The sequence below is a fragment of the Pseudomonas graminis genome (assembly GCF_013201545.1).
Taxonomy (GTDB): Bacteria; Pseudomonadota; Gammaproteobacteria; order Pseudomonadales; family Pseudomonadaceae; genus Aquipseudomonas.
Genome location: NZ_CP053746.1, coordinates 170,941 through 227,509, shown reverse-complemented (window position 1 = coordinate 227,509; position 56,569 = coordinate 170,941). Strand labels below are relative to the sequence as shown.

The following is a 56,569-nucleotide window of genomic DNA, read 5'->3' as shown; positions in this document are numbered from 1 at the left end:
CGAGCTGAACACACTGTCCGAGCAAGTCAAAGGCCAGAACGTCAGTGTGTTCGGCGTCAACTTCGACAACCTCCAGGGCGAAGACCTGAAGAGCGCAAGCAAAGCGCTGGGCATCACCTTCACCGTCCTGGCCCAAGACCCGGCCGAACAATATGACCTGCCAAAAAGCGAAGCCCTGCCGGTGACCTACATCATCGACGACAAGGGCAAAGTGCGTGAGCAGTTGATGGGCGAACAGACCGCGGCGGGGGTAATGCAGAAGCTGACGGAGTTGAAGGGGAAGGGCTGAAGCAGATCATTGGGCAGTCAGCTTAGATGTGCAACGGCACTGCTCGCTGATTAACGCTCATCGGCCAGAAGCGCCCAGCGCTCGTGATCGCACCAGACCCCGGCGATCTGCAGGTATTTCGGAGAGAACCCCTCTTTCCGAAATCCGAGACGTTTGACCAGCGCGATTGAACGCACATTTTCAGGTTGAATATTGGCCTCGAGACGGTGAAGACCCAACTCTTCAAAGGCATACCTCGTCGTCAGTTCCACCGCCTGGGACATTCTTCCCGTCCCGGCAAACGAGACCATGCCCCAGTAGCTGAGATACGCGTTCTGAAATCCTTTATAGAAAATCTGGCTCAGATTGGTCACACCCACAATCTGGTCGGATTCTCTATCGCGAGCCACGAGCCCAACGCTGGCGCCTGTGGTTTGAGCTGAATACCACTCCTCGAACCCTGAAGCGGTTATGAACGGCTGTACCCAGCGACCGTGGTAATCCCGGCTTTCCCGATTCGCGTGGAGAAGCTCGTCGATATCGGCGCGCGTCACGCGGGCGAGCTTAACGTCTGACATTTCCATCATATGTTCTCGTTACCTGCTTTCCCGATGGTTTCTCCGGCTTGCTGACGCCTATATTTACCGGGGCGATGTGTCCTGCCAGCCTGTGATTTCATGATGAAGACGAGACCGCTCCGAGTCCAATCAGACTGGAAAGTAGGTGCGGTCTGGCGGCCTGTAGGGGCTCGTCACCAGCGTCTGCAGTCGGACAAAAGATGCCAGTCAGCGACCTGACTGCTCACGCAGCGCATCCAGAAGCAGACGAAAAGCTGGTTTGTGTTGGCGCCGGCTTGGGTAGTAGAGGTGATACCCGGTGACGGTGCCAGTCCAGTCCTCCATCAGCCGCACCAGGCGACCTTGTGCCAGATCCTGCTCGACCAGATGCTCCGGGAAGTAGCCCAGTCCGGCACCCGCCCTGACGAAATCACGCATGAGCCAGATGTTATTACTCACCAGATGCCCGTCGGCGCGTACTCTGATTTCTCTCCCGTTTTTTGCGAAAGGCCAACCCCACAATCCTCCCGAGGTGGGCTGGCGCAGGTTGATACAGGCGTGCTCGGTCAGATCCTGTGGCGTCAGGGGTTTAGCACGGTGTTCCAGATAGGCAGGAGCGGCCACCAATGCCATGCGGAAATCCCGGCCAATGGGCATGCTGATCATGTCCTGAGCCAGCTGCGCCCCCAGGCGGATACCGGCATCGAAGCGCTCTGCAACGATGTCGACCAAGGCGTAGCTGTCGTTGATTTCGACCTTGATGCCCGGGTAGTCGGTCATCAATTGCAGCGCAGCCGGAGCAAGGACCAGCTGGGTTGCGTGTTCCATGGAGGTGATGCGCAGGCTACCCGCCGGCATGCCGCTGAGTTCGCTCAGCTCGTTGAGCCCCGACTCGATCCCGTCAAAATGCGGCCCGATGCTGTCGATCAGGCGCGCGCCGGCTTCGGTCGGCGCGACGCTGCGGGTACTGCGGGTCAGCAATTGCACCCCCAGGCGCGATTCCAGTTTGGTGATGGTGCGGCTCAGCGCAGGCTGGGACACGCCAAGCTGCGCCGCTGCCTTGGTAAAACTGCCTTCACGGGCGACCCGCAGGAGGGCCAGGAGGTCGGTGACGTTGTCGCGCACGATTGATGCTCTGCGGTTATAGGTCCATTCCAACCATACCATCTAATCATTTGTAGCCATGATGGCTAGAGTGTCGCATTCGCTTTGCGGCGCTTTCAGGAATCATCTTTTCCATGAGTAAACAAACATTCGATGTGATCATTTTTGGCGCCACGGGCTACACCGGTCGGCTGGTCGCTGAATACTTCTTCACTCAATACGGCGTCGACGGCCCTGTTAAATGGGCCATCGCCGGTCGCAGCATGAGCAAGCTGGAAGCCATTCGGGACCGTTGGGCAAACGCCGCAGCGCTGCCGCTGATCGTGGCCGACGCTCAGGACCGGGCGTCCGTGCGCGAGATGGTTGCCGCGACCCGGGTCGTGATCACCACCGCAGGGCCGTTTTCGGTCTATGGCTCGGACCTGGTGGCCGCCTGCGCCGAGTTGGGGACGGACTACGTTGACCTCTCGGGGGAGATCCCCTGGATTGCCCGGATGATCGGCAGCCATCAGGCCCAAGCCCAGGCATCGGGCGCGCGACTGGTGTTCTCCTGTGGTTTCGATTCGGTGCCGTTCGACCTCGGCGTATGGTTCACCCAGCAGCAGGTCATGAAGAAGTTCGCTCGCTACGCGCCTCGGATCAGGGGCCGCGTGCGCAGCATGCAAGGCGTGCTGTCCGGTGGCACGTTCCTGAGTGTCGATGCTGTGGTGGCAGCGGCAGCGCAGGATCCTGCTCTCGGTGAACTGGTGGCCGATCCGTTTGCCTACACACCAGGATTCAAAGGCGTCGAGCAACCTGATGACCAGACCCCCTACCAGGATGAACTGGCTCAGACCTGGGTCGGGCCTTTCATCATGTCGGGCATCAATTCCAAGGCGGTGCATCGCACAAACTTGCTGGAAGGGCACCTGTGGGGCACGTCGTTTCAGTACGACGAAATGCTGATGCTCAAGGCACAACCGAGCGAAGACGATGAGCCTGGCCTGGCGGGCTTCTCCTTTAATGAGGGCGGTCATCCGCAACCGGGGCAAGGGCCGACACAGAAGGAGCTTGATGCAGGCTTTTATGATGTGTTGTTCATCGCAGAACTGGCAGACGGTCAGGTGCTCAAGGCATCCGTGAGTTGCGACGAGGATCCGGGCTACCTGTCGACCTCCAAGATGTTGGCCGAGTCAGCGATGGCGCTGGCGTTCGATGTGACACGTGAGGAGACCCCGGGCGGTTGCTGGACGCCCGCGGCGGCGTTGAATGAGGCTTTGCTTAAGCGCCTGACTGAAAAAGCCGGACTGAGGTTTACCGTCGAGGGTTAATTCGATAGGCGGCTAAAAAGGCTGAATGTCTTGGACGTTCAGCTTTCAGAGTCTTTAGCCCTCTCAGCAATTAGCCCTCTCAACAAAAGGTGTCCCATGAATCTGCCAAACCGTATGAACTACATCGAGATCACCGAACCCGGTGGCCCTGACGTATTAAAGCTACTGCAGGCTGATGTCCCAACGCCCGGTGATCACGAGCTGCTGATCCGGGTTCACGCCGCCGGCATCAATCGTCCTGATGTCATACAGCGTTCGGGCAAATACCCGATGAAACCCGGCATGACCCCTGTGCCCGGGCTGGAAGTGGCCGGTGAGGTTGTTGGGGTTGGCGCAAACGTGGCCGATTTCAAGCTGGGCGACAAGGTATGTGCCCTGACCAATGGCGGTGGTTACGCCGAATACTGCGTTGTGGCGGCTACCCAATCATTACCGGTCCCCGACGGCGTCGACATGATTCAGGCCGCGGCCATTCCGGAAACATTCTTCACCGTGTGGGCCAATCTTTTCGAGCTGGGCCGTGCCCGAGAAGGCTGCACCGTATTGATCCATGGCGGCACCAGCGGCATTGGTACGACCGCGCTGATGCTGTGCAAGGCCCTGGGGATCAAGGCATTCGCAACGGCTGGCAGCCAGGAAAAGTGCGACCGGATCCGCGAACTGGGTGGCGAAGCGATCAATTACCGCGAGGTGGACTTCGCTCAAGAGATCGCCCGGCAAACCCACGAGAAGGGCGTGGACGTGATTCTCGACATCATGGGCGGGAGCTACTTCGAGAACAACGTGGCGTCACTTGCACGACGCGGTCGACTGGTCATTATCGGTTTCCTGGGCGGCAGCTCTGTCAAGGACTTCAATCTGCTGGCGTTGATGGAAAAGCAAGGCTCGGTGACCGGGTCGATGATGCGTTCGCGCAGCGCGGAGGAAAAAGCCGAGATTGCTCGCGCCATACGAGCCAATGTCTGGCCGTTGTTCAGTCAAGGCGAATGCTTGCCGATCATTGACCGTGTTTTCCCCCTCGCCGACGCAGCACAAGCGCATCAGCGAATGGAACAGGGCGACCATGTCGGCAAAATCGTGCTGAAGGTGTTGTGAATGGAAATCGCCCGGTGCGCATCATTGACTGCCCGCCGGGCGATGTTCATTTTTTGTTTGAGGTGTCCATGGTCGTGGGGGTGGCGAGCGCCTGCTTCTGTCCGGTTTTAGTCACATGCTGAGGAATCAGCAGCACACGCTTACCGCACCAGAACTTCACACAGACCAAAGCGGTCACATCGCTAGTCCCGACGAGTGATGCGTATGAGCCTCTTAGAGCAGGAAATGCAGGACCGTGAACACCCCGTTGCCGAGGACATTGCGCTGCAGCGCAAAGTCTGGAAGTTCCAGAGGGTTGGCTGGTATGTGCTGACGGCGGTTGTCATCCTGACGTTACTTGGCCTGTTTTCCAGAGGCCCGCTCAGCACAGTCGAAGCGGTGAGTGAGCAGGGTGATCTGACGGTGGAATACGAGCGTTTCCACCGAGGCGGCGGAACCAATCCAATGGTCGTTCAGGCCACGGGACAGCCGGGCAAAGAGGTCACGCTGTCCATTGGCAAGCCGATGCTGGATGGCTTCAGCATCGAGTCTATCCAGCCGCAGCCGGTCAGCTCCGTGGGCAGTCCTGAAGGTTTGAGCCTTACGTTCCCCAACGACAAGAGCGGTCACGTCACACTCTTTATTTCATGGCGCAGCAACGGCATTGGGCTGTTTAAAAGTCGGATCGGTATCGTTGGCGGCGGCCACATTCCCGTTACTCAGTTTATCTACCCATAGGTGCTCAATGGACGCCGTACTACGCGCGGGTGCGATTTATCTGGCACTGATGGTGCTCTTCAAGATTTCTGGCCGACGATCATTGGGCGAGTTGACGTCGTTTGATTTCGTGCTGCTGATGGTCATTGGCGAAGCCACCCAGCAAGCACTGCTGGGCGATGACTTCTCCGTGACCAATGCGATTCTGGTCATCGTGACCTTGATGGTGATCGACATCGGGCTTTCCCTCGTCAAGCGCCGCTCCAAACGCTTGGCCAAGCTGATTGATGGGGGGCCGACGATTGTCGTTGAAAACGGCGCTTTCCTGCGGCATCGCATGCATGAGGCGCGCATCCAGGAAGATGACATCCTGGAAGCTGCAAGGATAGAGAAGGGCTTCGAGCGAGTGGAGCAGATCAAGTACGCGATTCTGGAGCGAAACGGCAAGATTTCGATCATCCCCGCCTGATCATCTGCCCGGCCTGGGATCGGCAGGATCACTCTCGGTTAATTGCCAAGGCTAATGCACGTCGACAGATTGTCCCTATGTCTTGGGAATGCCAGGGTTTAGGGATGAAAAGGGGCGCGTATCCAGACTCCAGGATCTGTTGCCCTCGTCCCCCGGAGGACAGGATCACAGGTATCCGGGGCCAATGAGCCTGCACCCGATTAGCCAGCCCGATACCGCTCAGCCCACCCGGCATATGGATGTCGGACAGGATGAGGTCGGCCCCTCCCGAGGTTTCGCACAACCAGTCCCAGGCATCGTCGCCTGTCTCTGCTGTTACCACCTCGAAGCCTTCGGTCTCTAAAATTTCATGGATCAAACTGCGGATGAGCCAGTCATCTTCCACCACTAAAACGGTTGATAACACTGTCCTGTGTCCATGCTGGTTCGTCGTGCAGTTGGACTGGGCCACTGTCTTCTGGTTCCCACTTCCGATACAGCCGTGACTCAGGTCTCTTTGCCCGGTAAACGGCTATAACTGAGTGCCGCGAGTTCTGTGCAAAGCCTGAAGCGCCCTTGAATATCGGGATAGCGATCAACAAGACCGGCGAAGCGTGCCCAACGAGCCGGTACAATCCCCTGTCGCTGACAACCCGGAGCCTGCGCCTTTAATGTCGTTGTTTAATCGTTTGACTGCATTTTCAACCCAGAGCGGCAGGGCGGTCGGCCTGGTCTGGGCGACTTCCCGGCCATTGTTCAGCGGTTTGATCGTGGCGACGCTGATCGCCGGTATATTGCCCGCGCTGGCCGCCTGGATCGGCCAGCGGATTGTCGATGCGGTGGTTCAGGCGATGCAGATCCACGCCAATGGCAGCCAGGCGCCGGTATGGCCTGTCCTGCGTTACGTGTTGGCCGAGGCGGGCGTATTGGCGTTGCTGGCCGCGGCGCAACGGGCGCTTTCAATGCAACAAGCGCTGCTGCGGGTGCAGTTGGGGCAGAAGGTCAACCTGATGATCCTGGAAAAGGCCCAGACCTTGTCGCTGCTGCAGTTCGAGGACTCGGCCTTTTACGACAAGTTGGTGCGCGTGCGGCGCGATGCATCGACCCGGCCACTGGGCCTCGTCACCAAAGGACTGGGGCTGACGCAAAACCTGATCTCGCTGGTCAGCTTTGCGGTGCTGCTGGTGCATTTTTCCCCTTGGGCATTGCTGATCCTGGTGCTCGGCGCGCTGCCGGTGTTCTTCGCCGAGACGCATTTTTCCGGTAATGCCTTCCGCCTGTTTCAGCGCCGTGCCCCGGAAACTCGTCAGCAAAATTACCTGGAAGCATTGCTGTCCCATGAGTCGCACACCAAGGAAGTGAAGCTTTTCGGCATGGCGCCATTGTTGCTGCAACGCTATCGCGACAATTTTACCCGCCTGTACGCCGAAGACCGCCGGCTCACCGTGCGACGCGACGTTTGGGGCTTTGCCCTCGGACTGTTGGGCACTGCCGCGTTTTACGTGGCCTACGCCTGGGTGGTCATGGACACCGTGCGCGGCCAGACCACACTGGGGCAGATGACGATGTACCTAGTGCTGTTCAAGCAAGGCCAGGTCGCCATCACGGCCAGCCTCAGCGCGATTGCCGGTTTGTACGAGGACGGCCTGTACCTGTCTGACCTCTACGAATACCTTGAGGTGCCGGTGGCAGCTGCACGCGGCACGTTAAAGGCCGGTGCGCGCCCGGGCGACGGCCTGCGCTGCGAGGGCCTGGGTTTCCGCTACCCGGGTGCCGCGCAGCCCACGCTCAGCGACATCAGCCTGCACCTGACGCCCGGCATGAGCCTGGCCCTGGTGGGCGAAAACGGCTCGGGTAAAACCACATTGATCAAGTTGCTCACCCGACTCTATACGCCTGACGAAGGCCGGATCCTGCTGGACGGCAGCAACTTGCAGGACTGGGACGAAAAGGCCCTGCACCAGCGCATCGGGGTGATCTTTCAGGACTACATCCGTTACCAGATGACGGTCGGCGAAAACCTTGGGGTGGGTGACGTCGGAGCGTTCGATGACCAGGACCGTTGGCGCGATGCGGCCACTCAAGGAATCGCCGCCGAATTCATCGAACGCTTGAGCAACGGCTATCACACGCAGTTGGGGCGCTGGTTCGCCGGTGGGCAGGAACTGTCCGGTGGGCAATGGCAAAAGCTGGCGTTGTCCCGGGCCTACATGCGCCGTGAGGCTGATCTGCTGATTCTGGACGAGCCTACGGCCGCCCTCGACGCTGCGGCCGAGGCTGCCGTATTCGAGCACTTCCGCGAGTACGCGAAGGGGCGCATGACGTTGCTGATCTCTCACCGATTCTCCAGCGTGCGCAACGCTGATCACATCATCGTGCTGGATCAGGGCCGGATTCTGGAACAAGGCAGCCATGTGCAACTGATGGCTGGAGGCGGGCGCTATGCCAGCCTTTTCGACATCCAGGCGCGTGGGTATCGGTAACCGCCCAGGCCGATCAATTGGTGGGCGGGACTGCAGACCAGATGGTGCCAATCCCTGATTTGCCTTGACCGCGATCCTCTTGGTTACGGAGCGGAACATCGCACCACTGGAACATGCGGAGCACACATGGACAGGAAGGCCAAGAACATACTATTCAAATCATACTGGGGTAGCGATGGTCGGCACCCTCTCCCGAAAGCGGAATCTCAAGACGTCGCCTACGCAAAAGCTCAAGGAGCAGTGGCTGCACTTTGGGGTGGAGAGGACAAGTTCGATCATGAGGCCGTGGGCAAACACTTCGGTAAGTGGCACCGCGGGTGAGGTCAGTCATCGTCGGCTTATGCTACCGGGTATCTCTCATCTCTTATGGTCCATCCACTAACTCCACTCAGCTTCAGGTCGCAGCCTGCTGCTTCAACCTGCGACTCAACCCGGGCGTTTTCCCCGTAACCCGCTTGAACGCCCGACTGAACGCCGCCTGAGACGTATAGCCCAATCGCTGCGCGACCTCTTCAATCGGTACCCTTTCCAGTGTCAGCCACTGGCTCGCCAGCCGCATTCGCACTTCGGTGACGTAGCGCAGCGGGGTCATGCCAATCGTCAGTTGAAAACGCTCTGCAAAAACCGAACGGGACGTATTGCAGTGCGCCGCCAGTTGCTCGACGGTCCAGTCGCGACCCGGTTGCTGGTGTAGCGCCAGAAGTGCACCCGCCAGCCGCGGATCGCGCAGAGCGGCAATCAGGCCCAAGGCGTTGCCGCAGGCGCACTCGACCCAACCGCGAACGACCATGGCGGCAACCACGTCGGCCAGCCGCGCGAGGATGCCGGCGAAGCCGATGCGTGCGGCGCTGACCTCGCGCTCCATGGTGGTGAGAATAGGGACCAGCCCAGGGTAACGCTGGCCGCCGGCATCGATCAGCATCAGGCTCGGCATCAGCTTGCCAAGACCATGGAGGCTGCCCAATTCGAATTCCATGCAGCCGCTGAACACCAGTGCGGTCGGCATAGACCCGGCATCGGTTCCGGTGTCCACCGCGCTGATGGTGTCGCCGAGCGGCTCGCCGTCCAGAAGGTCGATGTCCTGCACCGGCACGTGCGTGTGCGAGAGCAGTTGATGGGCTGCGCCGTGGGAGATGAACACGGCGTTACCGGCGGACAGCGCATAGGTTGTTCCGTCTTCCATGCGCAGTACCGCGTTGCCGACCGCCAGGAAGTGGAACCAGGCGTGACCGGGTTTGGCAGCGAAGCCCAGGCCGAAGGTCGGGCCCGCCTGGATACGCCGGTACTCGACACCGCGCAGGCGCATGCCGCGCAACAGCTCGTTAATGAGATCGGAAGAAAGAGCAAATTGATCTGTCGGCATCGTTCAGGTGTTTCAGTCAAAAAAACGGGTTTTTCGATCATAGATCATCCAGATTCGCACGCCTAGACTGCGGGTCAATTGAAGATTGGGAGATCTGTGCAATGACCGACCTTATATGCAATGCCGTTCCCGAAAGCCGTTCGGGCGCAGGGCCAGATGCAGAACCTGCAACCCCCGCGTGGATGGCCGTATTCTCGTTGGCCATGGGCGTCTTTGGCTTGCTGACTGCCGAGTACCTGCCGGCCAGCCTGTTGACGCCGATGGCGAGGGAGCTGGCGGTGTCCGAAGCGCTGGCTGGTCAGGCGGTAACGGTGACAGCCGTGGTGGCACTCTTCGCCGGCCTGTTGGTGCCCACCCTGACTCGCAGCATTGATCGCCGGTGGGTGCTACTGGGTTTTTCCACGTTGATGATCGCCTCCAATCTGCTGGTCGCCGTTTCCTCCAGTTTCGCGGTGCTTTTGTTGATGCGTATCTTGCTGGGTATCGCGCTCGGCGGGTTTTGGAGCATGGCGGCGGCGGTTGCGATGCGCTTGGTGCCCGGGGCTTTGTTGCCGCGAGCGCTCTCGATCATTTTCAGCGGCATCGCCATCGGGACGGTGGTTGCGGTCCCGCTGGGCAGTTATCTGGGCGGGCTTTATGGGTGGCGCAGCGCGTTCTTTGCGGCGGCGGCAGTGGGGGTGGTGACCCTGGCTTTCCAGTCGTTCACGCTGCCGAGCCTTGCGCCGCGCCGTCCGGCCCGTTTGCGCACGGTGCTTGAAGTGCTGCTGCGCCCCGGCATCGCCATGGGGATGTTCGGTTGCGTGCTGGTGCACAGCGGCCACTTCGCGATGTTCACGTATATCCGGCCATTCCTCGAGGGCACAACCGGCCTTGGCCCGCAGGGGCTATCGTTGATGCTGCTGGGTTTTGGTGTGGCGAACTTTGTTGGCACGTTGGTGGCGGGGTGGCTGCTGACTCGTCACCCGCTGGCCACCCTGGCGCTGATGCCCGCGCTGGTGGGCGTTGCGGCACTGGCGTTGGTCCTGTTGCCGGCCTCAGTGCCAGGGCAGGCCGTCTTGCTGGGGTTCTGGGGCCTGGCTTTTGGCGGTGTGCCGGTGGCGTGGTCGAACTGGGTCGCCAACGCGGTCCCTGACCAGGCGGAAAGCGCCGGGGGCATGGTAGTGGCGTCTGTACAGTCGGCCATTGCCACAGGCGCAGCCGCGGGTGGTGCAATGTTCAGCCTTGGTGGCAGCGCAGGCGTATTCGTGGCGGCGGCCGTGGTCATGCTGCTCGCCGCGTTGCTGATTGCACTGCGTGTGCGAGTTGCTTCGGCAGATAGCGCTTTCCTTAAACAGTCGGCACTCCATTTATGATCTAGCGCTTCAAGCGGCGCCGATCTGCCACAGAGGCTTTTTTCTCCGCTAGCTACTGGCGGGCCTGGAACTCGACTCGATCCCGGCACCCGGCAGTTCATGGAGGTCCATTTCCCAGGGGGGAGGGGACGGGGCTTTCGACTACACCACGCCTGACGCCACAATACGTCCTCGACCACCACCCCTTGCACAAAACCGTTCCTGCACTATCGTACTGCCTGAGGTAGTACGCGACCGAACCCGATGGGTTGCTTTAGGCGCTTTCGAGCGATGGCAACTTATCGGGGGTTTACATGCAGGACGTGACACGATTTCACGCGCTGGACAGCCTGCGCGGTATCTGCGCAATAGCGGTTGTCCTTTACCATACCCATGTCGTCGGCAGCATCACGGAGTGGACGTTTTTCTCCAACGCCGACCTGTTCGTCGAGTTTTTCTTCGTCCTCAGCGGCTTCGTCATGGCCCATGCCTACGGAGGCAAACGCCAACTGGACCTCAGCCGCTTCCTGGTTTCGCGCACCTTTCGCCTGCTACCCCTGCATGTTTTCATGCTCGCGGTATTCGTTGGCCTGGAATGCCTCAAGTACGCCGCCTACAGGCGAGGGTTTTCCTTCAACCAGACGCCCTTCACCGGCATTTACGCGCCGTCGGAGATTCTGCCCAACCTCCTGCTGCTGCAGAGCTGGACGCACCTGACGGAAAACCTGTCATTCAACACCGCGTCCTGGAGCATCAGCATCGAGTACTGGACCTACATACTCTTCGCCGCCACCGTGCTCATGGCGTCTCGGCGATACCTGCTGTGGACAGTCATTGCCCTCGTCGGATTTGCTCTGCTTTACCGCCAGATCGATGTGCTGACCGTCTACGCGCAAAAAGGCGTGGGCTGCTTCTTCGGCGGTGCACTGGCCTACGCCTTTTTCAGTCGCCTGAGAGGTTGGATAGCGCCTGGCTTTGCATTACTCAGCGTGCTGGAAGCCTTGGCAGCAATCGCCATCTGGTGGGTGCTGACCTCGGACTTGCCGCAGAAAGTACTGGCGGCCAGCGCGGTGTTCTGCGTGACCATCGTGCTGTTTGCCTTCGATGGCGGGGCGCTGTCGCGCGTGCTCAAGCACGAATTCTTCGCTCGCCTTGGGCGGTTGTCCTACTCCATTTACTTGACCCATCTGGCCGTGCTGTTCTTCGTGATTTCGGCCTTCATGGTGGTGCAGAAAAAAACCGGCTTTGAAGCCGCGCCGATGCTGGGTGATATCCGCTATTTGGATACCGGGCATGTCTGGCTGAATAACCTGCTCCTACTGCTGATTTTGACGGTTGTCGTGACGATTTCTACCGCGACCTATCACTATGTCGAGCTCAGAGGGCAATCGGTGGGCAGGCAGTTAGTGCGGCGCAGGGTGGCGACGTCCGCGCCCTGATCGTCAATATTTATAAATTTATCAAACACATAGTCAGAACCAATTCAGCAATCGCGGGCTCTAGCCGTAGGCTTTCACTCTCAGAACAACCAAAAACAGAGAGAGAGACCGAGATGTACTTACCCCGATCCCCTATCGCGGCCAGCCTGATTGGCGCGAGCCTGATGGTCAGTTCTGTCGCGTACGCAGACACGTTGACGCGCGACAATGGCGCCGCCGTTGGCGACAACCAAAACTCTCAAACCGCCGGCCCGAGCGGCCCGGTTCTCCTGCAAGATGTGCAATTGCTGCAAAAACTTCAGCGCTTTGATCGTGAACGCATTCCGGAGCGTGTCGTGCACGCTCGCGGTACGGGCGTGCATGGCGAATTCGTTGCCTCCGACGACGCCTCGGACCTGAGCAAGGCCAAGGTCTTCAGCAAGGGCGAGCACACCCCGGTGTTCGTGCGGTTTTCAGCCGTTGTCCATGGCAACCACTCCCCTGAAACCCTGCGTGACCCCCGCGGTTTTGCCACCAAGTTCTACACGGCCGACGGCAATTGGGACCTGGTTGGTAATAACTTCCCGACGTTTTTCATCCGTGACGCGATCAAGTTCCCGGACATGGTTCACGCCTTCAAGCCTGACCCGCGCACCAACCTGGATGACGATTCCCGACGCTTCGACTTCTTCTCCCACGTCCCGGAAGCCACCCGCACCTTGACCTTGCTGTATTCCAACGAAGGGACACCTGCCAGCTATCGCACCATGGACGGCAACGGCGTACACGCCTACAAACTGGTGAACGCCAAGGGCGAAGTCAACTATGTGAAGTTTCACTGGAAAAGCCTGCAAGGCCTGAAGAACCTCGACCCCAAGCAGGTCGCTGAAGTGCAGTCCAAGGACTACAGCCACCTGACCCATGATCTGGTTGGCGCCATCAACAAGGGCGACTTTCCGAAGTGGGACCTGTACGTCCAGGTGGTCAAGCCTGAGGACCTGGCGAAATTCGACTTCGACCCGCTGGACGCCACCAAAATCTGGCCCAATATTCCCGAGCGCAAGATCGGCCAGATGGTCCTGAACAAGAACGTGGATAACTTCTTCCAGGAAACCGAGCAGGTCGCCATGGCACCCGCCAACGTCGTGCCGGGTATCGAGCCTTCGGAAGACCGCCTGCTGCAAGGCCGGGTATTTTCCTACGCTGACACGCAGCTCTATCGCGTGGGCCCTAACGTGTTGAGCCTTCCGATCAACGCACCACGGGTCAAGGTCAATAACGGCAACCAGGACGGCCCGCTCAATACCGGCCACACCACCACCGGCGTGAACTATGAGCCAAGCCGACTCAATCCGCGTCCGGCGGTTGAAGAGGCGCGCTACAGCCAACTGCCTTTGTCCGGCAGCACGCAGCAGGCGAAGATCCAGAAAGAGCAGAACTTCAAGCAGGCGGGCGACTTGTATCGTTCCTACAGCGAGAAGGACCGCAAGGATCTGATTCAGAGCTTCGGTGAATCCCTGGCGACCACCGACACCGAAAGCAAGAACATCATGCTGTCGTTCCTCTACAAGGCGGATCCGGAATACGGCACCGGCGTGACCAAGGTTGCCAATGGCGACTTGGCCAAGGTCAAGCAACTGGCCGCGGCACTGAAGGACTGACCAACCACCTCGGCCCGCTTGCACAGCAGGCCGAGGTTTTGGAGGGCATCACCTTTTGAAGGACATCACATGCGCAAAACCCTTTATGGGCTGTTGCTGTGTCTGACGGCGATCGTAGTCCACGCCGCCCCGTCAGACACCGGCAGCGCCGCCGATACCCAGGCACAACTCAAGGAGCTGTTTTTCCAGGCCGCCCGAGAGGGGCGCCAGGACATGCTCAACGAGTTCATCAATGCCAAATTCGACCTGAATGTCCAGGACGACAAAGGCTATACCGCCCTGATTCTTGCCGCTTACCACGGCCAGCAACCGGCCGTGACCCAGCTGCTGAACGCTGGCGCCGATCCGTGCGCCAAAGATCTGCGAGGCAATACGGCATTGATGGGGGCGATCTTCAAAGGCGAGCTCAGCATCGCCCGGCAACTGGTCGCCGCGAATTGCGCGCCCGACCAACGCAATAACGCGGGTCAGACAGCGGCGATGTACGCGGCGCTGTTCCATCGCAAGGATGTCCTTGACGCACTGGCCGCCAAAGGCGCGGATCTCAACGCAACGGACGCCATGGGCAACCGGGTGCAGAACCTTGAGCGCGGCGAGTTTCAGCCGTTACCGGCGGCACGGTGATTCAGGCAAAGCGCGTTCGGTAGTTCGGATCGGATCGGTTTGCTTCCGGCCAGAACCACAGTGGTTTGCCTCGAGCCGGCCAGAGCTGCATGGCTCGTGGGGCGACACATCCCACCGCTGCACTCGTAGACCTAATGCTCTCTCGTCATAGACAACTGCCTGCCAAGGCTGTCCTTAACAGGCGCTTTCCCTTGGGTGGCAAGTGCAAATAATTCGTTACAACTAAGTCGTACGACATCATACGTACTGTGGTCGACTGTGCATCTCCCAACAAATACAACAATTGAGATCCCTTATGCCGAGCACTCCCTCCGCCGAAGGTCAGGCTACAACGCCAACGCAAAGCCGCGTCGTTAGAATATTCAAGCTCCTGGGCCCCGGCATCATCGCCGTCCTGGCCTGGCTGGGCGCAGGTGACTTGATTACTTCCTCTGTCGCCGGTGCCAACTACGGGTACGCCATGATGTGGGTGCTGGCAGTCTCGCTGCTGCTCCGGTACCTGATCGTCAACATCATTGCCCGCTTCCAACTCTGCAATAACCAAGGCATGACCATCCTCCAGGGCTATGCCCAGTTGCATCCATTTTTCGGATGGTTCCTGCTGGCGTATGCCCTGCTAATGGGGCATTTGATGAATGCCTACATGATCAAAGGCGCTGGCGAAGCGTTGGCCATGCTTTTCAAGATTGACTACCCGCTGCTTTGCTCCGTGGCAGTCGTACTGGCGGTATGGATGCTGGTGGGCCGGAATATCTATTCGTTGATCGAAGGCGTGATGAAAGCCTTGCTCGCCGTCATGACACTGGCATTCATGGCCTTGGCGCTGATGTCCGGGCCGGACGTGACGGGGATCATCAAGGGCACCATCGGCTTCAGCATTCCGCCCGATGAAGGCGTCCACGGCGCACTGCTGGTTGCCGTCTCGGTAATCGGTGCAGTCGCAGGCTCTGTTGCCAACTTCGTGCATCCGTATGTAATGCGCCAGAAGGGTTGGGTCGGGCCGGAGCACAAGCGTGTTCAGCGCAACGACCTGCTATTCGCAGTGTTCGTGGGCATCATCATCAACCTGGCGATCTGGATCGTTGGCGCGGAGATCCTGAGACCCAACGGCATTGAGGTCAACACCCTTGCGGATCTGGGCAAGGCGCTGGAAATGTTCTTCGGCTCGATTGGCTGGTACATATTCTTCATTGGCGTGTTCGCCACGCTGTTCGCCAGTATTGCCGGCAAGACGACCGCCTTCCCAATGTTGATCACCGACGCCTTCCAGCAAGTCAAACCCGAGCGCCGCGAACGTTTTGGCAAAGAGTTTCACCACGACCCGATGCACAAGTGGTTCATGTTGTTCATCCTGGTCACACCTTTGATCTGGTCGCTGCCGGGCATGCCCGACTTTGTCACCCTGACCATCGGCGTCAACGCGTTGAACATTATTGGCTTGCCAGTGATCTCCCTTGGCCTGTTGATCATGTCCAATCAGAAGTCATTGCTGGACAAGCAATATCGCAACAACATCCTGGAGAACATCGCACTGGTATTCGCCACGGGGCTTGCACTGTGGGTTGCCTTCCAGTTGGGCGTGGATTTGTTTACCTGATGCACAGCGGATACTCCGCAGGTTGCATCACCAACACTCCGGAGTTTCAGGTTGCTCGATGTTCTCTTGATCGGGAACTCAGCTCACCACCAGCGAGGCGGGATTCGAAGTCCCGCCTCTGTTTAAGCGCAAACCGGGTTTGACAGGTTCCTGTCGCGGGCAACAGCTCGAATTCACAACGATGAGCAGTCTTTAAACGGTTGAAGCTGATGTATCGGGGCTACTGCTCATTCGCACCCGATCGCAGGGCAAACCACGTGCCTGCAAGCCCCCGCCAGACTCAGTTTTCTTCCAGCCAGAACCGCAACGGTTTGCCCTGGGCAGGCCAGAGGCGCAATTGCTCGATGGGCGACACATCCCACCGCTGTACCTTGCCCATCGCCTCAAGGAACCGGTGCTCCTGCTCCATCAGCGCCGGCGCGCACAGTTTGCGGGTGCTGCCGACCGGGCCGAACGTGATCGCATTGCCCTGCAACTGGTACGACGCGAACCAGTGGTTGCAGCCGGCGTTGCCGTAGGCGCGGCCGTCGTTGCCGAGGGTCATGGTCAGGTGGCTGTTGTCGATCAACGGCCGTTCACCGATCCATTCCAGCACGTAGCCGTGGTCTTGTTTGAGCGCAGGGGTTTCGGTGGCGCATGCCGTCAGCAGCATGGCCCCCAGCAGTGTCAGCAAAAGCGGTTTCATGCGGCTTTCTTCGCGCAGGCAGGGCAGAGGTGGTTCTCGCCGACGACCTTCCAGCCCAGCTCCTCGATGCGCGCAGTGGCGGCAGGCTTGAGGGCTTTTTTGCCGTCCTTGCCGTCGACCATGAATTCGATGTCGCGCTCTTTGCCGCAGTCGTTGCAGTTCACCTTCCACTGATGGATCGCCAGCTCGGTGAACGCCGGGCCGTTGGCCACGGCCACCCACTGACCGGTCGGGTTGATCAGGTGGCGGACTTTTTCCACGTTCAGGCGCATAAACAACTCTTTGCTGCCTTTGACGGTGACCAGCAGCACGTCGTCGGGCTTGATCGAGCCGCCGTTGCCGGTCACTTGGTAGCGACCGACGGCCAGACTGCGGCATTCGATCAGGGTGTGTTGCGGGGTGAGCATGCTGTAACGGAAATCGTGTTCGGCCATGGGGGTCTCCAAATAGGCGCGCATGCTAACACTTTAGGGAGCTGATTCTCGCTGCCGACCGGCCCGGGATCGGCGGAGAACGCGCTTACTGCACCAGATTCTGCGGGCTGCCCGCCGCCCAGCCGGTGATGTTATCCAGCGTAGTCTGCGCAATGGCGCCGAGGGCTTCTTTGGTCAGAAACGCCTGATGGGCGGTGATCACCACGTTGGGGAATGTCAGCAGTCGCGCCAGCACATCGTCCTGCAGCGGCAGGTCCGAGCGGTCCTCGAAAAACAGCTGCGCTTCCTCTTCATAAACGTCCAGCCCGAGGTAGCCCAACTGGCCGCTCTTGAGTGCGTCGATCAGCGCCGGCGTGTTCACCAACGCGCCGCGCCCGGTGTTGATCAGCATCGCGCCGTACTGCATGCGCGCCAGCGAATCCGGGTTGATCAGGTGCCGGGTATGCTCGTTGAGCGGGCAATGCAAGCTGATGATCTGCGCTTCGGCGAGCAGTTCGTCGAGGGGCAGATAGCGGGCGCCCAGCGCTTCGACTACCGGGTTAGGGTACGGATCGTAAGCCAGCAACTGGCAACCGAAACCCGCCATGATCCTCGCGAACGTTGCACCGATCTGCCCGGTGCCGACCACGCCGACGGTCTTGCCCACCAGATCGAAACCGGTCAGGCCGTGCAGGCTGAAATCGCCGTCGCGGGTGCGGTTGTAGGCGCGGTGCAGGTGGCGGTTCAGTGAAAGAATCAACGCCACCGCATGCTCGGCCACGGCATGGGGCGAGTAGGCCGGAACCCGCACGACGCTGAGGCCCAGGCGCTGGGCGACGGCGAGGTCGACGTGATTGAAACCGGCGGAGCGCAGCGCGATGAGCTTGGTGCCGCCTGCGGCCAGTTGCTCCAGCACCGGCGCGCTCAAGTCGTCGTTAATGAAGGCGCAGACCACTTCGTACTGTTCGGCCAGCGCAACGGTGTCCAGCGTCAAGCGCGCGGGCTGGAAATGCAGTTCGATGTCCGCCGCGACCTGCGCGCCAAGAAAGCTCTCGCGGTCGTAGGTCTGGCTGCTGTAGACAAGCGTGCGCATGGTTGCTCCTTTATTGATGGGCCTGCAATGTCGCGTCGAACGTAGGATTTAGGCACCCCGCATCCACTGTAGGAGTGAGCTTGCTCGCGAAGGCGTTCTGTCAGTGCCCTCTATTTGACCCGACCCACCCCCGAACCCTGCAGCCTATTCGTCACAGAACAAAAAACCAGTGACCCCGATCAAGCACTCACTCGTGCCTCGGTTTCCAGGCGGTTGATGGCCTTCTCCAATTCATCCAGTGCCTTGTCGCTGTCCGCCGATTCCTGCTTCAGCAGGGTCTCGCTGCGTTGACAGGCCGCGCGCAATTGCGGGACGCCGCAGTAACGGGTCGCGCCGTGAAGGCGGTGGACGCGTTCGATCAGTGCGACGTTGTCCCTGGCCTCGCGGGCAGTGAGGATGGCTTCGCGGTCGGTGGCGAGGGAGGCCAGCAGCATCGCCAGCATGTCCGCCGCCAGGTCGGCTTTCCCCGCCGCCAGCCGCAGCCCTTCCTCGTGATCGAGCACCTGCAAATTAATACCGCCCTGGGCGATTTCGACGTGTCGCTCCGGCGCCTGATTGCGCAGCGCCAGCCCGGTCCACTTCAGCACCACCTGCGCCAGCTGGCGTTCGCTGATCGGCTTGGTCAGGTAGTCGTCCATGCCGCTCTGCAACAGCGCGCGCTTTTCGTTGGCCATGGCGTGGGCGGTGAGGGCGACGATGGGCAGCGACGTGGCCTGACGCTCGCTTTCCCAGCTGCGAATTTCCTCGGTGGCCTGGCGTCCGTCCATGCCCGGCATCTGCACGTCCATCAGCACCAGATCGAAAGGTTCGTCCTGTACTGCTTGCACCGCGGCATAACCACTGTCGACGGCCTTGACCTTGGCGCCCATGTCTTCGAGCAAGGTCTGCACCAGCAACAGATTCGCCGGGTTGTCGTCCACGCAGAGAATGCGCGGCGGCCGGCTCGACAGCGGCTCCGGCACCTCGCTGCGCAACTGCTTGGGCTGGATCAGCTCCGACAGCGCGCGGCGCAATTTGCGCGTACACGCAGGTTTCGCCTGCAACTGGTTATAGGCGTCGGGCACGGAGAATTGATACAGCGCCTGTTCAGTGGTCGGGCACAGCACCAGCACTTTGCAGTTGAGGTTTTCCAGGTCCCAGATCTGCTGGCGCAGACGCTCGGGCGGCAGCTCGTGGGCGGTGACGCCGAGCACGGCCATGTCGATGGCATGGGGCGTCTGATGCACCACCGTCACGCCATTGATGAGGTTTTCCAGGTTGTTGAAGACCATCGGCTGCAGGCCGCAGTCTTCCAGTTGATGCTCAAGCGCCTGGCGCGACAGGTCGTGATGCTCCAGCACCGCCACGCGACGGCCCAGCAGCGGCGGGGCGGGCAGGTCTTCGAGGTCGTCGCGGGTTTTTGGCAGCGTCAGGCTGATCCAGAATTCCGACCCTTCCCCCGGCGTGCTCTCGACACCGATTTCGCCGCCCATCTGCTCGACCAGCCGCTTGGAAATCACCAGCCCCAGCCCGGTGCCGCCGGAGTGCCGCGACAGGGAGTTGTCCGCCTGGCTGAACGCTTGAAACAGCGCGCGCACGTCCTGACTGGACAGACCAATGCCGGTGTCCTGCACGCTGATGCGCAACTGCACCGTGGTGTCGTGTTCTTCCTCCAGCATCGCCCGCGCCACGATGGTGCCTTCGCGGGTGAACTTGATGGCATTGCTGACGAGGTTGGTGAGGATCTGCCGCAAGCGCAGCGGATCGCCGACCAGCGACAATGGCGTATCGCGATAGACCAGACTCACCAGTTCCAGTTGTTTGGCGTGGGCGGCAGGGGCGAGGATGGTCAGCGTGTCCTGCAACAGGTCGCGCAGGTTGAACGGGATCGCGTCGAGGACCAGCTTGCCGGCCTCGATCTTCGAGAAATCCAGAATCTCGTTGATGATACTCAACAGGTTGTCGGCGGATTTCTCGATGGTGCCCAGATAATCGTACTGGCGCGGCGTCAGCTCGCTTTTCTGCAACAAGTGGGTGAAACCCAGAATGCCGTTGAGCGGCGTACGGATTTCATGGCTCATGTTCGCCAGAAACTCGGACTTGATCCGGCTGGCTTCCAGAGCTTCCTTGCGCGCCAGGTCCAGCTCGATGTTCTGGATCTCGATGGTTTCCAGGTTCTGGCGCACGTCTTCTGTGGCCTGCTCGATGCTGTGCTGCAATTCTTCCTGAGCGTTCTGCAACGTCGCCGCCATGCGGTTGATGCCCGAACCCAGTTGATCGAGTTCGTAACTGCCCATGGGCGGCAGCCGCGCTTCGAGGTTGCCGTCCTTCAACTGCGCGACGACGTGCTTGATCTGGGTGATCGGGCCGTTGATGGTGCGGCTCATGCGCAATGCCAGCATCGCGGTCAGACCGAGACCGATAAGAATCAGGATCACGCTGGCGAACAGGCTGCGATAGCCGCGCAACAACGTTCCGTTATGTGAAAGCTCCAGCTCGACCCAGCCCAGGAGGTGGTCGGCTTCAGCGGGAACGACGTCGCCCGTCAAGTGGCGACTGCGCCCGAACACCGGCATCAGGTAGCGTGTGGCGTCGTTTTCCGACCGCTGCAGCATGTGCGTGCTGTTACCGATGGGGGCCTGGTTGATCATGCTCGGGCCGGCGTGGGCCAACATCCCCCGGTCGGCATCGAGGAACGACACCGCACGCACGTCGGCCTGTTCCAGCACTTGCCCGGCAATCCGTTCAAGCATGGCCTGATCACCGCTGGCCAGCGCGCCGGCCGACAGCGGTGCCAGCTCGTTGGCAATCATCTCGCCACGCTTGAGCAATTGGGTCTGCAACTCGGTTAGCTGCATCCAGGTGAAATACCCCCCCAGCAATGCCGCCATCAGGCAGGCGGGGAGCAGGGTCAGCAGCATGACGCGGCCTTTGATGCCCACTTTTTTCAGCACACTTCTTCTCCAGCAACCCGGCACGAATTCAGGCAAATGCAGCGCCCATGCAGCGCAATCACTGCGCAGTGTAGTCATTTGCGCCTCGTGCACACAGTGGGGCCGGCGCGTGCACGTCTGATGGAGCGGGACACTTCCCTTGTAGGACTGGCTTTAGCCGGGAAGGCGTCAAGTGTTACGCCGCAAAATTGATGGTGCCCATACTGGCCTCTTCCCGGCTAAAGCCGGTCCTACAGGACCGCGGCGTGTGCACATGATGGGACTGGACGCTTCCCTAGTAGGACCGGCTTTAGCCGGGAAGGCGGCAGTCATCACACCGCAGATTTGATGGTGTCCAACTGGCCTATTCCCGGCTGAAGCCGGTCCTACTAAAGATCACCGCTCCGGCAGGCCAGCATTGCCCCGCCGCACGCAATCTTGAATAATCCCCTTCTTGAGAATCAGTCGCAGACGCCAATGACTCCCGCCAGCCTCCATCGCCCCCATATACTCGCCATCGAGGACGATGTTGTGCTCGGCGCTTTTGTCCACGATCAGCTTGATCGCTGCGGGTTTCAGGTGACCTGGTGCCAGAACGGTGCCGAAGGGCTGGCCTGTGCGCAACGCGAACCCTTCGATGTGGTGCTGATGGACATCCTGCTCCCTGGCATGAACGGCCTCGACATCCTCACCCATCTGCGTCGTCGCCATACCGTGCCGATCATCCTCATGTCCGCCCTGGGTGCCGAGGCCGACCGCATCACCGGCTTCCAGAACGGCGCCGACGATTACCTGCCCAAACCGTTCAGCGTCGACGAACTTCGCGTGCGCATCGAGGCGATTCTGCGCAGGGTCGACCTGGAACGACGCTTCCACGGCCTGACTGCCAACGAGCCCGATGCCGGCGTGGAGAAACCTGAAGCAGACGGCCTGGCCTTCGACCACGGACGCTGCGATGTCTTCTTCGTCGGCACCCCGGCGCAATTGACCGGCAGCGAATACCGCCTGCTGGAAACCTTGTGGCGCAACCAGGAAGACGTCCTCAGCAAAGCCTTCCTTTATCAGCACGTCCTGCAGCGCGGCTATTCCCAGCACGACCGCAGCCTGGACATGCACATCAGCCAGATTCGCCGCAAGCTCAAGGCCGTTGGCTATCAGGCGCGGCAGCTGCGCACGGTCTGGGGCAAAGGCTACGTGCTGACGGCAGCGGTGCTGGATGCCTGAGGTGTTGAATGGTTGAGCCGCGCAAAAAACTGCCCGGTCGGCATTCGCTGTTCTGGAAACTGGCCGTTCTGCTGGTCGGCTTCTGCCTGTTGATGATCTGGCTCAGTTGGTATTGGGGCCGCTACATCGAGACCCGCAACGCCTATCTGAACGCTGAAGCCCATCAGGTGCTCAACGGCTATGCGGCGCAGGCCGAACAGGCATGGAATACAGGCGGCCAGCGCGGCATCGACCAATGGCTAAAGCAGGTCCGTCTGCAGGAAACGGGCTGGGTCGGGGTCATCGGCAGCGACTTGCAATCCCTCGGCAGCACGCCGCTGACCCGCGAGCAGTCGCAACGGCTGACCTTCATGCGCGGCATCGACTGGCCCATGAGCACGCGGCAGAAGACCGTGCCTTGGCTGAAGATCGCGTTTCCGGGCAACCCGGACGCCGGCAGTCTGGTGATCGAACTGCCCGAGCGCTTCAAGCCGGGCCGTTACGCGTGGATCGGGCAAATCCTGACCAATGGGCTGATTCCGGCGTTGTTCACCTTGCTGCTGTGCGTCGGGCTGTATCGCCTGCTGATTCGCCCGCTCAACCAACTGCGCGAACAGGCCAACGCGTGGCGCGCCGATCGGCTGAGCAGCAGGCTGTCGCCGCAAATGACCGAGCGCCGCGACGAGCTGGGCGAGCTGAACCGCGCGTTCGATCACATGGCCGCGCGCCTGCATTCGACGGTGCAGGTTCAGCAGCAGTTATTGCGTGACCTTTCCCACGAACTGCGCACGCCACTGAGTCGCCTGCGGGTGGCCTGCGACAGCGAGCAGACCCTGCCCGAATTGCGCGAGCGCCTGAGCCGGGAAGTGGATGGCATGCGCCGTTTGGTGGACGACACCCTGCAACTGGCCTGGCTTGACACCGAGCGCGAAAAACTTCCCGGCGAGGATATTCAGGTGGTGGCGCTGTGGGAGATGCTGGTGGATGACGCCTGTTTCGAAACCTGCTGGCCGTCCCGTCAGTTGCGCTGCGATCTGGACGGCGAATGCTGGGTCAGTGGCCATCTCAATACACTGGCCCAGGCGCTGGAAAACATTCTGCGTAACGCCATCCGCCACTCGCCGCCCGAGGGCATCGTGCGCCTTGACGGTCGCAGGGAAGGGGACGACTGGCTGTTGTGGCTGGAAGATCAGGGCGGCGGGATCGACGGGGGCGATCTCGAGCGTATTTTTGCGCCGTTCATCCGCCTGGATGGCGCCCGCCCCGGCGACGGCGGTTTTGGCCTGGGCCTGAGCATCGCGCGCAACTCGCTGCGCCTGCAAGGTGGCGACTTGTGGGCGGAAAATACGGGGCAGGGCCTGAGGATGATCATGCGCTTGCCGGCCCGGCAGGCCTGATGTCGCTGTTGGATCAGCAGCTCAACCCGAACTGTAGGAGTGAGCTTGCTCGCGATGCGTGGTGTCTGTGACGTAAAGGTTGCCGGTGATAATGCAATCGCGAGCAAGCTCACTCCTACAGGGTTCAGTGCCCGGCCTATCTAATCCCAGGGACATGCCTTATTCCATTCAGCGATAACCCCCTCACTTTGCGTGATATGGCCCGGCAGCGATTGCCGGTATGATGGGCGACCCCCGCACGTCTGGATCGCGAAAACGCCATGACCCTGCAGTATCAAACCATCGCCGATTGCGTCGGCAACACCCCGCTGGTGCGTCTGCAACGCATGGCCGGGAACACCAGCAACACGTTGCTGCTCAAGCTCGAAGGCAATAACCCGGCCGGTTCCGTGAAGGACCGTCCGGCGCTGTCGATGATTACCCGTGCCGAAGCGCGCGGGCAGATCCACCCCGGCGACACCCTGATCGAAGCCACCTCCGGCAACACCGGCATCGCCCTGGCGATGGCTGCGGCGATCAAGGGCTATCGCATGATCCTGATCATGCCCGACAACTCCAGCGCCGAGCGCAAGGCGGCGATGACCGCTTATGGCGCCGAGCTGATTCTGGTCAGCAAGGAAGAGGGCATGGAAGGCGCCCGTGATCTGGCCGAGCGCATGCAGGCTGAAGGCCACGGCAAAGTGCTCGACCAGTTCGCCAACGGCGACAATCCCCAGGCGCATTACGTCGGCACCGGCCCGGAAATCTGGCGGCAGACCGGCGGCACCATCACCCATTTCGTCAGTTCCATGGGCACCACCGGCACCATCATGGGCACCTCGCGTTTCCTCAAGGAACAGAACCCGAACATTCAGATCGTCGGCCTCCAGCCCATGGACGGCGCGTCGATTCCCGGTATCCGCCGCTGGCCGACAGAGTACCTGCCGAGCATTTATCAGGCCGACCGTGTCGACCGGATCATGGACATGGGCCAGGCCGAAGCCGAGGACGTCATGCGTCGACTGGCGCGGGAAGAAGGCATTTTCTGTGGCGTGTCGTCGGGCGGCTCGGTGGCCGGGATGCTGCGGTTGTCCCGGGAAGTCGAAAACGCGGTGATGGTCGCGATCATTTGTGACCGCGGCGACCGTTACCTGTCGACCGGCGTCTACGATGCGCCCAACTGATGGCCAAGCGTGATGCAGGCCTGCGTTTCCAGCCCAGCGGCGGCACCCGGACCACGCAGGTTCCTGCCGGTAAAAAACAACGCCTGAACATCGAGCGGCTGGCCAACGACGGTCGCGGCATCGGTTTCGTTGAAGGCCGCACCTGGTTTGTCATGGGCAGTCTGGCTGGCGAAGAGGTCGAGGCCCGCGTGCTCAATGCCCACGGCAAAGTCGTCGAAGCCCGCACTGAGCGGGTGTTCCAGGCCAGCCCGATACGGCGCCCGGCAGCGTGCCCGCATTTCGGCCGTTGCGGCGGTTGCAGCACCCAGCACATGCCCCACGCCGAACAGCTCGCCCTGAAACAGAGCATGCTCGCCGAGCAATTGAGCCGCATCGCCGGGGTCGAGCCGGAGGAATGGGCCGCGCCGCTGACCGGCGATGAATACGCCTACCGCCGCCGCGCCCGTGTCGCCGTTCGCTGGGACGTCCGCGCCAAACGGCTGGACGTCGGCTTCCGCGCCGCGGCGAGTCAGGACATCATCCCCATCGAACAATGCCCGGTGCTGGTACAGGCCTTGCAACCGATCATGACAGCGCTGGCGCCCATGCTTCGCGGCCTGAGCAAACCCCAGGCGCTGGGGCATGTCGAGCTCTTTAGCGGCTCGGCCAATGCCGTGCTGCTGCGGCACACCGCGCCGCTGCCTGAAAACGATCTGGCAATCCTCAAGGCGTTTTGCGAAACCCATGACGCGCAGCTGTGGTTGCACGGCGAAGGCGAGCCACAACCGGTCGACCCGGCCGCGCACCTTGGCTACCGTCTGGAGCCGTGGAATCTGTCCCTGGCCTATCGCCCCGGCGACTTCGTGCAGGTCAATGCTCAGGTCAACACCGCGATGATCGAACAGGCCCTGGACTGGCTCGCGCCGGACAAGGACGAACGAGTGCTGGACTTGTTCTGCGGTCTCGGTAACTTCGCTCTACCGCTGGCGCAAATGTCGCGCGACGTGGTGGCCGTGGAGGGCGTCGACGCCATGGTTCACCGGGCGACGGCCAACGCCGCCGGCAACGGTTTAAGCAACGTGAAGTTTTATCAGGCCGATCTGTCGCAGCCACTGGACAAGGCGGCCTGGGTGGCGGAAGGTTTCGCCGCAGTGCTGCTCGATCCGCCCCGTGACGGGGCGTTCGAAGCAGTGGGCAAGCTCAAGTCGTTGGGCGCTCAGCGCGTCCTTTATGTGTCGTGCAATCCGGCTACGCTGGCGCGCGACACGGTTGAATTGATCAAACAGGGCTACCGTTTAAAACGTGCCGGAATCCTCGATATGTTCCCGCAGACAGCGCATGTCGAGGCGATGGCGTTATTTGAAGCGAGCAAGTGAGGCAGCGGCTCAGGAAAAGCCCATGCCTTACACGGAGTCTCGTTTAATCCGACTGGCCCGCGCGTACGCGACCTTGCATGGCCCGCAAGGCGCACGCGCTCAAGAAGGCCGGCGACTGAAGGCGCATTTCATCGCGCCGTAGGGAAGGTAAGCAACATGGTACAGGTGAGACCCCACCAGCCGATCAACACAGACGGCAGTATCAACCTCGACGCGTGGCTGGATCACGTGGTCAGCGTCGACCTCGCAGTGGACCGACAGGCCCTCAAAGAGGCCTGTGAATTTGCCCGGCACGCCGAGCAACAGGACAACGCCGCCAAGAACCTCTGGGCGGAGGGCACGTCGAGTTTTCAGACGGGCCTGGAAATCGCTGAAATCCTGGCCGACCTCAAGCTCGATCAGGACTCCCTCGTTGCCGCCGTGATTTATCGCGGCGTGCGCGAAGGCAAGATCTCGCTGCCCGACGTGAACCAGCGCTTTGGCCCCACCGTCGCCAAACTTATCGACGGCGTGCTGCGCATGGCGGCGATCAGCGCCAGTCTCAGTCCGCGTCAGTCCCTGGTGCTCGGCACTCAGGCCCAGGTCGAAAACCTGCGCAAGATGCTGGTGGCCATGGTCGACGACGTGCGCGTCGCGTTGATCAAGCTGGCCGAGCGTACGTGCGCCATCCGGGCGGTGAAGAACACCGACGATGAAAAGCGCAACCGCGTCGCCCGGGAAGTCTTCGACATCTACGCGCCGCTGGCCCACAGACTGGGCATCGGTCACATCAAATGGGAGCTGGAGGACCTGTCCTTCCGTTACCTGGAGCCCGAGCAGTACAAGCAGATCGCCAAGCTGCTGCACGAACGCCGCCTTGATCGCGAGCGCTTCATTACCGACGTGATGTCACAGCTTGAGAACGAGCTGCTGGCCACTGGCGTGACGGCCGACATCAGCGGCCGGGCCAAGCACATTTATTCGATCTGGCGAAAGATGCAGCGCAAAGGCCTGGAATTCAGCCAGATCTACGACGTTCGCGCCGTTCGTGTGCTGGTGCCGGAGATGCGCGATTGCTACACCGCCCTCGGCATTGTCCACACTTTGTGGCGGCACATTCCCAAGGAATTCGACGACTACATCGCGAATCCGAAGGAAAACGGCTATCGCTCGCTGCACACGGCAGTGATCGGTCCGGAGGGCAAGGTGCTGGAAGTGCAGATCCGCACCCACGCCATGCACGAAGAGGCCGAGCTGGGCGTCTGCGCCCACTGGAAATACAAAGGCACCGACGTCAAATCCGGCTCCAATCATTACGAAGAGAAAATCTCCTGGCTGCGTCAGGTGCTCGAGTGGCATGAAGAGCTGGGCGACATCGGCGGGCTGGCGGAACAGCTGCGCGTCGACATCGAACCCGACCGCGTTTACGTGTTTACCCCGGACGGCCACGCGATCGACCTGCCCAAGGGGGCGACGCCGCTGGACTTCGCCTACCGCGTGCACACCGAGATCGGCCACAACTGCCGTGGCGCGAAGATCAACGGGCGCATCGTGCCGCTCAACTACAGCCTGCAGACCGGCGAGCAGGTCGAGATCATCACCAGCAAGCACGGCACGCCGAGCCGCGACTGGCTGAACTCGAACCTCGGTTACATCACCACGTCTCGGGCGCGGGCGAAGATCGTGCACTGGTACAAGCTGCAGGCGCGCGACCAGAACGTCGCCGCCGGCAAGGTGTTGCTGGAGCGCGAGCTGGCGCGTCTGGCGCTGCCGCAAGTGGACTTCGACAAGCTGGCCGAGAAGGCCAACATGAAGATGCCCGAAGACATGTTCGCGGCCCTCGGTGCCGGCGACCTGCGCATTGCGCAGCTGGTGAATCTGGCCCAGCAACTGGTCGAGCCGGAACGCGGCAACGAGCAGTTGGAGCTGATTCCGCGCAAGGCCACTGGTTACAAGCCGGGCAAGCGCGGCGACATCCAGATCCAGGGCGTCGGCAACCTGATGACGCAGATGGCCGGCTGCTGCCAGCCGCTGCCGGGCGATGCCATCGTCGGTTACATCACCCAAGGCCGCGGCGTGAGCATTCACCGTCAGGACTGCGCCTCGGTGCTGCAACTGGGCGGGCGCGAACCCGAGCGCATCATTCAGGTCAGCTGGGGCCCGGTGCCGGTGCTCACCTATCCGGTGGACATCATCATCCGCGCCTACGACCGCTCGGGGCTGCTGCGTGACGTCTCGCAGATTCTGCTCAACGAGCGCATCAACGTCCTGGCGGTCAACACCCGCTCGAACAAGGAAGACAACACCGCGCTGATGTCGCTGACCATCGAGATCCCGGGCCTGGACGCGCTGGGCCGGCTGCTGGGGCGCATCTCGCAACTGCCGAACATCATCGAAACGCGGCGTAACAGAACGCCGTGAGGCGTAGCTGCAAGCTACAAGCGGCAAGCCACAAGCTGCAAGCTGTACGCGCACGGCTTGAAGCTTGTGGCTTGCCGCTTGAAGCTGTGACCAAAGGGACCCCTCATGTATAGCCTCCAAGACCTCCTCAACCTCATGGCCCGCTTGCGCGATCCGCAATTCGGTTGCCCGTGGGACGTGAAGCAGAATTACGCGAGCATCGTCCCGCACACCCTCGAAGAAGCCTACGAAGTGGCCGACGCCATCGAACGCGGTGACTTTGATGACCTGCGCGGCGAGCTCGGCGATTTGCTGTTTCAGGTGGTGTATTACTGCCAGCTGGCGCGGGAAGAAGGGCGCTTCGAGTTTGACGGTGTGGTCGACGGCATCACCCGCAAACTGATTCGCCGCCATCCCCACGTGTTCCCGACCGGCGATCTGTACGCGCCGCTTGAAACGCCGCGCCTCAGCGAAGAGCAGGTCAAGCAGCGCTGGGATCAGATCAAGGCCGAGGAGCGCGCGGAAAAGGCCAGCGCCCCTGAGCAGCTTTCCCTGCTCGATGATGTGCCGGCCGTATTGCCTGCGCTGTCGCGGGCGGCGAAGTTGCAGAAGCGGGCCTCCCGGGTCGGTTTCGACTGGCCTGATGCGTTGCCGGTGGTCGACAACGTGCGCGAGGAACTCGACGAAGTCCTCGAGGCCATGGCCGACAACGACAGCGCTGCCATCACCGAAGAGGTCGGCGATCTGCTGTTTGCCGCGGTCAATCTGGCCCGGCACCTTAAGGTTGACCCGGAAAATGCCCTGCGCGCCGCCAATGCCAAATTCGAGCGGCGTTTCAGATTTATCGAACAGACCTTGCGCGACACCCGGCGCCCCATCGAAGATTGCAGCCTCGAAGAGATGGATGCGCTCTGGGGCGAAGCCAAGCGTCAGGAAAAGATCACGCCCAACTGCGGTTGAGTTGACTATTTAGAGAGAGAAGACAGATGGCGGGTATTTCCCTTCGTGACCAGTTGCTGAAAGCCGGACTGGTCAATGAGAAGCAAGCCAAGCAGGCCAGCAAGAGCAAGCAGAAGGAGCAGCGCCTGGTGCACAAGGGCCAGGCAGTGGCGGATGACACCAGCCAGCGCGCGGCCCAGGAAGCGATGGCCGAGAAGGCCAAACGAGACCAGGAGTTGAACCGTCAGCAGCAGGAAAAAATCGAGCAGAAAGCCCGTGCCGCCCAGGTCAAGCAACTGATCGAAGCCACGCGCCTGCCGAAGCTGACCACCGAGGACTACTACAACTTCGTCGACGACAAGAAGGTCAAGCGCCTGTCGGTCAACCCTCTGATGCGCAGCAAGCTGAGCAGCGGCGCGCTGGCCATCGTGCACCACGGCGGTACTTACGAGGTGATCCCCCGGGAAGCGGCCCTCAAGGTGCAAGAGCGCGATCCGCGCCGCATTGTCATGCTCAGCGCCCCCACCGAAGAGCCGGATGGCGATGATCCTTATGCCGCGTACAAGATCCCTGATGATCTGATGTGGTGATTCTTTGCTGTGGGAGCGAGCTTGCTCGCGAAGGGGCATGAGCTAAATCTTCAGAGGGTGCAGTACCGCTTTCGTGAGCAAGCTCACTCCCACCTAGTTCGCAATGTCTGTATGAAAGGGTTGCGCTGGGGGCATCGTGAAAGGCGGACCTCTGGTAAACGACAAAACCCGCCGAGAGGCGGGTTTTGTTTTGCTGCGATTCCGAAATTACGAATGACTGGCCTGAAGCTTCGCTTCTTGCTCGGCTAGTTCTGCTGCGTAACGCTGTGCGTCCGATTCGTAATGAAACATCCCTACCAGCTGGTCTTGTTGGCGTACATCCCAGATCTGGATGCCATCGGCGATGGTCTCGTGGGAGATATGGGCGTCGTCGCGTTCAGTAACAGTTACGGTCATAGTGCAAACTCCTGACTCTTGGATATCTGCGGCAGGACGTCGCAGGCCTTCTTTATAGTTTTTGGTAGCCAGCTAAGTAAATGTGCTCATCCGGCAACAGTTATTTACCGAATCCGTAACAGTGCGCTAAATGCTTGTATTCGAAGGGAGTGTGGCGTTTTGTCACACCCGGTTGAGGGCCATGAAGAATCTTTCATGTAGGCCCATGTGTCTCTCGGCGCCAAGAAAAAACCCGCCATGGAGGCGGGTTTTTTCGTAGTGCGCTCCTCGGTAGCGTGTATTAACTGCCTTTAACCGACTTACCGTTCACCGTGCCGTCCTGCAGCATGATGTTGTATTCCTTGCCGTCGGTTTCAACCTGTTGCAGGCGAACCAGCAGGTAGTCGTAGTCCTTGGCGAACCACATCACGGTGATGCGTTTGTTCTGCGTTGGATCACGCACGCGTTCGACCTTGATGGCGTCGACCGAACCGACTTTGGTCTCGACCTTTTCAGTGCCCAGGACGCGGAAGTCATAGGTGTCGATCTCGTCACCATCGACCACCTGATACGACATGCTCTTTTTGCCCGCCGCCACGTCATGCTGCAGCGCGAGCTGGTAGGTGGACTTGTCGAGAACGCCGGCATTCAGCGGGATTTTCACCGCGTCGCCACGGTCCGAGCCGGTGATGAATTTGGTGGGCCAGTCGAATACCAGATCGACCGTCTTGCTCTTGCCCAGGCCGCCACGTTCGAAGTGGTAGGTCTGCGGCAGCAACTGATCCTTGTCGACCTTGATCGTGCTGACTTCGGTCAGGCTGGCGATCATCATCGATGCCTTGAAGTTCAGGGTCCAGGTGCCGTTGGCGTTCTTTTCGAGGCTGCGGCTGGCGCTGCCGCCGCTCATGGGGAGTTGTTTCCAGTCAGCGGTGTAGCTGGCGGAGAAAGGTTGAAGGTCGGCCGCGTTGACTGCGGGAAGTGCGAACAGAGCGAAAGCGAAGAGCAAAGCGCGACGCATAATATCTCCTAATGTCGGATCAAGTGGCCGCTGGGCCCTAGGCCCTGGCCGTCCAGTGAGGCGCCGTGTTCGTCGAGGGTCAAGCGTCCTTCGGCGAACCAGCGAATGGCCAGGGGATATATCAGGTGTTCCTGGGCGTGAACCCTCTGTGCCAGCGTGGCGGGCGTGTCGTGCAACTCTACAGAAACAACTGCCTGTACGACCAGAGGCCCCCCATCGAGTTCCTCGGTGACAAAGTGCACGCTGCAGCCATGCTCGGCATCGCCGGCGTCGAGCGCCCGTTGATGGGTGTGCAAGCCTTTATACAGCGGAAGCAGGGAAGGGTGAATGTTCAGCAGGCGGCCATGGTAATGGCGCACGAACCCGGGCGTGAGGATGCGCATGAACCCGGCGAGCACGACCAGCGACGGCTGAAATGAATCGATGGCTTCGATCAGCGCCGCATCGAAGGCCTCGCGACCTTCGTAGCCGGTGTGATCGAGCACGCGAGTGTCGATCCCGGCGCGGGCGGCCCGCTCGAGCCCGAAGGCATCGGCGCGGTTGGAAATCACCGCACGGATGCGCGCAGGGCTCGCGCTGTCCTGAAAGCTGTCGATCATCGCCTGCAGGTTACCGCCGGTGCCGGACAGCAGCACCACCACGTCACAGGGTTGGGGCATGTCAGGCATTAATGAGCCTTGACGTTCTTCAGCTCGACTTGTGCAGCGCCTTCGGCAGCGGTGCCGATCTGGCCGATGACCCACGGCTGCTCGCCGGCTTCACGCAGGGCGTTCAGCGAGACTTCAACGTGTTCCTGGGCAACACAGATGACCATGCCAACGCCGCAGTTCAGCACGCGGTGCATTTCGTGCTCATCCACGTTGCCATTTTCCTGCAGCCAGTCAAACACCGCCGGGCGGGTCCAGCTCGCCACGTCGACGATGGCCTGTGCGCCTTCAGGCAGCACGCGCGGAATGTTATCCAGCAAGCCGCCGCCGGTGATATGGGCCATGGCTTTTACCGCGCCGGTGTCTTTGATCAGCTTGAGCAGTTGCTTGACGTAAATGCGGGTCGGCGCCATCAGCAGTTCGGTCAGGGGCTTGCCGTCGAGCTGGATGGTGTCGATGTCGGCACCCGACACTTCGATGATCTTGCGGATCAGCGAGTAACCGTTGGAGTGCGGACCGGAAGAGGGGAGCGCGATCAGTGCGTCGCCTGCAGCAACCTTGGAGCCGTCGATGATCTCGGCTTTTTCCACGACGCCGACGCAGAAACCGGCCAGGTCGTAGTCTTCGCCTTCGTACATGCCGGGCATTTCAGCGGTTTCGCCGCCGACCAGGGAGCAGCCGGCCAGCTCGCAGCCCGCGCCGATGCCGGTGACCACTTGGGCGGCGGTGTCGACGTTCAGCTTGCCGGTGGCGTAGTAGTCGAGGAAGAACAGCGGCTCAGCACCGCAGACCACCAGATCGTTGACGCACATGGCCACCAGGTCGATGCCGATGGTGTCGTGTTTGTTGAGATTCAGTGCCAGACGCAGCTTGGTGCCGACGCCGTCGGTGCCGCTGACCAGCACAGGCTGCTTGTAGCCGGCCGGGATTTCGCACAGAGCGCCGAAGCCCCCGAGGCCGCCCATCACTTCCGGGCGCTTGGTGCGCTTGGCGACGCTCTTGATGCGTTCGACCAGCGCTTCACCGGCGTCGATGTCTACACCGGCGTCTTTGTAGCTCAGGGAGGGTTGCTTGCTCATGATCCAGGCCTTTAAGGGGGGGATTCGGGGTAACGACCGAGTGGCAACGACGCGGGGCCTTGTCATCGCCGGTCTGCGAAGGCGCGCGATTTTATCAGGGTTGGGCGCAAGCGGCCATCCTTGGGCCGACGGGCAGGACGACCGTGAAGAAAAAATAACCGGGTTTATCCTGCCGCACCCGTTCGTCGCCGCAAGGATCCGGTGTAACGTTGGCGCCTGAGTGAGCGATTCGGCTGCACCTGCGGTCTGAGTCGGTTCATTCAAGTTTATGCAGCTATTTATAGCGTTGCCTTTTTTACCCAGCGGGAATCCTTCATGCGTCCACCTTCATTCATGCGCCTAAAAAACTGCCTGTTCGTGGGTTGCCTCTCATTGATGAGTCTGCCGGCGCTCGCCGAGACGGTGAACACGCTTTATCAGGTGCGCGAGCCCGTCAGCGGCCAGACCCCGGACGAGAAAACCCGTGCCACCCAGGCCGCGCTGGAAACCCTGGTCATCCGCCTGACCGGCGACCCCAAGGCGGTGCAGAACGGCGGCCTTGCCGAGGTGCGCAAGGACCCTCAGCAAATTATCAGCCAGTACGGTTATGACGCCGGCCCACCCGAGACCCTGCAGGTCGACTTCGACCCGGCGAGCACCGAACGTGCGATGCGTCAGGCCGGGCTGTCGTTGTGGGGCTCCAACCGCCCGGTGATCATGGCCTGGTGGCTGAACGACGCGACTGACGGTGCCAATCTGGTCGGTGACGGCCAAGCCTCTGCCGAACCTCTGCGCCGCGCCGCCCAGCATCGCGGTCTGCCGTTGCGTCTGCCGCTGGCCGATCTGGGTGAACAAGGCATCGGCAACGCCAAGACCCTCGACGGCAACGACGTCGGCCCGCTCAAAGAGGCTTCCGAGCGTTACGGCTCTGACGCGATTCTGGCGGTACACGCGCAGGAAAACGGCGGCCAGTGGCAGGGCAAATGGCACCTGTGGCTGGGCGACAAGATGGAGCAGGGCAGCGCCAGCGGCGCGAGTTCGGCTGACCTGGCCGACGCGGTGCTGTTGGCGGTGAGCCAGCGTCTGGCGCCGCGTTTCGTGGTCAAGCCGGGTGCGTCGACCGGCATGGTGCTGGATGTGCAGGGCATGAATCTTGAACGCTATGCGCAGCTGTTGCGCCTGCTCGAACCGTTCGGTGGCCGCCTGAAATCAGCCGACGGTGATCGCGTCGCTTTCGACGTCAGCGGCAGCCCCGATCAGTTGCGGTCCCAACTGTCGCTGGCGAAGTTGCAGGAAGTGCCGGCCAGTGAACTCGCCAGCGCGCCGGTCACCGCCGCGCCCGTTGCTGCGGACGGCACGCCGGCAGCACCGCAGCCGCCTGCTGTTTCCGACAGCGCATTGCACTTCCGTTGGTGAACAGGTTCATAACGACGTTGCGCAAAGCACATCATCTTGGGGAAAGAGGCAGTAATGACTGATACGCGTCGTTGGTTCTGGCTGGGCGGGGTTGTCCTGGTCTGTTTGTTCGTCTGGCTGCTGCATTCGATTCTGACGCCGTTCCTCGTGGCTTTGCTGCTGGCGTACATGGGCGATCCGCTGGCAGACCGGCTGGAAAAGCTGAAAATGTCCCGCACCATGAGTGTGGTGACGGTGTTCCTGTTGTTCACCCTGATTTTCATGGGACTGCTGTTGGTGCTGGTGCCGATGCTGGCCAAGCAGCTTTATCGCCTGTACGAACTGGCGCCGCAGATTCTCGACTGGCTGCAGCACACCGCCATGCCGTGGACGCAGGCCAAGCTGGGCCTGGCCGACGGGTTCTGGAAGTTCGACAAGGTCAAGGCAGCGATCTCGGAGCACATGGGTCAGACTGGCGACATCGTCGGCATCGTCCTGTCCCAGGCCACCACCTCGACCCTGGCGCTGATCGGCTGGCTGACCAATCTGGTGCTGATCCCGGTGGTCTGCTTCTACCTGCTGCGTGACTACGACGTGATGACCGCCAAGGTCCGCAGCCTGTTGCCGCGTCACCGCGAGAAGAAGATCGTCGCCCTGGCGGACGAGTGCCATGAGGTCTTGGGCGCGTTCATTCGTGGTCAGTTGCTGGTGATGGTCGCGCTGGGCGTGATCTACGCCGCCGGGCTGATGCTGGTCGGGCTGGAGCTGGGGCTGTTGATCGGTGTCATCGCCGGCCTGGCGGCCATCGTGCCGTACATGGGTTTCGTGATCGGCATCGGCTCGGCGATTCTGGCGGGTTTCTTCCAGTTCGGCGGCGACCTGTACCCGATGCTGGGCATCGTCGCAGTGTTCATGGTCGGTCAGGCGCTGGAAGGCATGGTGCTGACGCCATTGCTGGTAGGCGACCGCATTGGCCTGCACCCGGTCGCGGTGATCTTCGCGATTCTGGCGGGCGGCGAGCTGTTCGGCTTCACCGGCATCCTTCTGGCGCTGCCGGTGGCGGCGGTGATCATGGTGTTGGTGCGCCACGTTCATGACCTGTACAAGGATTCGGATATCTACGGCGGTCTGGACGACCCGGATCTCTGATTCCCGCGAATCAGGATGCGTACCGGCGCGCGGTGCTCACCGCGCGCCTCCTTTCTCGGCGGGTTTTGCCCGTATTCCCCAGTGATACCAGTGACCTACGCAAGCCTTTGATTTTGCTGGCGGTCTGCCGCATTGTGCGGCCAGCCCTGCGGGTATAGACTTTGCGCACTTTTCACAGAGGCCATTTGGCGGTTCGTCTCGAACCGTTCAGCCAGCATGAAACCAGTTCAGCTGCCCCTGAGTGTGCGTCTGCGTGATGACGCCACCTTCATCAATTACTATCCAGGCGCCAATGCCGCTGCACTCGGCTATGTCGAGCGGCTGTGCGAAGCCGAGGCTGGCTGGACAGAAAGTCTGATTTATCTGTGGGGCAAGAACGGGGTAGGGCGCACGCATCTGCTGCAGGCCGCCTGCCTGCGTTTCGAACAGATGGGCGAGCCGGCGGTTTACCTGCCGATGGCCGAGTTGCTCGATCAAGGCATCGGCCTGTTCGATCATCTGGAGCAGTACGAACTGGTGTGCCTCGATGACTTGCAGGCGGTGGTCGGCAAGCCTGAATGGGAAGAGGCATTGTTCCACCTGTTCAACCGCCTGCGCGACAGTGGCCGACGCTTGCTCATCGCCGCTTCATGCTCGCCTCGGGAGCTGCCGGTCAAGCTGGCGGACCTGAAATCACGGCTGACCATGGCGCTAGTGTTCCAGATGCGCCTGTTGTCCGACGAAGAAAAACTCCGCGCCCTGCAATTGCGCGCGTCCCGCCGGGGGCTGCACCTGACCGATGAGGTGGGGCATTTCATCCTTACCCGCGGCAAGCGCAGCATGAGCGCGCTGTTCGACCTGCTTGAACAGCTCGATCAAGCCTCTCTCCAGGCCCAGCGCAAGCTGACCATTCCTTTCCTCAAAGAAACCCTCGGTTGGTAAGCGCGTCCGTGATCGATCCGGCCCTGGTGCTGCAAACCGCAGCGGCCTTGCGCCACGCCACCCGTATTCTGATCATCACCGGCGCCGGCCTCTCGGCTGATTCGGGTCTGCCAACCTATCGCGGTGTCGGTGGACTGTATAACGGCGAGACCGACGACGGCCTGCCCATCGAAATGGCCTTGTCCGGCCCGATGCTGCGTCGTGATCCCGCGCTGTGCTGGAAGTACATCGCACAATTGGGCAGCGCTTGCCTGGGCGGGCGTCCCAATGCGGCGCACTACGCCATCGCTGAATTGCAGCGACGCAAGCCGGAATGCTGGGTGTTGACGCAAAACGTCGACGGCTACCATCGCGCCGCAGGCAGTCCACCGGAAAGGCTGATCGAGATTCACGGCCAGTTGGCGCCGCTCTACTGTCAATCTTGTGGCGCCGAGGATCCGCAGTTGAGCGAACATCTCAACCGGTCATTGCCACCGCTGTGTCCCCGCTGTACTGACGTTCTGCGGCCATCGGTGGTGTTGTTTGGGGAGATGTTGCCAGAGTTGGCACTGAACGTGCTTGAGAGGGAGATGGCAAAAGGCTTTGACGCTGTGCTCAGCATCGGAACCACCGCCAGCTTCCCGTACATTCATGAGCCAATGCTGCGCGCTCGGGTGATGGGAGGCTTTACTGCCGAGATAAACCCCTCGCCAACCGATCATTCCGCGCACATGGATGCGTTTCTGAGGTGTAGAGCCTTAGAAGTGATGGACGACATCGTAAGTCACATTTGTTTCGATTGAATTTGCAAATGGGTACGATAGAGGGCATAGTCTCGGCTTCTTTACACTTCAGCCACGGTCGTGCACATGCTAAACCGCTTCGCACCCCTCGTGCCTCTCGCACTCGTAACGCTGTTGTTCGGCTGCGCGGCCCAGATGCCGACGTCGCAACAACAGTCGCAAAGCCCCCAGTTCCGGGACTCTGCCACTGCTCAATCCGCTACCAAGCGCGTCGACTACGCCTCTTCCGTACTGGATGACGAAGTCGCCACCGAAGACGAGCTCGCTCAGTTTGCCGACAACAAGCCGTACCGCTTGCCCGTTCTGGCTGACAGCATCCTCGAACGCGGCAAATCCTTGATAGGCACTCGCTATCGCTTTGGCGGCACGTCGACCACCTCCGGTTTCGACTGCAGCGGTTTCATCGGTTACCTTTTCCGTGAAGAGGCGGGCATGAGCCTGCCGCGGTCTTCCCGCGAAATGATCAATATCGATGCCCCCCTCATCAAGCGCAATGACCTCAAGCCGGGCGATCTGCTGTTCTTCAGCACCGCCGGTCGCGGTCGTGTCAGCCATGCGGGCATCTACCTGGGTGATGACCAGTTCATCCACTCCAGCAGCCGCCGCAGCGGTGGCGTCCGCGTCGACAGCCTCGACGATGCCTACTGGGCCAAGACCTTCATCGAAGCCAAACGGGCACTGGCCATGGCACCCTCATCGGTACCTGAAACCACCACCGCGATGACTTCGACTACCATCAAGCGCCAACACCGTTAATTCCGGGCGCGCAAAGGGTTCGACCCTCTTGCGCGCAACCCCGGCTCTCGGCAAAGTAAGCTGCACCCCGCACAGGTTGTCGTGTTTATGTCGTTAACGGTTCGCCTGATGGTTGCCTCTCTGGCTGTGCTGCTGGCCGCGTGTTCCAGCACGCCACCGCCCGCTCCGCGCAAGGTCGTCTACCGGCCTGTGGTTTCCGCTCCTCCCCAGTTTTCTTCACCGCTCGCCGACGATGTCCTGTTGCGCGCGATCGGCCTCGTTGGCACGCCTTATCGCTGGGGCGGCAACACGCCTGATTCGGGTTTCGATTGCAGTGGCCTGATCGGCTACGTCTACCACGATGCGGCAGGGATCACCTTGCCGCGGTCGACGCGGGATATGATCACCCTGCGCGGTCCAGACATCGATCGCAGTCAGCTGCAGACCGGTGATCTGGTGTTCTTCGCCACCAGCGGCGGTTCGAATGTCAGCCACGCCGGCATCTACGTTGGAGAAGGAAGGTTCGTCCACGCGCCGGCCACCGGCGGCACGGTCAAACTCGACAGCCTCGACAAGCCCTATTGGCAAAAAGCCTGGCTGAACGCCAAACGCGTTATCCAGCCATCGAACCTCGCCAGGCAATAGTCGCTTCTGAGGCAATGTGTTCATGGGCTGTTGCTGCATGAACACCTGTGCATTTCAGGGCGAAATCCCGTAAACCCGTGGGCGCTCTGCCCACGGTTCGATTGACGCTCCCCAGTCAACCCTCTAACCTTCGCGCCATGTTTCAGGTGCCCGGGACTTCGTTGGTCCACAGGGTGAAACAGGGAAGCCGGTGCGATTGCTCGTGCGATCAATTCCGGCGCTGCCTCCGCAACGGTAAATGAGTCTGGGCCACGCACGATGCCACTGTGTTCGCTGAACATGGGAAGGCGCATGGCCTGCCACGCTCGTGGCAACTCATGAGTCCGGAGACCGGCCTGATCCATCGAACAGCATCACGGAGGGCGATGCTCTGCTGCAGGCCGGCCTTGTCCGGTGCCTGCTGACAGTCTTTGCCCGTGCCCTCCGTCTGCCACACCTGCCCTCAAGCGGAGAGCTGAGATGAGCGAATCCCCTGAACGTGACGAACGCCACCTGGCGCGCATGCTGCGCAAAAAGGCGGTGATGGACGAGCGCATTTCCAGCGCGCCGAATGAATGCGGATTGCTGTTGGTGCTGACCGGCAACGGCAAAGGCAAGAGCAGTTCGGCGTTCGGCATGCTCGCCCGCGCCATGGGCCACGGCATGCAGTGCGGCGTCGTTCAGTTCATCAAAGGCCGCCACAGCACCGGCGAAGAGCTGTTCTTCCGCCGCTTCCCTGAACAAGTGCGTTACCACGTGATGGGCGAGGGCTTCACCTGGGAAACCCAGGACCGCCAGCGTGACATCGCCGCCGCCGAAGCCGCCTGGGCCGTGACCCGGGAGATGCTCAAGGACGCCTCCATCGGTATGGTCGTGCTCGATGAGCTGAACATCGCCCTCAAGCACGGATACCTGGACCTGGAGCAGGTGCTGAGCGATCTACAGGCGCGCCCGCCGATGCAGCACGTGATCGTCACCGGTCGCGGGGCGAAGCAGGAATTGATCGACCTGTCCGACACCGTGTCCGAAATCGGCGTGGTCAAGCATGCCTTTCAAGCCGGCATCAAGGCCCAGAAAGGCATCGAACTGTGAGTGAGCGTCAACCCCGGCACTGCCCGGCAGTGCTGATCGCAGCGCCGGCCTCCGGCCAGGGCAAAACCACCGTCACTGCCGCACTGGCCCGTTTGCACCGTAATCAGGGGCGCAAGGTGCGCGTGTTCAAATGTGGGCCGGACTTTCTCGACCCGATGATTCTTGAACGCGCCAGCGGCCATCCGGTGTACCAACTGGACATGTGGATGATCGGCGAGGACGAAAGTCGGCGCCTGTTATGGGAAGCCGCTGCCGATGCCGACCTGATCCTCATCGAAGGCGTCATGGGCCTGTTCGACGGCACGCCCTCCAGCGCCGACCTGGCGCGGCGTTTCGGCGTGCCGGTGCTGGGCGTGATTGACGGCACCGCCATGGCCCAGACCTTCGGCGCACTGGCGCTGGGTCTGGCGCGCTATCAGCCGGATCTGCCGTTCGCCGGCGTGCTGGCCAATCGCGTCGGTACGGTGCGCCATGCGCAGTTGCTGGAAGGCAGTCTGACCGAAGGCCTGCGCTGGTACGGCGCGCTGTCGCGGGAGACCGGCATTGAGCTGCCGAGCAGGCACCTCGGGCTGGTTCAGGCGAGCGAACTGAACGACCTGGACATGCGCCTCGACGCTGCCGCCACCGCGCTGGGCAGCACCTGCGACGCCACCTTGCCGCCGGCCGTGACTTTTACTGCACCCGAGTTCGTGCCGGCTGAACCGCTGTTGGCCGGCGTGAAAATTGCCATCGCCCACGACGAGGCGTTCGCGTTTTTCTACGGCGCCAGCCTGGACCTGCTTCGGGAGATGGGCGCAGAACTGTCCTTCTTCTCGCCGATCCGCGACCGCCAATTACCCAACGCCGACAGCCTGTATCTGCCCGGTGGCTACCCGGAATTGCATCACACCGCGCTGGCGCAAAACCACAGCATGCTCGCCGCGATTCGCGCGCACCACGCCGCCGGCAAACCCTTGCTCGCCGAATGCGGCGGCATGTTGTACCTGCTCGATGCCCTGACCGATGTCGACGGCCAGCGCGCCGAAGGGGTGGGCTTGCTCAAGGGTGAAGCCGTGATGCAAAAGCGTCTGGCAGCCCTGGCCCTGCAATCGGTCGAATTGCCGGAAGGCACCCTGCGTGGTCACACCTATCACCACTCCCTGACCAGCACCGAACTGACCCCTATCGCCCGCGGCCTCAGCCCCAATGGCGGGCGCGGCGCCGAGGCGGTGTACCGCGAAGGGCGCATGACCGCGTCGTACGTGCACTTTTACTTCCCCTCGAATCCCCAGGCGATGGCGGCGCTGTTTTTGCCATGAGCCCGCTCCCATGACTGACCACACCTTCACCGATCCCGAACGCGCCGCCGTTTACCGTGCCATCGCCGAGCGTCGCGACATGCGCCACTTCTGCGGCGGCACGGTCGCGCCCGAGTTGCTGGCCCGCCTGCTCGAAGCCGCGCACCACGCGCCGAGCGTCGGATTGATGCAGCCGTGGCGCTTCCTGCGGATCACCGACCCGGCATTGCGTGGGCAGATTCAGGCGCAGGTGGAGGAGGAGCGTATTCGCACTGCCGAAGCCCTCGGCGAGCGCTCTGACGATTTCATGAAGCTGAAGGTCGAGGGCATCAGCGACTGCGCCGAGGTATTGGTCGCCGCGCTGATGGACGACCGCGACAAACACATCTTCGGCCGTCGCACCTTGCCGGAAATGGACATGGCGTCGCTGTCATGCGCGATCCAGAACCTCTGGCTGGCGGCGCGTGCCGAAGGCCTCGGGATGGGCTGGGTATCGCTGTTCGACCCCCTGGCCCTGGCCGATCTGCTGAAGATGCCAACCGGTTCAAAACCCCTGGCAATTCTGTGCCTGGGTCCCGTCAAGGAGTTCTACCCGGCGCCGATGCTGGTGCTGGAGGGCTGGGCGCAGCCGCGCGCGCTGCAAGAACTGGTCTACGAGAACACATGGGGAGTGATTGCATGAGCGTGGCGTTATTGAGCGTCGCCGGGGTCGCGCTGGACGCGTTGCTCGGCGAGCCAAAACGGAACCACCCGCTGGTGGCGTTCGGCCGCTTTGCCAAGCGCATCGAACAGCGCCTGAATGCCGCCGGCCGGGGCTGGCGCAGCCATGGCGTGACCGCATGGTTCATCGCCGTGATTCCCCTGACCCTGATCGCCACGCTGCTCAGCTGGCTGCCGTTGATTGGCTGGCTGGTGGAAGTCCTGGCGCTTTATTGCGCGTTGGGTTTGCGCAGTCTGGGTGAGCACGTCGAGCCGGTCGCCCAGGCGCTGCGCAGCGATGATCTGGACGAAGCACGCCGACGGGTCGGCTATCTGGTCAGTCGCCAGACGTCCGAACTGGACAGCACCGAAGTGGCCCGCGCGGCCACGGAATCGGTGCTGGAAAACGGCAGCGACGCGGTGTTCGCGGCAATCTTCTGGTTCGTCGTGCTGGGTGCGCCGGGCGTCGTGCTCTATCGCCTGAGCAACACCCTCGACGCCATGTGGGGCTATCGCAACGAGCGCTTCGAACGCTTCGGCTGGGCGGCGGCGAAAATCGACGACCTGCTCAACTACATTCCGGCCCGCCTGGTGGCGTTGACCTACGCGCTGTTGGGCAACACCCGACTGGCCCTGCGCTGCTGGCGCACCCAGGCACCGAAGTGGGACAGCCCCAACGCAGGTCCGGTGATGGCCGCCGGCGCCGGTGCGTTGGGCGTCGAACTGGGTGGTGCGGCGATTTATCACGGCGAGCTGCATGAGCGCGCGACCCTGGGCGAAGGTGTCCCGGCGGACGCGAATTCCATTGATCGCGGTTGGCAACTGGTGCAGCGCGGCGTGTGGCTGTGGTTGCTGATCTTGTGTCTGGGGACAGAATTCTATGCTTGAACATGGCGGCCGATTGCGTGGCGCAGTCCTGAAATATGGCATTGAAAAATCGAGCTGGCTTGACCTGTCCAGCGGGATTTCGCCGTGGTCGTGGCCGATCCCGGCGATTCCTGAAGCGGCTTGGGCGCGCCTGCCGGAAACCGATGACGGTCTGGAAGCCGCCGCCCGCCGCTATTACGGCGCCACGGACGTGCTGCCCGTGGCCGGCTCGCAGGCGGCGATCCAGGCGCTGCCGCGTCTGCGTCAGGCGGGCAAGGTCGGCGTACTGTCACCGTGCTACGCCGAACACGCCGAGGCCTGGCGCCACACCGGCTTTCTGGTGCGCGAGGTGCTGGAGCACGAAGTGGAGCGGTTCATCGACACCCTTGATGTGCTCGTCGTGGTCAACCCGAACAACCCCACCGGCCTGAGCCTGCCGCCCGAACGCCTGCTGGAATGGCACGCCCGTCTGGCCCAGCGCGGCGCCTGGCTGGTGGTGGACGAAGCGTTCATGGACAACACGCCGGAGTTGAGCCTGGCGGCGTACACCCAGCGCGCGGGCCTGATCGTGTTGCGCTCGTTCGGCAAGTTTTTCGGGCTGGCCGGCGTGCGCCTGGGCTTTGTGCTGGCGGAGCCGCGGTTTCTCAAAGTCATGGCGCGGCAGATCGGCCCCTGGTCGGTCAGCGGACCCACGCGGATCATCGGTCAGGCCTGTCTCAACGACGTGGCCGGCCATCAACGTCAGCGCCAGCGCACCGAGCAAGCCAGTCAGCGTCTGGTCGACGTGCTCAATCGGCACGGCTTTGCGCCCAAGGGCGGCTGCGCGCTGTTCCAGTGGCTGATCACGCCGCTGGCGGAAGAACTTTACGAGTTTTGCGCGCAGCGGGGCATCCTCCTGCGCATCTTTACTCACAACAGCAGCCTGCGTTTCGGCCTGCCCCGCGAAGAAGCCGACTGGCAACGTCTGGAGCAGGCGCTCAGCGAATTTTCCCGGGAGCGCTCATGACCCTCGGCAAAACCCTGATGGTGCAGGGCACCACCTCCGACGCCGGCAAAAGCACGCTGGTGACGGCGCTGTGCCGCTGGCTGACCCGTCAGGGTGTGCGCACCGTGCCGTTCAAGCCGCAGAACATGGCGCTGAACAGCGCAGTGACTGCCGACGGCGGTGAGATCGGCCGCGCGCAGGCGGTCCAAGCCCAGGCCTGTGGCCTCGAGCCCCACACCGACATGAACCCGGTGCTGCTCAAACCCAACAGCGACACCGGCGCCCAAGTGATCATTCACGGTCGCGCCGTGACCACCATGAACGCCGTCGCGTACCACGATTACAAAGCCATCGCGATGCAGGCCGTACTCGCCTCCCATCGCCGTCTCAGCGAAGGCTGGCCGGTCGTGATGGTCGAAGGCGCCGGGTCGCCGGCGGAGATCAACCTGCGCGCCGGCGATATCGCCAACATGGGCTTTGCCGAGGCGGTGGATTGCCCGGTGCTGCTGGTGGCGGACATCAATCGCGGCGGGGTGTTTGCCCATCTGGTCGGCACGCTGGAATTGCTTTCGCCCAGCGAACAGGCGCGGGTCAAAGGCTTCATCATCAATCGTTTTCGCGGTGACATCGCGCTGCTTCAGCCGGGCCTCGACTGGCTTGAACAGCGCACTGGCAAACCGGTGGTGGGCGTGCTGCCCTACGTGATGGACCTGCACCTTGAAGCCGAAGACGGCCTCGACCAGCGACAGATCGACAAGGCCGAGCAGGTGCTTAACGTCATCGTGCCGGTCCTGCCGCGCATCAGTAACCACACCGATTTCGACCCGCTGCGCCTGCATCCCCAGGTGAATCTGCGATTCGTCGGGCCGGGGCAGGCGATTCCCGGGGCTGATCTGATTATCCTGCCCGGCTCGAAAAGCGTGCGCAGCGATCTTGCCTATCTGCGCGCCAATGGCTGGGACACTGCCATTGGCCGCCACCTGCGTTACGGCGGCAAAGTGCTGGGCATCTGCGGTGGCCTGCAAATGCTCGGCGAGCAGCTGCATGACCCGCTGGGGCTTGAAGGCGCCGCCGGTTCCAGTCCGGGATTGGGGCTGCTGGCCCTGAGCACGGTGCTCGAAGAAGAGAAGCAACTGCGCAACGTCTCTGGTCGCTTGACCCTCGAAGACGCCGACGTCATCGGCTATGAGATTCATGCGGGCGTGACCACCGGCGCGGCGCTGGAACGTCCGTTGGTCCAGCTCGCCGACGGTCGCTGCGATGGCGCGCGCAGCCCGGACGGCCAAGTGCTCGGCACGTACCTGCACGGGCTGTTCGAGAACCCGGCGTCGAGCAGCGCCTTGCTGCGTTGGGCCGGGCTGCAGAACGTGCAGTCGGTCGATTACCACGCCCTGCGCGAACGCGACATCGAGCGCCTGGCCGATCTGGTGGAAACCCACCTGGACGGCACACTGCTGCGTGAACTCTGCGGCCTGGAGCAACCTTGATGCTGCAATTGATCCTCGGCGGGGCGCGCTCCGGTAAAAGTCGGCTGGCGGAAAAGCAGGCCAGCGAAAGCGGCCTCGACGTCATCTACATCGCCACCAGCCAGCCGCTTGACGGTGAAATGAACCAGCGTGTCGCCTTGCACCGCCAGCGTCGTCCGGCGCAATGGGGGTTGATCGAAGAACCCATCGAGCTGGCCCGCGTGCTCCGGGAAAACGCCGGGGAGGGCCGCTGCCTGTTGGTGGATTGCCTGACCCTGTGGCTGACCAATCTGTTGATGCTGGACCATCCGCAGCGCCTGGCTGAAGAGCGCGAAGCCTTGCTCGACGGCCTGGCTGAACTGCCGGGCGACATCATTTTTGTCAGCAACGAAACCGGGCTCGGCGTCGTGCCACTCGGTGAGCTGACCCGTCGTTATGTCGATGAAGCCGGCTGGCTGCATCAGGCGCTGGCCGAACGCTGCCATCGCGTGGTGTTTACCGTTGCCGGACTGCCCATGATCCTCAAAGGACCCGCACTATGAGTAACGCCTGGTGGCTCGCGCCTGCCCGTGACGTCGATCAAGCCAGCCGCGACCACGCGCTGGCCCGTCAGCAGCAACTGACAAAACCGACCGGCTCTCTGGGCCGGCTGGAAGACGTTGCGGTTCAGCTGGCTGGCCTGCAGGGTCGCCTGAAGCCGAAGGTCGATGAGGTCTGGATCGCGATTTTTGCCGGCGATCACGGCGTGGTCGCTGAAGGGGTTTCGGCGTACCCCCAGGAAGTGACCGGGCAGATGCTGCACAACTTCATCATGGGCGGCGCGGCAATCAGCGTGCTGGCCCGGCAATTGTCCGCGCAACTGGACGTGGTCGATCTGGGCACCGTTGCGCCGCTGGATCTGCCGGGCGTGCGTCACCTCAACCTCGGTCCGGGCACCGCGAACTTTGCCCACGGCCCGGCGATGACTGAGGCGCAGCTGCATGCTGCCCTTGAAGGCGGTCGCGACAGCGTGTTGCGCGCCAAGGCGTCGGGCGCCGAGCTGTTCATCGGCGGGGAAATGGGCATCGGCAACACCACCGTCGCCACTGCGCTGGCCTGCGCCTTGCTCGACTGTCCGGCCACCTCGCTGGTCGGCCCCGGCACCGGTCTGGATGCCGAGGGGGTGAACCACAAGGCGCAAGTGATCGAGCGGGCCCTGCGGCTGCATGCCGATGCTGTCGATGATGCGCTGGACAGTCTGCGCGCCCTCGGTGGTTTTGAAGTCGCGGCGCTGGTCGGTGCGTACCTGGCCTGCGCGCAAGAGGGCATCGCTGCGCTGGTCGATGGCTTTATCTGTTCCGTGGCGGCGCTGGTGGCGGTGGGTATCAATCCGTCCTGTCGGGAGTGGCTGTTCTTCGGCCACCGTGGCGCCGAGCCGGGCCATCGTCTGGTGCTGGACGCGCTGCAGGCCGAGCCGTTGCTGGACCTTGGATTGCGTCTGGGCGAAGGCAGCGGCGCGGCGCTCGCGGTGCCGTTGTTGCGTCTGACCTGCGAGTTGCACAACGGCATGGCGACCTTCGCCGAGGCCGCGGTGGCAGACCGCCCGGCATGACCTTGCATCTGGACCTGCTGCGCCACGGCGAAACCGAATTCGGCGGCGGCCTGCGCGGCAGCATCGATGACGCGCTGACTGACACCGGCTGGCAGCAGATGCGCGCGGCAGTGGTTGGTCGTGGCCCCTGGGACCGCATCGTCAGCTCGCCCCTGCAACGCTGCGCGCGCTTCGCCGACGAACTGGCCGAGCGACTGGGCTTGCCCGTGGAGTTGGAAGTCGATCTTCAGGAATTGCACTTTGGTGACTGGGAAGGGCAGAGCCCCGCGCAATTGATGGAAACCGACGCCGTCGGGTTGGGACGCTTCTGGGAGGACCCGTACGGGTTTACGCCGCCCAACGGCGAGCCGGTCCAGGCATTTGCCACCCGCGTGTTGGCCGCCGTTGAGCGGTTGCAGCGGGCGTGTGAGGGTCAGCGCGTTCTGCTGATCAGTCATGGCGGGGTGATGCGTCTCTTGCTGGCTCGCGCCCGCGGTCTGCCTCGCGAGCAATTGCTGCAGGTCACGGTGGCTCATGGCGGTATGTTCAGTCTCCATGTGCAGGCCAACGGCGAGTTGACGGAGGTTTAAATGCTGCCGTTCTGGATTGCCTTGCAGTTCCTCAGCAGTTTGCCGATTCGCCTGCCGGGCATGCCGACGCCCCAGGAGTCGGGGCGCTCGCTGCTGTTTTACCCGCTGGTCGGATTGCTGTTCGGCGTACTGTTGATGGCGATGGATCATCTGCTCGACGGCGCGCCGACACTGTTGCATGCCGTCTTGCTGCTGGCGGCCTGGGTGATACTCAGCGGAGGGCTGCACCTGGACGGCCTCGCTGATAGTGCGGATGCCTGGCTCGGTGGATTCGGCGACCGCGAACGTACGCTGACGATCATGAAAGACCCCCGGAGCGGCCCGATTGCCGTGGTCGCCCTGGTGGTGGTGTTGCTGTTGAAGTACAGCGCGGTCGTGGCGTTGATTGGAACCCACAATGGTGTTGGCCTGCTGCTGGCGCCGGTGATCGGCCGCGCGGCGATGCTGGCGCTGTTTCTGAACACGCCCTATGTGCGCGCCGGCGGGCTGGGCCAGGCGCTGGCCGATCATCTGCCGCGCAAGACGGGCGTGCGGATGCTGGCGGCGGTGGCGGTGGTCTGCGTGCTCATCGGTGGCGGTCCGGCGGCGTGGGTGCTGGTGGTGGCAGCGGGTGGGTTCTTCTGGCTGCGCCGGGTGATGATGCGACGTTTGGGCGGCAGCACCGGCGACACCGCCGGCGCGATGCTCGAACTGCTCGAAACGTTGGTGCTGGTGACATGGGCGCTGATGTGCGATTGATGCAGCAACAGGCATCCTGACTTGGGCGCATGGCAAAAACCGTACATGTGGGAGCGAGCTTGCTCGCAAAGACGCCATTCCAGCCGCTGAAAATTTATTGGATGTACCGACGTCTTCGCGAGCAAGCTCGCTCCCACAGGATCTGCGGTCCGCTCGATATCTTCGGCAAGCCGCTGAATCTGTCGGACTGACCGATAAAGCGCTCCTGTCAGTAAGCCTTCGCGAGCGAGGCGGAGCGTCACCCCGGTCGCTCCCACAATTGATTATTCGGCAGATCGGCCGGAGAGGTGTCATGCATAACGTTGCGCTGGTGGTGTACCCGCAGTTTCAGTCCCTCAGCCTGTCGGTCGGGTCCGTGCTGACCTGCGCGAACCTGATGCAGGGCGAGGCGGCGTACTCCTTTCATCTGGTGTCGGAGAGCGGCGGGGCGGTGATGTCATCTGAAGGCTTTTCGGTCCACACCACGCCATTGCAGCCCGAGGGTTACGACACGATCATCGTCAGCGGCTACATGGACCTGCAATTGCCCACCCCGAGCCTGCTTGAGTTCGTGCGCACCGCTTCGGCTCAATCGCGGCGGGTGGCGTCGCTGTGCACGGGCGGGTTTGTGCTGGCCGAAGCGGGCCTGCTCGACGGTAAGCGCGCGACCATGCACTGGATTCACGCCCCAGAGTTTCGCAAGCGTTACCCCAACGTTCGCGTCGAGGACGACAAGCTGTTTACCGTGGATGGTCAGATCTGGACCGGCGCGGGCATGAGCGCCGGCCTTGATCTCGCGCTGGCGATGGTCGAGAACGACCTCGGCGCCGATATCGCCCGGCAGGTCGCGCGCAAGTTGGTGATCTATCAACGGCGCGGCAGCGAGCATTCTCAGCTGTCGACGCTGCTGGAGCTGGACCCCAAGTCCGATCGCGTGCAACTGGCGCTGGCCTATGCCCGCGAGAACCTCAAAGGTGATCTCTCCATTGATGCACTGGCGGCCATTGCCCGGTTAAGCCCCCGCCAGTTCAGTCGGGTGTTCCGCGAGGAAACCGGGCAGACCCCGGCGAAAGCCATCGAATGCCTGCGGGTGGAAGTGGCGCGGGCGATGATGGAAACCAGTCGACATCCCATTGAAGTGGTTGCTCGGGAGACCGGTTTCGGCGATCGCGAGAGAATGCGCCAGGCGTTTCTGCGCAACTTCGGTGAGCCGCCCCAGGCGATGCAGCGAGCGTTCACGGCCACCGACATAGCCAGTTGATGGCCCCGTTTCCTTGGCGCGCTGGGCATTCATCGCGCGGCGGAGTAGCGTAGCGGCAACCCCACTTTTCCTGCCCGCTCATGAATGGACGTCGCCATGGCCTTACGCTGGATTCACGCGCCTCTGCTGTTCCTTGCCCTCAGTGGCGCCGCGTCGGCTGCCGATTGCCCGCCATTGTTGCAAGGCGAGCTGCCCAAGCTGCGGGCGAAACAGGATATCGACTTGTGCAAGCAGTTCGCCGGCAAGCCGATGCTCGTGGTCAATACCGCAAGCTTCTGTGGCTTCGCGCCGCAGTTCAAAGGGCTTGAAGCGCTCAATCAGCGTTTCAAGGGCGAGGGGCTTGAAGTGCTGGGCGTGCCTTCGGACGATTTTCTGCAGGAATCCAAAGACGCTGCCGAGACCGCCAAGGTCTGCTACGTGAACTACGGCGTCACGTTCACCATGACCGAACCGCAGCCGGTGCGTGGCGCCGACGCCATCAACCTGTTCAAGGTCCTCGCCGAGCAAAGCAGTCCACCGCGCTGGAACTTCTATAAGTACGTGGTCGACCGCAAGGGCAATGTGGTTGCAAGCTTCTCCAGCAAAACCGCGCCGGATGATCCCGAGCTGATTTCAGCCATCGAGAAGGCCATCGCCTCCAAGCCATAACAGCGGCCCGACACAAAACAGACCGACCACAACGAAAAACCCCGCAGCCATTGCTGGCTGCGGGGTTTTCTGTCTGGCGAACAGGTGATCTGCCTGTCCCGCCAACTGCATCAGAAGCGGTAGGTCATGCCCACGCCGAAACCGTTGGCGCTGTTGTCGTACTTGGCGTTGTAGCTTTGACCCAGCGCGTTCGCATCGGAGACCTTGACCTTCTCTTCCTGGAGGTAGGAGTAAGCCACATCGATGGTGATGTCGTCGGTCGGGCTGTAACCGGCGCCGAGGCTGAAGATCGTGCGATCGCCTGTCGGGATGCGCGGCGAGCGGTTTTCGTTGTTGGTCGGCGACTGGTCGAACGACAGGCCGGTACGCAGCACCCATTGCTTGTTCAACTGGTACGAAGTACCCACGGCGTAGGCCCAGGTGTCGTGCCAGTTCTGCTCTTCACTGATGGTGCCAACCAGACTTGGCGCAGCGACGCCACCTGCGCGAGTGACGCCCGAATTCTTCACGGTGATGTCTTCCAGACGGCTCCAGCGTGTCCAGGTGGCCCCCGCGTAGAGCTTCCAGGCATCGTTCATCTTCTGCGTGACCGAGAAGTCCACAGTTTCAGGCGTGTCAATGTTCAGCTTCGCGTCGTATCGACCCGCGCCCAGTACTTGGGCAGGTACGCCTGCGCCCGGCGTCACTTCGGTGTGGCCTTCGAGCTTGTAGGTCACTTTGGAGTGATAGGTCAGGCCGACGCTGGTGGTGTCGGTGGCTTGCACCAGGATACCGGCGTTGAAACCGTAGCCGACGTCATCGCCCTTGACCTGCACGCGGCCGTCGCCCGTACGGGCGCCCAGCAACGGGCTGACATTGAGTGCCGATTCCAGCGCGCCGGAAATACGGTTGATGGTCGGACCGAAACCGATCGACACCTTGTCGTTGAATGCGTAGCTGACGGTCGGCTGGAAGGTTACGACCTTGACGATGCTCTTGCTGCCGAAGTTACGGCCCTGGAAGTTGTCTTCGTAATCGGTGACCAGGCCGAATGGCGCGTAGACACCAAAGCCGAACGCCCAGTGCTCGTCGACCGGGTTCACGTAGAAGCCCATCGGCACGGCGATGAAGGGCACCATGTCGCCTTTGTTCGAACCGGTGCTGCGGCCGCTGGTGTCGGTGATGTCGGTGGAAGCATCGATTGCGGCGACCCCCACGGTCGCCTGCGCGCGCTTGAGACGCGACATCCCGGCCGGGTTGCCGTACACGATGCTGGCGTCATCGACGGACGAGGTACGGCCCGCAAAGCCGGTCCCCATGCCGCTGATACTTTGTTCGTTCAGGGCGAAGCCGGATGCAAAAATCTGAGTGGAGGCAAGAGTGATGGCGAGACTGAGGCTGGATTTGATCATTGTTTTTTTCATTGTTAGAACTCCTTGTTGATCACCGCGCGGAAATTACCAATATTTCTCCCCACGCGCCATAGCCTGGATCAGCCGAGTTAGAGCGGTTCTTGTAGGACAATCCTGAAAGTTCGCGGCTTTTTCGTTCAATACCGGTCGGTCATGAAATGGCTGGCGAGGGCTGGAACAAGGGGCTGACCCACGTTTGCCAGGCCGAGGTGAAATCCTGCAACTGGCCATCGGGCTGAAATATCTCGCGCCACATGTGTGCCATGGCCAGACAGTCATCCGTATCCGGCAGCGAAATATGGCTTGCTTCGACCATCAACCAGGCGATGGCAGTCGAGTAACGCAGGTTGACGGTCAGTTCCAGATCGGGACCTGTGAGGAACGCGTGTTGGCTGGCCAGGCCTCGAACAAGGCTGGCAAGGTCCGGATCCCGGGCCAGGTATTCGTCCCAAAGCTGGCGGTGTTGAGTGTCGGCGATGCTGTAAAGCCCGTGGCCGGGCGGGTTGTCCAGCTCGGCGCCTAGCGCTGACTGACTGGCGGCAATGCCCAATAACAGGGCTTCGGCGGCCCGATTGTGCCGGCCAAGGTAGATGAGCGTCGGGCGGATGACGTAGCGACACAGTTCACTGGCGGCGATTCCCATAACACCCTCGAGGAGTTGATGAGTCGGCGGGCCCTGGCGCTTGGCAGCATGGATGGAGTGGGCCCACCGGCAGCGACCTGAGCCGCTGACTTGAAGTGTAGTGTGATATTCACGGTGTAAAGGTCTGTTTTACGGTCAGTTCCCATGCAGTGTCAAAATGGTGACTGGCATCCATTACCGCATCTTTCGCTGTTTCTATAAGTAAAACAGATACAAAAAAGCCCCACCGTTATCGGGTGAGGCCTTGTCGATGCAGCGGTATTTACCGACGGACGGTATCAGGCAACGGTATTAGGCAACCAGGGCCTGACGAGTACGGTCGATCACCGCCTGCAGCGGAGCATCGCTGGAGTATTGGTTCGGGTACAAACGCTCGCTATGGCGGGCGATGCCGTGCTCGTTGACGATGGTGAAGCTGAAGCAGCCTTTGCGTGCTGCCATGATCAGGCAGTCCATTGGGGCGAAAGCGTTGGTCAGTGTACGAATAGCGTTTTGAGTCTGGATATGAGTAGTCATGTTATGGGTGTTTCCTGAATCGACACGCAATAAGAGGCGTGCAAAATTAAAACGTTCCAGTAAACGCGGACCCATGCTCGAATGCGAGTCAAGGGCAGGGCGCAGAACCTGTCTGGAACAAAAGCAGCCAGTTGAGCGCATTTAAAATGTGGCGCGGGGCTGACTGGTAGGTACTTAGGAGGGCAGGCAACACAACGCGAGCTAAGGTCCGATGCTCGAGGTGAAGATCCTGATCAATTTGCAGGCTGGTTGAGGAGAGCATGAATGTTCTGCACACCCCTCCGTTTCGACGGCAGGTCGTGTGAGTTCATGTCTGGAAACCATCGAGGTGATCGATCCCTTTTTTCAATCCGTTCGCTCATTGGCGAACCGGGATTGGGGGATTTGTTCGATCAGAATTGACTTTCAGCTTGGTACTAACGGCGGCGATGCTAATGGAGTTACTGGCGCAGCGCAAGCACTGATTTGCAATGCTTCAGTTGAACGGCACAACGCGGGGCAGAAGAGACTACAGCATATCGAGCGGAAAGAGTGGCCCTGTGCCTTATTCCCGCGAATTTTGAGCGGATGCCATGGCTGCTGAAACCGGCTTATGCAGTGACAAAATCCACTTGTGCACATTGCGAAAGGTATCTGTCATGTCACTGTCACGTCGTCCGCTAACCGCTTGATTTAATGCAACGAATTATTAAGTCAATGAAAACCATCGTTTTTTTGCGCTGGTGAAAAAATCGTCAGTTTGAACGCAGGCCCCATTCTACGTGCGTTTCCGAGAGCTTAAGGGGTGTTGTCCACTGAGTTATCCACAGGTTCTGTGGATTGTCCCAAGCACTGGCTCTATCACGCCGCTCTTGAAGCATCCGCTTGCTTTTTTCTCTTCCCCTGGCGCGGTTTTACCCGAATCGTACGTCGAGCTCGCTTCTGCGCATAATGCTGACTGCATGAATGGAGGAGTCTGGATTTTATGGTGTTTGAGTTAACCAGCCTGTTGCTGGGTTTGGCGGTGGCGGCATTGCCTTTGTTGGGGCTGGCCTGGCAGTTGCAGCGGCGTCTGGCGCAACGCGAAGCGGACGCCGCGTTGCTGGACGAGCGTTTGAGTAATGCGCAGATGGCGCAGGACGGGCTCAACGCCCAGCTTGACGCCAGCCGCGATGAGATCAGCGATCTGGCCCAGGCCAATGCGGTCAAGCAGGCGGACCTGGCGGCCCTGCGCCGGGAAGTGGAGTTGCTGCGTCAACAGCATGAAGGCGCGCGCGAGGCCCAGGAAGACTGGAGCCGCGAACGGACCGCCAGGGAGGCTGAGCTACGCCGCCTTGACGCCCAGTGCGCGTCCCTTGGTGCCGAGCTGCGCGAACAGCAGGACAGTCACCAGCAGCGCCTGACCGACCTGCAGGGCTCCCGCGATGAGCTGCGTGCGCAGTTTGCAGAGCTGGCCGGCAAGATCTTCGATGAGCGCGAACAGCGCTTCGCCGAGACCAGTCAGCAACAATTGGGGCAGTTGCTTAACCCGCTCAAGGAACGCATCCAGTCGTTCGAAAAGCGCGTTGAAGACAGTTACCAGAACGAAGCCCGCGAACGTTTCTCACTAAGCAAGGAACTGGAGCGCTTGCAGCAGCTCAACCTGCGCCTGAGCGACGAAGCGAACAACCTGACCCGTGCGTTGAAGGGCCAGAAGACTCAGGGCAATTGGGGTGAACTGATTCTGGAGCGCGTGCTCGAGCACGCCGGTCTTGAAAAGGGCCGCGAGTACCAGACCCAGGTCAGCCTGAAGGGGCCTGACGGCGAGCGTTTCCAGCCTGACGTTCTGATCATGCTGCCCGGCGACAAACAGGTCGTTGTCGACGCGAAGGTCAGCCTGACCGCCTATCAACAGTATGTGTCGGCTGACGATGAGGTGATTTCCCAAGCGGCGTTGAAACAGCATGTGCTGTCTTTGCGAAATCACGTCAAAGGCCTGTCCGGCAAGGACTACAAACGCCTTGAAGGGCTGCACAGCCTCGATTTCGTTTTGCTGTTCGTGCCGATCGAGGCGGCGTTTTCGGCGGCGTTGCAGGCCGAGCCGAACATGTTCCAGGAGGCCTTTGATCGCAACATCGTGATCGTCAGCCCGACCACGCTGCTGGCAACGCTGCGGGTCATCGACAGTCTGTGGAAGCAAGAGCGGCAGAGTCAGAATGCCCGTGAGATCGCTGAGCGGGCGGGGTGGCTCTACGACAAGTTCGTGCTGTTTATCCAGGACCTGGACGAGGTCGGCAACCGTCTTCAGCAGCTCGACAAGGCCTACGGCGCCGCGCGCAACAAGCTTGTCGAAGGGCGGGGCAACCTGGTCAGCCGCAGTGAACAGCTCAAGCTGCTGGGCGCGCGGGCGAGCAAGAGTCTGCCGGCGGATCTGCTGGAGCGGGCGATGACCGACCCGGATGGGCTGGTGCAGTTGCCGGAGTAAACAAGGACTGTTGGACCACGATGCGGTAGCGCGCGGACTTATCAGGTTGGACCAAAGCCCGTCGCGATTGTATACACGTGATCTGGCTGCAGCCCCTCATTCGCCGCCTTCTGATCATGCACCGACTTTGGTCACGCTGCACTGCCAGCAGGCGCGGCGTCTGCCGTCCCACCCTTTGAAATCCATAGTTCCGGGCTCGTCAGTCGCTTGAAACCCGCTGTCTAGACGCATTTTCTGCGCGACAGGATAGCAATGGCACGCATTCTGCCTCTCGCTTCGTATACAACCCACACGCGCTCCCGTACGCAGTGTGTGCACGTGTGATGTCGGGAGCCGGTTCGTCCTTTAAGGGAGAAATGCGATGACCGAGCCATTGCCCAAAGGCTACAGCCCCCGCCTGTACAACGAAGACCTGGGCCCCGTGCCGCAGAAGTGGACCTGGTACAACATTTTCGCGTTCTGGATGAGCGATGTGCACAGCGTGGGCGGCTACGTCTTCGCGGCCAGCCTTTTTGCCCTCGGGCTGGCGAGCTGGCAGGTGCTGATCGCGCTGCTGGTGGGCATCTGCATCATTCAGGTGATCGCCAACCTGCTGGCCAGGCCCAGTCAGCAGGCGGCGGTGCCGTACCCGGTGATCTGCCGTCTCGCTTTCGGCGTGTTCGGTGCGAATATTCCTGCAGTGATTCGCGGGCTTATCGCGGTGGCGTGGTACGGGGTGCAGACGTATCTGGCCTCGAGCGCGCTGATCATCGTGGTGCTGCGCTTCTTCCCACACATGTCGGTCTATGCAGAGCCGCACTTTGCCGGCTTGTCCTATCTCGGATGGATGGGCTTCCTCGCGCTCTGGGTGGTACAGGCTGCTGTGTTCTGGACCGGGATGGACTCGATCCGGCGCTTCATTGATTGGGCCGGACCCGTGGTCTACGCCGTGATGTTCATCCTGGCGGGGTGGATTGTCTGGAAGGCGGGCTGGGCCAACATCAGCTTCACCCTGTCCGAGAAATCCCTGACTGGCTGGGAAGCGTTTTCCCAAGTGATCATGGCAACGGCACTGGTAGTGTCGTACTTCTCTGGCCCTACGCTCAACTTCGGCGATTTCAGCCGCTACTGCCGGAGCATGTCCGAAGTGCGTCGCGGCAATTTCTGGGGGCTGCCTATCAACTTTCTGGCGTTTTCGCTGGTCACCGTCGTCATTGTTTCGGGAACGCTGCCGGTGTTCGGCGAAATGCTCCATGACCCGATCGCCACCGTGGCGCGCATCGATAACGATGTCGCGGTGCTGCTCGGCGCGTTTGCCTTCGTGACCGCGACGATCGGCATCAATATCGTCGCCAACTTCGTGTCGCCGGCGTTCGACTTCGCCAACGTCGCGCCCAGCAAGATCAGCTGGCGTGCAGGCGGGATGATCGCAGCGGTGGCGTCGGTCTTCATCACACCCTGGAACCTGTTTAACAACCCCGCCGTCATCCATTACACCCTGGACGTGCTGGCGGCGTTCATCGGGCCGTTGTTCGGCATCTTGCTGGTGGACTATTACGTGATCAAGAAGCAGCAGATCGATGTCGATGCGCTGTTCAACGATGGGCCGACCGGGCGCTACTGGTACACCGGCGGAG

53 protein-coding genes and 1 riboswitch (2 of these 54 running past the window's edge) are annotated in these 56,569 nt (G+C 61.5%); of the genes, 38 read left to right on the top strand and 15 right to left on the bottom strand.

The annotated features are described in order from the left end of the window. On the top strand, window positions 1–289 hold the 3' portion of the coding sequence (locus FX982_RS01090; protein ID WP_108120499.1) for a TlpA family protein disulfide reductase. Its footprint begins 179 nt before the window's first position; only the last 289 of its 468 coding nucleotides appear in the window; the start codon falls outside the window, past its left edge; its stop codon occupies window positions 287–289. Between the two features lie 50 nt (window positions 290–339). Here the strand turns inward: FX982_RS01090 and FX982_RS01085 are convergent, their stop codons facing one another. After that, complete coding sequence (locus FX982_RS01085) at window positions 340–855, bottom strand: GNAT family N-acetyltransferase (protein WP_216843205.1); 516 nt, start codon at window positions 853–855, stop codon at window positions 340–342. A gap of 198 nt (window positions 856–1,053) precedes the next feature. Continuing rightward, window positions 1,054–1,953 (bottom strand): LysR family transcriptional regulator, encoded by a 900-nt coding sequence (locus FX982_RS01080; RefSeq protein ID WP_172612950.1) that lies wholly within the window; start codon window positions 1,951–1,953, stop codon window positions 1,054–1,056. 110 nt (window positions 1,954–2,063) lie between these two features. Here FX982_RS01080 and FX982_RS01075 point away from each other — a divergent pair, with 110 nt between their 5' ends. The 4 genes from FX982_RS01075 to FX982_RS01060 all read left to right on the top strand — a co-directional run bounded on the left by FX982_RS01075 (window position 2,064) and on the right by FX982_RS01060 (window position 5,499). Next, complete coding sequence (locus FX982_RS01075) at window positions 2,064–3,239, top strand: saccharopine dehydrogenase family protein (protein WP_172609316.1); 1,176 nt, start codon at window positions 2,064–2,066, stop codon at window positions 3,237–3,239. Window positions 3,240–3,335: 96 nt separating this feature from the next. Further along, window positions 3,336–4,334: an NAD(P)H-quinone oxidoreductase gene (locus FX982_RS01070; RefSeq protein ID WP_172609315.1), complete on the top strand. Its 999-nt coding sequence runs from the start codon at window positions 3,336–3,338 to the stop codon at window positions 4,332–4,334. A gap of 204 nt (window positions 4,335–4,538) precedes the next feature. Beyond that, complete coding sequence (locus FX982_RS01065; protein ID WP_172609314.1) at window positions 4,539–5,051, top strand: hypothetical protein; 513 nt, start codon at window positions 4,539–4,541, stop codon at window positions 5,049–5,051. A gap of 7 nt (window positions 5,052–5,058) precedes the next feature. Beyond that, a complete protein-coding gene (locus FX982_RS01060) occupies window positions 5,059–5,499 on the top strand; it encodes a DUF421 domain-containing protein (protein ID WP_122622233.1) in 441 nt (146 codons plus the stop codon). A 28-nt stretch (window positions 5,500–5,527) separates the two neighbouring features. Here the strand turns inward: FX982_RS01060 and FX982_RS24645 are convergent, their stop codons facing one another. Continuing rightward, the gene (locus FX982_RS24645) at window positions 5,528–5,884 is read right to left on the bottom strand and encodes a response regulator (protein WP_367948771.1); all 357 of its coding nucleotides are present in this window, start codon (window positions 5,882–5,884) and stop codon (window positions 5,528–5,530) included. Window positions 5,885–6,149: 265 nt separating this feature from the next. On the opposite strand from FX982_RS24645, the gene FX982_RS01050 reads away from it, so the two are divergent. Continuing rightward, complete coding sequence (locus FX982_RS01050) at window positions 6,150–7,961, top strand: ABC transporter ATP-binding protein (protein ID WP_172609313.1); 1,812 nt, start codon at window positions 6,150–6,152, stop codon at window positions 7,959–7,961. A 394-nt stretch (window positions 7,962–8,355) separates the two neighbouring features. Here the strand turns inward: FX982_RS01050 and FX982_RS01045 are convergent, their stop codons facing one another. Beyond that, a complete protein-coding gene (locus FX982_RS01045; RefSeq protein WP_172609312.1) occupies window positions 8,356–9,324 on the bottom strand; it encodes an AraC family transcriptional regulator in 969 nt (322 codons plus the stop codon). Between the two features lie 101 nt (window positions 9,325–9,425). On the opposite strand from FX982_RS01045, the gene FX982_RS01040 reads away from it, so the two are divergent. From FX982_RS01040 to FX982_RS01020, 5 genes are all read left to right on the top strand, one after another. Then, window positions 9,426–10,676, top strand: a complete 1,251-nt coding sequence (locus tag FX982_RS01040) for an MFS transporter (protein ID WP_172609311.1) — start codon at window positions 9,426–9,428, stop codon at window positions 10,674–10,676. Window positions 10,677–10,969: 293 nt separating this feature from the next. Beyond that, the gene (locus FX982_RS01035; RefSeq protein WP_172609310.1) at window positions 10,970–12,094 is read left to right on the top strand and encodes an acyltransferase family protein; all 1,125 of its coding nucleotides are present in this window, start codon (window positions 10,970–10,972) and stop codon (window positions 12,092–12,094) included. A 164-nt stretch (window positions 12,095–12,258) separates the two neighbouring features. Beyond that, complete coding sequence (katB, locus tag FX982_RS01030) at window positions 12,259–13,734, top strand: catalase KatB (RefSeq protein ID WP_254074902.1); 1,476 nt, start codon at window positions 12,259–12,261, stop codon at window positions 13,732–13,734. 69 nt (window positions 13,735–13,803) lie between these two features. Then, window positions 13,804–14,358 (top strand): ankyrin repeat domain-containing protein, encoded by a 555-nt coding sequence (locus tag FX982_RS01025; RefSeq protein ID WP_172609308.1) that lies wholly within the window; start codon window positions 13,804–13,806, stop codon window positions 14,356–14,358. 295 nt (window positions 14,359–14,653) lie between these two features. Beyond that, the gene (locus FX982_RS01020; RefSeq protein WP_172609307.1) at window positions 14,654–15,955 is read left to right on the top strand and encodes an Nramp family divalent metal transporter; all 1,302 of its coding nucleotides are present in this window, start codon (window positions 14,654–14,656) and stop codon (window positions 15,953–15,955) included. Between the two features lie 280 nt (window positions 15,956–16,235). Here FX982_RS01020 and FX982_RS01015 read toward each other — a convergent pair whose 3' ends face one another. From FX982_RS01015 to FX982_RS01000, 4 genes are all read right to left on the bottom strand, one after another. Continuing rightward, window positions 16,236–16,640: an META domain-containing protein gene (locus tag FX982_RS01015; RefSeq protein WP_172609306.1), complete on the bottom strand. Its 405-nt coding sequence runs from the start codon at window positions 16,638–16,640 to the stop codon at window positions 16,236–16,238. Further along, entirely contained in the window at window positions 16,637–17,074 is a 438-nt protein-coding gene (locus FX982_RS01010) for a hypothetical protein (RefSeq protein ID WP_065992852.1), read from the bottom strand. Before FX982_RS01010 ends, FX982_RS01015 begins: the two co-directional genes overlap by 4 nt. Before the next feature lie 85 nt (window positions 17,075–17,159). Beyond that, complete coding sequence (locus FX982_RS01005) at window positions 17,160–18,146, bottom strand: 2-hydroxyacid dehydrogenase (protein ID WP_172609305.1); 987 nt, start codon at window positions 18,144–18,146, stop codon at window positions 17,160–17,162. A gap of 179 nt (window positions 18,147–18,325) precedes the next feature. Next, window positions 18,326–21,079 carry a response regulator gene (locus FX982_RS01000; RefSeq protein ID WP_172612949.1) on the bottom strand — a complete coding sequence of 918 codons (2,754 nt, stop codon included), beginning with the start codon at window positions 21,077–21,079 and terminating at the stop codon, window positions 18,326–18,328. 456 nt (window positions 21,080–21,535) lie between these two features. Here FX982_RS01000 and FX982_RS00995 point away from each other — a divergent pair, with 456 nt between their 5' ends. From FX982_RS00995 to FX982_RS00965, 7 genes are all read left to right on the top strand, one after another. Further along, window positions 21,536–22,282, top strand: coding sequence for a response regulator transcription factor (locus FX982_RS00995; protein WP_172609304.1), 747 nt, complete (start codon window positions 21,536–21,538; stop codon window positions 22,280–22,282). Window positions 22,283–22,290: 8 nt separating this feature from the next. Beyond that, window positions 22,291–23,658 (top strand): sensor histidine kinase, encoded by a 1,368-nt coding sequence (locus FX982_RS00990; protein WP_172609303.1) that lies wholly within the window; start codon window positions 22,291–22,293, stop codon window positions 23,656–23,658. Window positions 23,659–23,918: 260 nt separating this feature from the next. Beyond that, window positions 23,919–24,821, top strand: coding sequence for a cysteine synthase CysM (gene cysM, locus FX982_RS00985; RefSeq protein ID WP_172609302.1), 903 nt, complete (start codon window positions 23,919–23,921; stop codon window positions 24,819–24,821). Further along, the gene (gene rlmD / locus FX982_RS00980; protein ID WP_172609301.1) at window positions 24,821–26,176 is read left to right on the top strand and encodes a 23S rRNA (uracil(1939)-C(5))-methyltransferase RlmD; all 1,356 of its coding nucleotides are present in this window, start codon (window positions 24,821–24,823) and stop codon (window positions 26,174–26,176) included. The genes cysM and rlmD overlap by 1 nt, the downstream gene beginning before the upstream one ends. 156 nt (window positions 26,177–26,332) lie before the next feature. Then, window positions 26,333–28,576, top strand: coding sequence for a GTP diphosphokinase (gene relA / locus FX982_RS00975; RefSeq protein WP_172609300.1), 2,244 nt, complete (start codon window positions 26,333–26,335; stop codon window positions 28,574–28,576). A 105-nt stretch (window positions 28,577–28,681) separates the two neighbouring features. Next, complete coding sequence (gene mazG, locus FX982_RS00970) at window positions 28,682–29,515, top strand: nucleoside triphosphate pyrophosphohydrolase (protein WP_172609299.1); 834 nt, start codon at window positions 28,682–28,684, stop codon at window positions 29,513–29,515. A gap of 26 nt (window positions 29,516–29,541) precedes the next feature. Continuing rightward, a complete protein-coding gene (locus tag FX982_RS00965) occupies window positions 29,542–30,084 on the top strand; it encodes a DUF2058 domain-containing protein (protein WP_122535702.1) in 543 nt (180 codons plus the stop codon). 207 nt (window positions 30,085–30,291) lie between these two features. On the opposite strand, the gene FX982_RS00960 is transcribed toward FX982_RS00965, so the two are convergent. From FX982_RS00960 to purM, 4 genes are all read right to left on the bottom strand, one after another. Then, complete coding sequence (locus FX982_RS00960) at window positions 30,292–30,480, bottom strand: hypothetical protein (protein ID WP_172609298.1); 189 nt, start codon at window positions 30,478–30,480, stop codon at window positions 30,292–30,294. Between the two features lie 280 nt (window positions 30,481–30,760). Further along, window positions 30,761–31,477, bottom strand: coding sequence for a DUF3108 domain-containing protein (locus FX982_RS00955; protein ID WP_122535700.1), 717 nt, complete (start codon window positions 31,475–31,477; stop codon window positions 30,761–30,763). 8 nt (window positions 31,478–31,485) lie between these two features. After that, a complete protein-coding gene (gene purN, locus FX982_RS00950) occupies window positions 31,486–32,136 on the bottom strand; it encodes a phosphoribosylglycinamide formyltransferase (RefSeq protein ID WP_122535768.1) in 651 nt (216 codons plus the stop codon). Window positions 32,137–32,144: 8 nt separating this feature from the next. Further along, window positions 32,145–33,203 carry a phosphoribosylformylglycinamidine cyclo-ligase gene (purM, locus tag FX982_RS00945; RefSeq protein ID WP_122535699.1) on the bottom strand — a complete coding sequence of 353 codons (1,059 nt, stop codon included), beginning with the start codon at window positions 33,201–33,203 and terminating at the stop codon, window positions 32,145–32,147. Between the two features lie 333 nt (window positions 33,204–33,536). Between purM and FX982_RS00940 the strand changes: the two genes are divergently transcribed. The 18 genes from FX982_RS00940 to FX982_RS00855 all read left to right on the top strand — a co-directional run bounded on the left by FX982_RS00940 (window position 33,537) and on the right by FX982_RS00855 (window position 49,960). Then, a complete protein-coding gene (locus FX982_RS00940) occupies window positions 33,537–34,598 on the top strand; it encodes a DUF2066 domain-containing protein (RefSeq protein ID WP_172612948.1) in 1,062 nt (353 codons plus the stop codon). 54 nt (window positions 34,599–34,652) lie between these two features. After that, window positions 34,653–35,726 (top strand): AI-2E family transporter, encoded by a 1,074-nt coding sequence (locus FX982_RS00935; protein WP_172609297.1) that lies wholly within the window; start codon window positions 34,653–34,655, stop codon window positions 35,724–35,726. A 216-nt stretch (window positions 35,727–35,942) separates the two neighbouring features. After that, window positions 35,943–36,647 carry a DnaA regulatory inactivator Hda gene (gene hda / locus FX982_RS00930; protein WP_074890952.1) on the top strand — a complete coding sequence of 235 codons (705 nt, stop codon included), beginning with the start codon at window positions 35,943–35,945 and terminating at the stop codon, window positions 36,645–36,647. Between the two features lie 8 nt (window positions 36,648–36,655). After that, window positions 36,656–37,429, top strand: coding sequence for an NAD-dependent deacylase (locus FX982_RS00925; RefSeq protein WP_172609296.1), 774 nt, complete (start codon window positions 36,656–36,658; stop codon window positions 37,427–37,429). 66 nt (window positions 37,430–37,495) lie between these two features. Beyond that, window positions 37,496–38,185 (top strand): C40 family peptidase, encoded by a 690-nt coding sequence (locus FX982_RS00920; protein WP_254074867.1) that lies wholly within the window; start codon window positions 37,496–37,498, stop codon window positions 38,183–38,185. Between the two features lie 87 nt (window positions 38,186–38,272). Continuing rightward, window positions 38,273–38,809 (top strand): C40 family peptidase, encoded by a 537-nt coding sequence (locus tag FX982_RS00915; protein WP_172609295.1) that lies wholly within the window; start codon window positions 38,273–38,275, stop codon window positions 38,807–38,809. Between the two features lie 127 nt (window positions 38,810–38,936). Next, window positions 38,937–39,162, top strand: a riboswitch (cobalamin riboswitch). Between the two features lie 106 nt (window positions 39,163–39,268). Continuing rightward, the gene (gene cobO / locus FX982_RS00910; RefSeq protein WP_122535693.1) at window positions 39,269–39,880 is read left to right on the top strand and encodes a cob(I)yrinic acid a,c-diamide adenosyltransferase; all 612 of its coding nucleotides are present in this window, start codon (window positions 39,269–39,271) and stop codon (window positions 39,878–39,880) included. Continuing rightward, window positions 39,877–41,178, top strand: a complete 1,302-nt coding sequence (locus tag FX982_RS00905; RefSeq protein ID WP_172609294.1) for a cobyrinate a,c-diamide synthase — start codon at window positions 39,877–39,879, stop codon at window positions 41,176–41,178. Before cobO ends, FX982_RS00905 begins: the two co-directional genes overlap by 4 nt. Before the next feature lie 10 nt (window positions 41,179–41,188). Next, a complete protein-coding gene (gene bluB / locus FX982_RS00900) occupies window positions 41,189–41,839 on the top strand; it encodes a 5,6-dimethylbenzimidazole synthase (RefSeq protein WP_172609293.1) in 651 nt (216 codons plus the stop codon). After that, entirely contained in the window at window positions 41,836–42,744 is a 909-nt protein-coding gene (gene cbiB / locus FX982_RS00895; RefSeq protein WP_172609292.1) for an adenosylcobinamide-phosphate synthase CbiB, read from the top strand. Before bluB ends, cbiB begins: the two co-directional genes overlap by 4 nt. Next, on the top strand, window positions 42,737–43,729 hold the full coding sequence (cobD, locus tag FX982_RS00890) for a threonine-phosphate decarboxylase CobD (RefSeq protein WP_172609291.1): 993 nt from the start codon (window positions 42,737–42,739) through the stop codon (window positions 43,727–43,729). The genes cbiB and cobD overlap by 8 nt, the downstream gene beginning before the upstream one ends. Next, complete coding sequence (locus FX982_RS00885) at window positions 43,726–45,195, top strand: cobyric acid synthase (RefSeq protein ID WP_172609290.1); 1,470 nt, start codon at window positions 43,726–43,728, stop codon at window positions 45,193–45,195. The genes cobD and FX982_RS00885 overlap by 4 nt, the downstream gene beginning before the upstream one ends. Further along, on the top strand, window positions 45,195–45,716 hold the full coding sequence (cobU, locus tag FX982_RS00880) for a bifunctional adenosylcobinamide kinase/adenosylcobinamide-phosphate guanylyltransferase (protein ID WP_172609289.1): 522 nt from the start codon (window positions 45,195–45,197) through the stop codon (window positions 45,714–45,716). The genes FX982_RS00885 and cobU overlap by 1 nt, the downstream gene beginning before the upstream one ends. Further along, window positions 45,713–46,765 carry a nicotinate-nucleotide--dimethylbenzimidazole phosphoribosyltransferase gene (gene cobT, locus FX982_RS00875; RefSeq protein WP_172609288.1) on the top strand — a complete coding sequence of 351 codons (1,053 nt, stop codon included), beginning with the start codon at window positions 45,713–45,715 and terminating at the stop codon, window positions 46,763–46,765. Before cobU ends, cobT begins: the two co-directional genes overlap by 4 nt. Continuing rightward, complete coding sequence (gene cobC, locus FX982_RS00870) at window positions 46,762–47,334, top strand: alpha-ribazole phosphatase family protein (RefSeq protein WP_172609287.1); 573 nt, start codon at window positions 46,762–46,764, stop codon at window positions 47,332–47,334. Before cobT ends, cobC begins: the two co-directional genes overlap by 4 nt. Beyond that, window positions 47,335–48,072: an adenosylcobinamide-GDP ribazoletransferase gene (locus tag FX982_RS00865; RefSeq protein ID WP_172609286.1), complete on the top strand. Its 738-nt coding sequence runs from the start codon at window positions 47,335–47,337 to the stop codon at window positions 48,070–48,072. A gap of 292 nt (window positions 48,073–48,364) precedes the next feature. After that, complete coding sequence (locus tag FX982_RS00860; RefSeq protein ID WP_172609285.1) at window positions 48,365–49,312, top strand: GlxA family transcriptional regulator; 948 nt, start codon at window positions 48,365–48,367, stop codon at window positions 49,310–49,312. Between the two features lie 96 nt (window positions 49,313–49,408). Next, window positions 49,409–49,960 carry a glutathione peroxidase gene (locus FX982_RS00855; protein WP_172609284.1) on the top strand — a complete coding sequence of 184 codons (552 nt, stop codon included), beginning with the start codon at window positions 49,409–49,411 and terminating at the stop codon, window positions 49,958–49,960. Between the two features lie 110 nt (window positions 49,961–50,070). Here FX982_RS00855 and FX982_RS00850 read toward each other — a convergent pair whose 3' ends face one another. From FX982_RS00850 to FX982_RS00840, 3 genes are all read right to left on the bottom strand, one after another. Further along, window positions 50,071–51,363, bottom strand: coding sequence for an OmpP1/FadL family transporter (locus FX982_RS00850; RefSeq protein WP_122535679.1), 1,293 nt, complete (start codon window positions 51,361–51,363; stop codon window positions 50,071–50,073). A gap of 139 nt (window positions 51,364–51,502) precedes the next feature. Continuing rightward, window positions 51,503–51,994 carry a hypothetical protein gene (locus tag FX982_RS00845; RefSeq protein WP_172609283.1) on the bottom strand — a complete coding sequence of 164 codons (492 nt, stop codon included), beginning with the start codon at window positions 51,992–51,994 and terminating at the stop codon, window positions 51,503–51,505. A 291-nt stretch (window positions 51,995–52,285) separates the two neighbouring features. Beyond that, a complete protein-coding gene (locus FX982_RS00840; RefSeq protein ID WP_172609282.1) occupies window positions 52,286–52,510 on the bottom strand; it encodes a hypothetical protein in 225 nt (74 codons plus the stop codon). 1,078 nt (window positions 52,511–53,588) lie between these two features. Here FX982_RS00840 and rmuC point away from each other — a divergent pair. Both rmuC and FX982_RS00830 read left to right on the top strand, forming a co-directional pair. Further along, window positions 53,589–54,953, top strand: coding sequence for a DNA recombination protein RmuC (gene rmuC / locus FX982_RS00835; protein ID WP_172612946.1), 1,365 nt, complete (start codon window positions 53,589–53,591; stop codon window positions 54,951–54,953). Window positions 54,954–55,314: 361 nt separating this feature from the next. Continuing rightward, a protein-coding gene (locus FX982_RS00830; protein ID WP_172609281.1) for an NCS1 family nucleobase:cation symporter-1 crosses the window boundary here: on the top strand, window positions 55,315–56,569 show its 5' portion. 197 nt of this gene lie beyond the right edge of the window; the window shows 1,255 of its 1,452 coding nt (coding positions 1–1,255); the start codon lies at window positions 55,315–55,317; the stop codon falls past the right edge of the window.

Excerpts from the sequence above, each read along its gene's own strand:
- FX982_RS00955 (WP_122535700.1), bottom strand. The coding sequence starts at position 31,477 with ATGCGTCGCGCTTTGCTCTTCGCTTTCGCTCTGTTCGCACTTCCCGCA.
- FX982_RS00960 (WP_172609298.1), bottom strand. The coding sequence starts at position 30,480 with ATGACCGTAACTGTTACTGAACGCGACGACGCCCATATCTCCCACGAG.
- FX982_RS01025 (WP_172609308.1), top strand. The coding sequence starts at position 13,804 with ATGCGCAAAACCCTTTATGGGCTGTTGCTGTGTCTGACGGCGATCGTA.
- FX982_RS01035 (WP_172609310.1), top strand. The coding sequence starts at position 10,970 with ATGCAGGACGTGACACGATTTCACGCGCTGGACAGCCTGCGCGGTATC.
- FX982_RS01070 (WP_172609315.1), top strand. The coding sequence starts at position 3,336 with ATGAATCTGCCAAACCGTATGAACTACATCGAGATCACCGAACCCGGT.
- cobT (WP_172609288.1), top strand. The coding sequence starts at position 45,713 with ATGAGTAACGCCTGGTGGCTCGCGCCTGCCCGTGACGTCGATCAAGCC.
- FX982_RS00865 (WP_172609286.1), top strand. The coding sequence starts at position 47,335 with ATGCTGCCGTTCTGGATTGCCTTGCAGTTCCTCAGCAGTTTGCCGATT.
- cobU (WP_172609289.1), top strand. The coding sequence starts at position 45,195 with ATGCTGCAATTGATCCTCGGCGGGGCGCGCTCCGGTAAAAGTCGGCTG.
- rlmD (WP_172609301.1), top strand. The coding sequence starts at position 24,821 with ATGGCCAAGCGTGATGCAGGCCTGCGTTTCCAGCCCAGCGGCGGCACC.
- FX982_RS00990 (WP_172609303.1), top strand. The coding sequence starts at position 22,291 with ATGGTTGAGCCGCGCAAAAAACTGCCCGGTCGGCATTCGCTGTTCTGG.
- FX982_RS01005 (WP_172609305.1), bottom strand. The coding sequence starts at position 18,146 with ATGCGCACGCTTGTCTACAGCAGCCAGACCTACGACCGCGAGAGCTTT.
- FX982_RS00850 (WP_122535679.1), bottom strand. The coding sequence starts at position 51,363 with ATGAAAAAAACAATGATCAAATCCAGCCTCAGTCTCGCCATCACTCTT.
- FX982_RS00920 (WP_254074867.1), top strand. The coding sequence starts at position 37,496 with ATGCTAAACCGCTTCGCACCCCTCGTGCCTCTCGCACTCGTAACGCTG.
- FX982_RS01050 (WP_172609313.1), top strand. The coding sequence starts at position 6,150 with ATGTCGTTGTTTAATCGTTTGACTGCATTTTCAACCCAGAGCGGCAGG.
- FX982_RS01040 (WP_172609311.1), top strand. The coding sequence starts at position 9,426 with ATGACCGACCTTATATGCAATGCCGTTCCCGAAAGCCGTTCGGGCGCA.
- FX982_RS00995 (WP_172609304.1), top strand. The coding sequence starts at position 21,536 with ATGACTCCCGCCAGCCTCCATCGCCCCCATATACTCGCCATCGAGGAC.
- FX982_RS00860 (WP_172609285.1), top strand. The coding sequence starts at position 48,365 with ATGCATAACGTTGCGCTGGTGGTGTACCCGCAGTTTCAGTCCCTCAGC.
- cobO (WP_122535693.1), top strand. The coding sequence starts at position 39,269 with ATGAGCGAATCCCCTGAACGTGACGAACGCCACCTGGCGCGCATGCTG.
- cobC (WP_172609287.1), top strand. The coding sequence starts at position 46,762 with ATGACCTTGCATCTGGACCTGCTGCGCCACGGCGAAACCGAATTCGGC.
- bluB (WP_172609293.1), top strand. The coding sequence starts at position 41,189 with ATGACTGACCACACCTTCACCGATCCCGAACGCGCCGCCGTTTACCGT.
- FX982_RS01015 (WP_172609306.1), bottom strand. The coding sequence starts at position 16,640 with ATGAAACCGCTTTTGCTGACACTGCTGGGGGCCATGCTGCTGACGGCA.
- FX982_RS00845 (WP_172609283.1), bottom strand. The coding sequence starts at position 51,994 with ATGGGAATCGCCGCCAGTGAACTGTGTCGCTACGTCATCCGCCCGACG.
- FX982_RS00935 (WP_172609297.1), top strand. The coding sequence starts at position 34,653 with ATGACTGATACGCGTCGTTGGTTCTGGCTGGGCGGGGTTGTCCTGGTC.
- FX982_RS01060 (WP_122622233.1), top strand. The coding sequence starts at position 5,059 with ATGGACGCCGTACTACGCGCGGGTGCGATTTATCTGGCACTGATGGTG.
- purM (WP_122535699.1), bottom strand. The coding sequence starts at position 33,203 with ATGAGCAAGCAACCCTCCCTGAGCTACAAAGACGCCGGTGTAGACATC.
- FX982_RS00940 (WP_172612948.1), top strand. The coding sequence starts at position 33,537 with ATGCGCCTAAAAAACTGCCTGTTCGTGGGTTGCCTCTCATTGATGAGT.
- FX982_RS01010 (WP_065992852.1), bottom strand. The coding sequence starts at position 17,074 with ATGGCCGAACACGATTTCCGTTACAGCATGCTCACCCCGCAACACACC.
- FX982_RS00840 (WP_172609282.1), bottom strand. The coding sequence starts at position 52,510 with ATGACTACTCATATCCAGACTCAAAACGCTATTCGTACACTGACCAAC.
- FX982_RS01085 (WP_216843205.1), bottom strand. The coding sequence starts at position 855 with ATGATGGAAATGTCAGACGTTAAGCTCGCCCGCGTGACGCGCGCCGAT.
- FX982_RS00855 (WP_172609284.1), top strand. The coding sequence starts at position 49,409 with ATGGCCTTACGCTGGATTCACGCGCCTCTGCTGTTCCTTGCCCTCAGT.
- FX982_RS00885 (WP_172609290.1), top strand. The coding sequence starts at position 43,726 with ATGACCCTCGGCAAAACCCTGATGGTGCAGGGCACCACCTCCGACGCC.
- hda (WP_074890952.1), top strand. The coding sequence starts at position 35,943 with ATGAAACCAGTTCAGCTGCCCCTGAGTGTGCGTCTGCGTGATGACGCC.
- FX982_RS00915 (WP_172609295.1), top strand. The coding sequence starts at position 38,273 with ATGTCGTTAACGGTTCGCCTGATGGTTGCCTCTCTGGCTGTGCTGCTG.
- FX982_RS01065 (WP_172609314.1), top strand. The coding sequence starts at position 4,539 with ATGAGCCTCTTAGAGCAGGAAATGCAGGACCGTGAACACCCCGTTGCC.
- mazG (WP_172609299.1), top strand. The coding sequence starts at position 28,682 with ATGTATAGCCTCCAAGACCTCCTCAACCTCATGGCCCGCTTGCGCGAT.
- cobD (WP_172609291.1), top strand. The coding sequence starts at position 42,737 with ATGCTTGAACATGGCGGCCGATTGCGTGGCGCAGTCCTGAAATATGGC.
- katB (WP_254074902.1), top strand. The coding sequence starts at position 12,259 with ATGGTCAGTTCTGTCGCGTACGCAGACACGTTGACGCGCGACAATGGC.
- relA (WP_172609300.1), top strand. The coding sequence starts at position 26,333 with ATGGTACAGGTGAGACCCCACCAGCCGATCAACACAGACGGCAGTATC.
- cysM (WP_172609302.1), top strand. The coding sequence starts at position 23,919 with ATGACCCTGCAGTATCAAACCATCGCCGATTGCGTCGGCAACACCCCG.
- cbiB (WP_172609292.1), top strand. The coding sequence starts at position 41,836 with ATGAGCGTGGCGTTATTGAGCGTCGCCGGGGTCGCGCTGGACGCGTTG.
- FX982_RS01045 (WP_172609312.1), bottom strand. The coding sequence starts at position 9,324 with ATGCCGACAGATCAATTTGCTCTTTCTTCCGATCTCATTAACGAGCTG.
- FX982_RS00965 (WP_122535702.1), top strand. The coding sequence starts at position 29,542 with ATGGCGGGTATTTCCCTTCGTGACCAGTTGCTGAAAGCCGGACTGGTC.
- FX982_RS01020 (WP_172609307.1), top strand. The coding sequence starts at position 14,654 with ATGCCGAGCACTCCCTCCGCCGAAGGTCAGGCTACAACGCCAACGCAA.
- FX982_RS01075 (WP_172609316.1), top strand. The coding sequence starts at position 2,064 with ATGAGTAAACAAACATTCGATGTGATCATTTTTGGCGCCACGGGCTAC.
- purN (WP_122535768.1), bottom strand. The coding sequence starts at position 32,136 with ATGCCCCAACCCTGTGACGTGGTGGTGCTGCTGTCCGGCACCGGCGGT.